Below are 46,123 nucleotides of genomic sequence, written 5' to 3' on the forward strand. Positions count from 1 at the left end.
CGGCGCGGGTCCACCACAATGAGGCCGCCAGCATCACGGGCGCCCTGGAGGTGTTGGACGAAAGGTGGCATGGTTTCGGCCACATTGGAGCCAAGGAGGAGGATGACGCTCGCCGAATCCAGATCCTGCACCGGAAATGGAAGGCCGCGGTCCACACCAAACGCGCGGTTGCCGGCTGCCGCCGCAGAGGACATACAGAAACGGCCGTTGTAGTCGATCCTTGAAGTGCCCAGTGCCAGGCGTGCAAACTTGCCCAGCTGGTAGGCCTTTTCATTCGTGAGTCCGCCGCCGCCGAAGACACCTACCGCGTCAGGCCCGTACTGCTTCCGGATGTCCCTTACCGCTGCCGTGACCAGCGATAAGGCTTCATCCCAGCCAATGGGGCGATGGACGCCGTCGGATCCTTTAAGCATCGGTTCGGTGACCCTGCCTGTGTGGTTCAACAACGACGCCGATGTCCAGCCCTTGCGGCACAGCCCACCACGGTTGGTGGGAAACTCCCGACCTGAGACTTCCAGGACGGGTGCCTCAGGTACGGGGTCTGACCCCGGCTTGGCAGCCGGGGTCAGGCTCATGGCGCACTGCAGGGCGCAATATGGGCAGTGGGTATCAGCGCCGGTGGGCATTGCTAGATGTGTCCGATCATGTTGCGCTTCTGGGCGGGGCGGATGTAGCAGAGCCACGTGACGGCCAGCATGACCACGTAGGCGCCCACGAAGCCGTAGAACGCGGGAGTGTAGGAGCCGCTGGCGGTGTTGGAAGCGTTGAGTACCTGCGGGATGACGAAGCCGCCGTAGGCGCCGATCGCGGAGATCAGGCCGAGCGAGGAGGACGCCAGGCGCTGGGTCTGGATCGTGCTGGCGCCGGTCCGGGCGGCGCGGCTGGACGTGGCGAAGATGACCGGGATCATGCGGTAGGTCGCGCCGTTTCCGAAGCCGCTGGCGGTGAAGAGGAGCAGGAAGAGAGCCAGGAACAGCCAGAAGTTCTTCAGCGGCAGGGTCCAGATCATAACCAGGGTGATCACGGCCATTGAAGCGAAGGACGCGACGGTCATACGGGCGCCACCCATGCGGTCAGCCATGCGTCCGCCATAGGGGCGGGCAAGGGAGCCAACCAGCGGGCCGAGGAAGGCCAGGGAGAGAGCCACGGCTCCCAGGTGGATGGACGAGAAATCAGGGAAGTAGTCCTTGATGAGCTTGGGGAAGACACCGGCGAAACCGATGAATGAACCGAAGGTTCCAATGTAGAGGAAGGCCATGATCCAAAGGTGCGGTTCCTTCAGTGCCGCGACGGAACCTGCTACGTCACCCTTGGCACTGGTGAGGTTGTTCATGTACTTCCAGGCGCCGAACGAAGCGAGCAGGATGAGCGGGATCCAGACGAGGCCGGCCATGGGGAGGTTCAGCGTACCGGCGGCAAGGAGCGTAATGGCGATCGGCACGACGAGCTGTGCCACGGCTGCGCCGAGGTTGCCACCGGCCGCGTTCAGGCCGAGGGCCCAGCCCTTCTCGCGGGAAGGGTAGAAGAAGGTGATGTTCGCCATGGAGCTGGCGAAGTTGCCGCCACCGAAGCCGGCCAGTGCAGCCACAAGCAGCATGACACCGAACGGCGTGTCCGGGTTGGATACGCAGAGCGCGAGCCCGGCGGAGGGGATTAGCAGCAGGAGCGCGGAGACGATGGTCCAGTTGCGGCCGCCGAACTTCGGCACCATGAAGGTGTACGGGATGCGGAGCGTCGCGCCGACGAGGCTGGGCATCGAGATCAGCCAGAAGATCTGCGAAGTATCAAACTGGAAACCTGCCGCAGGGAGCTGGACGACAACGATCGACCAGAGCTGCCAGACAACAAAGCCGAGGAACTCGGCGAAGATGGACCAGTACAGGTTGCGCTTGGCAATGGACCGGCCTTCGTTTTCCCATTGGTCCTTGTTTTCGGCATCCCAGTTGGCAATCCAGCGGCCGGGGCGGTGCTCCAGAACGGGAGCAGTAGTAGTGGCAGAACCCTGGGGTGCATCCAGGATTTCTGCGCTGCGGTCAACAGTCACGGTGTGCCTCCTTGGTGGGGACGTTGCTATTCCAAGGTAGGTTGGCCGCGTTTCACGCTCTGTCGCCGTTTGTTAACGTGCTGTGACATTTGCCTATCGGGGTACTAAGACGTGCCGTGAGGGCTTCGTGACCTTGGCAAAAAATGAGACGCCAGGCATAAGTCCAGATAGCGGACCGACTGGCCGTTCGGTGAACCAAGGCAACTATCATTGGACCCTATATATCCCTTAGCCGGGCAGGCCCGAAGATGTGTCAGTCTGGTGCGACCGAAAGCACTCAACAAAATGTCTTCAACCGCCACCTCACAGGGGACCAAGCCGGTTAACTCGCGCGGCCGGGTGATCTTCGCGAGCCTGATCGGAACCACGATCGAGTTCTACGATTTCTACGCCTACGCGACGGCGTCGGTCCTGGTCTTCCCGAGGCTCTTCTTCCCCAATGCAACCGACATCAACGCCCTCCTGAGCGCCTTTGCCATCTTTGGCGTTGCCTTTGTGGCCCGCCCTGTGGGTGCCATCGTCTTTGGCCACTTCGGCGACAAGATCGGGCGCAAGGGCACCCTGGTAGCGTCCCTGCTGACCATGGGCATCGCGACCTTCCTGATCGGGCTCTTGCCCACGGCCTCCATGCCGGGCTGGGCTGTCCTGGCGCCCCTCCTGCTGGTCGTTCTCCGTTTCTGCCAGGGCCTCGCCCTTGGCGGAGAGTGGTCCGGTGCGGCCCTCCTGGCTACCGAGAACGCGCCCGAGGGCAAGCGCGCCATCTTTGGCACGTTCCCTCAGCTCGGCGCGCCCATTGGCTTCATCGTCGCCAACCTCATCTTCATCTGGATGAACGTCGCCCTGTCGGCGGAAGAATTCATGGCATGGGGCTGGCGTGTGCCGTTCCTGCTGAGCGCAGTCCTGGTGATCGTCGGACTCTATGTCCGCTTGAAGCTGGTGGAGAGTGCGTCCTTCAGCAAAGTTGTGGCACAGGACAAGGTCCAGAAGCTCCCGCTCGCCGCAACCTTGAAGGGCCACTGGCGTCCCGTATTGGCCGGCACGTTCATCATGCTGGCCACGTACGTGCTGTTCTACATCATGACCTCGTTCACCTTGAGCTACGGTACTGCGCCTTCGTCCCTGGAAGCAGCGCAGACTGCCGCCGAAAAGGCCGGAAAGCCCCTCAACGCTGCGCAGATCGCAGCCTTCGTTCCGGGCCTCGGTATCCCGCGTGGCGACTTCCTCTGGATGCTGATCCTCGGCGTCGTTTTCTTCGGTATCTTCACCGTGGTCTCCGGGCCGCTGGCCGAGAAGTGGGGACGCCGGAAGTTCCTGCTGGGCGTGACCGCGGGCATCTTCGCCTTTGGAGTCTTCTGGTTCTCGATGTTCGGACCGGGCCAGGCTGCCGCCATGGTCGGCTTGATTGTCGGGTTTGCCTTGATGGGCCTGACCTTCGGTCCGATGGCGTCGATCCTGCCCGAGCTCTTCCCCGCCAACGTCAGGTACACGGGTTCGGCAGTGGCCTACAACCTGTCTTCGGTGATTGGCGCAGCCCCGGCATCGTTCGTCGCGATTGCACTGTGGCAGGCAGCCAACGGCTCTACCTGGCTCATCGGCCTGTACATGGCTATCGCCGCCGTGATCACGTTCGTGGCTCTGTGGTTCACCCGGGAAACCCGCGACATGGACTACGAAAACAACGTGGCTTAGGCCTCCCCTGAGGCAGGGCCTCTAGAACTGCAGCGGCCCCGGAGTGTTTCAAACATTCCGGGGCCGCTGCTGGTTACCGCTGACGTCTGAGGCTAGTCCTCGATGGTTGCGATCACGGCGCCCGCACTGACGGTTTCGCCCGCGTTGGCGCCGAGACCATGGATGGTGCCGGCCTTGTGAGCTGTGAGCGGCTGCTCCATTTTCATGGCTTCCAGAACCACGATGAGGTCGCCCTCGGCGACGAGGTCGCCGTCGGCTACTGCCACCTTCACGATGGTGCCCTGCATGGGCGAAGTCAGGGCGTTGCCGCTGGCGGCTGCTGCAGCTGTCCCGGCCGCCCGGGAGCGCTTCTTGGCCTTGCTGCCGGGCTTGGTGGCCGACGCTCCGGCGGAGGCGACTGCGCCCAGCGTTGCGGGCAGCACCACCTCAAGGCGCTTGCCGCCTACCTCCACCACGACGCGCTGGCGCTCACCGACGTCGGGCATGTCCAGGCCAGTACCGTCCGGCACCCAGGCGGGGATGTCGTTCACGAAGGCGGTCTCGATCCAGCGTGTGTGCACCTGGAAGGGACCTGTTGCAGGGGCGAAGGCGGGGTCTTCGACGACGGCGACATGGAACGGAACCACGGTAGGCATGCCGGTGATCTGGAGTTCGGCAAGCGCCCGACGGGAACGCTGGAGCGCCTGCTCGCGGCTGGAGCCGGTGATGATCAGCTTGGCCAGCATGGAGTCGAAGTTCCCGCTGATGACCTCGCCGGCCTCGATGCCCGAGTCAACGCGCACGCCGGGACCGGTTGGAAGCTTGATGCTTTCAACGGTGCCGGGAGCGGGCATGAAGTTCCGGCCCGGGTCCTCACCGTTAATGCGGAACTCAAAGGAGTGTCCGCGGACCTCCGGGTCTTCGTAGCCCAGGGCCTCGCCCCGTGCCAGGCGGAACTGCTCGCGGACAAGGTCAATGCCGGTGACTTCCTCCGAGACGCAATGCTCCACCTGAAGGCGGGTGTTGACCTCAAGGAAGGAAATGGTGCCGTCCTGGCCGACGAGGAACTCGCAGGTTCCTGCGCCGAGGTAGCCGGCTTCCTTCAGGATGGCCTTGGACGATTCATAGAGCCGCTTGTTCTGCTCGTCGCTGAGGAAGGGCGCGGGGGCTTCTTCCACTAGTTTCTGGTTGCGGCGCTGGAGGGAGCAATCACGCGTGGACACGACGACCACATTGCCAAAGGCGTCAGCGAGGCACTGGGTTTCTACGTGCCGGGGAGCGTCGAGGAAGCGCTCGATGAAGCATTCACCGCGGCCGAAGGCTGCCGTGGCTTCACGGACTGCGGAGTCGTAGAGTTCGGGGATTTCCTCGCGAGTGCGGGCAACCTTGATGCCGCGGCCGCCGCCGCCAAAAGCGGCCTTGATGGCGACCGGAAGGCCGAATTCATCCGCGAACTTCAGGACCTCGTCGGCTGATTCCACGGGGTCGGCAGTGCCTGGCACCAGCGGGGCGCCTACCTTCTCGGCAATGTGGCGCGCCCGCACCTTGTCGCCGAGGGCGGAAATGGCTTCCGGGGAGGGGCCGATCCACGTGATACCTGCCGCGATAACGCGCGAGGCGAATTCAGCGTTTTCGGCCAGGAAGCCGTACCCGGGGTGGATGGCGTCGGCGCCGGACTGGCGGGCGACGTCGATTAGCTTGTCCATCACCAGGTAGGATTCGGCGGCGGTATTGCCGCCCAGCGCGTAGGCCTCGTCAGCGAGCCGTACATGCAGCGCATCACGGTCCGGATCCGCATAAACGGCCACGGAGGCGATGCCTTCGTCCCTTGCTGCGCGAATGACTCGAACGGCGATCTCACCGCGATTGGCGATCAGTACCTTAGTGAGCGGGCGGGTGGCCTGTTCCGGCTTTGCTGACAAGTTGACTCCTTCTTTCTTCAAGGGAGCCTAGCCTGATTTTGAGGGTTCCGCCCATATTGCTGGCGGAATCCCCGCGTGAAGTGCCCCGGCTTTGTAGGGAAGCTACAAATACGGCGGAAAAGGTCCTAAGCGTTGCCGTCGACGGACCAGAGTTCGGTAATGCTCACGTTCGCGTGGCGCAGCAGTTCGCGCATGGTGGAGATGGACAGCCCGACGACGGCATGCGGGTCGCCGTCGACCTTGCGGATGAACGCCCCACCAAGGCCGTCGATAGTGAACGAACCGGCACAGTGCAGTGGCTCTCCTGTCGCAATGTAGGCATCGACGTCGTCGGTAGACATCTCGACAAAGTGGACCTCGGCGGAGGATACGGCTCCGATGGTGGCGCCGGTGCCGTCGGCCTCGGGATCGTCGGCGGCGGTCTCCCGGCAGTCAACCAGCCAGTGCCCCGTGTGGAGCACCCCCATCGAGCCGCTCATGCGGAGCATCCGTTCCCTGGCGACGTCGTCGGTGTACGGCTTCCCGTGCGATTCGCCGTCGAATTCGAATACCGAATCGCAGCCGATCACCAGGGCCCCTTCCGCCTCCGGCAGCGATGCCACCGCCTCCGCCTTCGCCCGTGCCAGCAGCAGCGCGGTATCGTGCGGGTCGGTCACCCCGTAGCGGGCCTGCACGGCATCTTCATCCACGTCCGAGACGAGGATTTCGTGGCTGATGCCCGCTTCCGTCAGGAGTTTGGTGCGGGCGGGGGACTGGGAGGCGAGGATCAGGCGGGTCACGTTTCAAGCCTAGTGGAGGATGCCGGGTGCCCATTTTGCGCGTTCCACTTCCCGCCTCCGAGGAACGGATCCAATCATGGACAAAGACTCTCATCCCGTCGTTCAAACACGGCAACTTGTAAAAACATTTGGCCGTACCCGGGCCTTGGACGGGCTTGACCTCACCGTTGTGCCAGGGGAGGTCCACGGGTTCCTTGGGCCGAATGGTGCGGCCAAATCAACCACGCTTCGGGTGCTTCTGGGGCTCATACGCCCCACCTCAGGGACAGCTCGTGTCTTTGGACGCGATCCCTGGGCTGAACCCGCCTGGAGGCACCAATACATCGCCTACGTCCCCGGAGATGTCAGCCTCTGGCCCAACCTCTTAGGGGGTGAAGTCATTGACCTGCTCACTGGCCTGCGCGGGGGAGCCGATGAACCACTGCGCCGCCGGCTCATCGAGGAGTTCGAGTTCGATCCACGCAGGAAGGCCAGGACCTACTCAAAGGGTAATCGCCAGAAGGCAGCGCTGATTGCCGCGTTTGCACGACCGGCACGTCTTTACCTCCTGGATGAGCCCAGCGCCGGACTCGACCCTGTCATGGACAGGGTTTTCCGTCGCCAGGTCCGGCGCGTGAGCGCCGACGGGGCGAGCGTCCTGCTCTCCAGCCATATCCTCAGCGCGGTTGAGGATATGTGTGATCGGGTCACTATCATTCGCGCCGGGGCCTGCGTGGAGTCCGGGACCCTTACGGGGTTGAGGCACCTGAAGCGCATACGCTTCCGGATCGACGGGAGCCTCGATCGCGCCCTGCTGGCCACGCTGCCTGGAGTGCATGACATACGCGCAGATGGGACCGCCGTCGAGTTTGATGCGGACGCCGCCTCCCTGGACTCGGTACTGACGGGAATTGCCGGGTCCGGGATTAGCGGGATCTCGGTTTCCCCGCCCTCCCTGGAATGGCCTCTTCTCTGCCCGCGACGCTTATGCCCGGCGCTGCGGCAAACCTGGCTTTGGCCTCTTTTGTCGCCGCCGGCCTTGCGGCAGCAGGGCTTCCCTTCGGCGGGGCGGTGGTGGCCGGGGTCGCCGTCGGCGCGGTTGGCCTGTTCTTTGTCGCCGTGTCCGTACTGGTGGCCCAGGCCATGCCCACCGGCCGCAGTGCGAATGGCGCCGCAGGGGAAATGGCGGCCCTGGCTTATCTTCTCCGGGGCATTGGGGATGCCTCCGGAACGCCACACGAAGGTATCCTTCACATCACCAGCGCCTGGCCATCCTTGCTGTCGCCGATCGGATGGGGCCAACGATCCAGGCCGTTCTCGGCGGCGGACCCCCTCCCGCTATTTGCATTAATCGGCGCCGCGGCAGTCCTAGCCCTGGCAGTAGTCGCCATCCGCAGGCGCAGGGACCTGGGGGAAAGCCCGCTTCGCGAACGCGCCGGCAGGGAGCGGGCCGGCGTCGGTGGCAGATCCTTACTCGGCCTTGCCTGGCGGCTTCAACGCTCCACCCTGAGTGACTGGTGCATCGCGGCCGCAACCCTGGGCACGATCGCCGGTGGCCTTGGTCCCCTGGTGTCCGACGTGCTGGCCGGCAACGAATCGCTGAAGGAACTGATTGGCCGCCTTGTGCCGGGCAGCCGGGCCGAGATCATTGACGTCCTCATCACAGCCCTGCTCGGTATCGCGGGCGTCCTTGCAGCGGCAGCCGGCATCCAAGCTGTGCTCCGGCTACGGGCGGAGGAGGCTGAGGGACGTGCTGAACTGCTGCTGGCGACTCCAAGATCCCGGACGCGCTGGCTGGGCGCAAACCTGACTATGGCGGCGGTTTCCGCGCTGGCAGTGGCAGCTACAGCAGGCGTCGCCGCGGCTGTTGCCTTGGCACTGTCCGGAGTTGGAAGCAGCCCGGCCGGCGTCATTGTGATGGCGGCACTGGCTCACGTGCCGGGCGCTGCAGTGTTCCTCGGAGCTGCATCCTGGTCTTCGCGACAGTGCCCCGCTTCACCATCCCGCTTGGCTGGGGTGCGCTGGTCGCAGGGCTCATCCTGGGTGAGTTCGGTGAACTGCTTGGCCTTCCGTCATGGCTGCAGGACGTCAGTCCGTTCCGTCATTCTCCGGCGATGCCTGTGGAACCCTTTGATCCTGCCTCCGCACTGGTGATGAGCGGGCTGGCCCTCGCGGGAGCTGCGCTCTCCGGTTACCTGATCCGGCGGCGAGACCTCACTGCATGAGCGCGACGTTACCGCTTGAACTGGGCTAGCCGGCGCTGTCCCGCTGGTAGACGTCCGGAATGCCGTCCTGGTCGGAGTCAAGCTTCTCTTCTTCCTCGGCCAGCCTGTAGTGCCGGTTCCTGATCCGCAGGACAACAGTAGCCAGCAATGCAGCGAGCAGGGACGCGCTGAGGATGCCGACCTTCGCATAGCCATCCAGAATGGTTCCGTGGCCGAAACTTAGCTCCGCGACCAACAGGGAGACTGTAAAGCCGATGCCGGCCAGCAGGGAGAGGCCGAAGACATCGATCCATTTGAAGGAGCGGTCCAGGGTTGCCCTGGAGAACGTTGTCAGGAGCCAGGTGGTTCCCAGGATGCCGATCGGCTTGCCAAGCACCAGGGCAATGATGATGCCCACCGCCACTGGTTCGGCCAGCGCGGACAGGAGGCCATCCCAGCCACCCACGGCAACTCCCGCGGAAAAGAAGGCAAAGATCGGTACCGCCACACCTGCCGAGATAGGCCGGAAACGGTGTTCGAAGATTTCTGCCAGTCCAGGTCCAGCCACGTGGCCGCCGCTCGATTTTGAACGCAGGACCGGGATGGCGAACCCCAGCAGGACGCCCGCCACTGTGGCGTGGATGCCTGATGCATGGACCAGCGCCCATGTGACGATCCCGAGGGGCAACAGAATGCCCCAGGCAGCAAGGGCTTTGGTTCCGAAGAACCGCCGGTACTTCTGGGCCAGCAAGGTGTACAGGCCCAACGGAATCAGGGCAAGCAGCAGCGGAGCGGGCTGGATATCGCTGGAGTAGAAGATGGCGATGATGCTGATCGCCAGAAGGTCATCCACGACGGCCAGCGTGAGGAGGAAGATACGCAGGGCACTGGGCAGGTGTGAACCAATGATCGCCAGGACGGCGACGGCAAAGGCGATGTCGGTGGCAGTTGGGATCGCCCACCCGCGCAGGGTCTCTGGACTGGCTATGTTAACGATCGCGTAAATCACGGCCGGAACCGCGACTCCGCCTGCCGCAGCTGCCACCGGAACGACCGACTTGTTCAGCTGCCGCAGGTCGCCCGCCACGAATTCGCGTTTGAGCTCAAGGCCCACGAGGAAGAAGAAAATGGCCAGGAGTCCGTCCGCCGCCCATGCACCGAGGCTGAGTTCCAGGTGCCAGGGCTCGTACCCGATCTTGTAATCCCGCAGGGCGAAATACGTTCCGGAGGCCGGGGAATTTGCCCAGATCAGGGCAACGACGGCGGCGGCCACCAGCAGTGCTCCGCCCACCGTTTCCTTGCGAAGGATTTCGCCGATTCGCAGGGTTTCCGCGTAGCTTCCCCGCTGGAAGACGGTGAATCGTGGAGGCAGGGGAGGACGTTTCCGGCTCATAGGGGAGTCCTTAAAGTTGAGTCGACAAATACACTGCCGACCAGACTTCCCGGCTCACCTCAGACCAGTCTACGTGCCAGCTCCGCCTCGCCGAATTCCCTGTCCGAACTGCGGACTCCGAAGTGCGGACCTCGCTAGTGCACCAGTTCCTTCGACACCTCCGGGGCAGGCTGCCGCAGGCGCGCGCCCTCCACATCCATGTCGGGCAGGATCCGGGCCAGCCAGCGGGGAAGCCACCAGGCCTTGTCGCCCAGCAGGTACATGACGGCGGGAACGATCGTCATCCGCACCACGAAGGCATCCACGAGCACGCCGAAGGCCATGGCGAAGCCCAGCGGACGCACTATGGTCAGGTGCGAGAAGATGAAGCCGGCGAAGACGCTGACCATGATGATCGCGGCGGCCGTGACCACTGCGGATGCATGGCTGAAGCCACTCCACACTGCATGCTTTGACGTTTCCCCGTGCGTGTACGATTCGCGCATTCCCGAGGTGATGAACACCTGGTAGTCCATGGCCAGGCCGAAGAGCACGCCGATAAGAATGATGGGTAGGAAGCTCAGCACGGCGCCGGGGTTGGCGACGTCGAACACGCCCCCGAGCCAGCCCCATTGATACACCGCAACCACCGCGCCAAACGCGGCAGCGAGGGACAGCAGGAACCCGCCGGTAGCCAGCAGGGGAACCACAACGGAACGGAACACCAGCAGGAGGAGGATCAGGGACAGGCCGACGACGATAGCCAGGTAGGGAGGCAGGGCGGCCCCCAGTTTGGACGAGACATCGATGTTGCCCGCGGTTTGTCCGGTCAGGCCGATGGTAACGCCCGTGCTGCTGCTGATTTCAGGACCCTTGGCGCGAAGTTCAGACACGAGTTCCATGGTGCTGGCGCTGGCCGGGCCTTCTTTGGGAATGACCTGGAACACGGCGGTGCGGCGGTCTTCGCTCAGGGCGACGGGCACGGCGCCGGTGACGTCATTTACGCCGCGGAGGATGTCGGTGACGTCATACTGCTTTGAGGTGGCTTGGTCCTCGGTCAGCCCTTCAGGGAACTCGCCCACAACAATGATCGGGCCCGTCATGCCTTCGCCGAAGCTGTTCCGGGTGAGGTCATAGGCCTTGAACGCCTGCGAATCGACCGGTTCGGAGCCGCCGTCGGGCAATGCCAGCCGCAATTGCGAGGCCGGCAGGGCCAGTGCGCCGAGCACAAGCACGCCGGCAAGGAGCGCTACCCACGGGTGCCGCGTGACCAGGCCGCCCCAGCCGCCGCTGCTGCGGCGTTCATCGGCATCGCGGTCTTCCTCCTCATGTTCCGGCCGGGCGTTGTGCAGTTCAGCCCTGGCCCAGGCGCGCTTGCTGACCAGACGCCGGCCGACAAGCGACAGGACGGCGGGGGTCAGGGTCAGGGCGACGACGACGGCGACCGCCACGGTGGCGGCGGCCGCGACGCCCAGCACAGCCAGGAAGGGCAGGCCGGGAACAACCAGCGCCGCCAGCGCGATGATGACCGTCAGCCCGGCAAAGAGCACGGCGTTTCCGGAGGTTCCGGTTGCCAGTGCCACCGATTCCTCGGGGTCCATGCCGGCCAGGAGCTGGCCCCTGTGGCGGTTCACGATGAAGAGTGAGTAGTCGATGCCGACAGCGAGGCCCAGCATCAGGGCAAGCATGGGCGAAATGGAACTCATGTCGATGACACCGGTCAGGGCGAAGGTTCCGCCCACACCGACCGCCACACCCACGAGGGCCATGATCAGGGGCAGTCCCGCAGCCACAAGGGTCCCGAGCATAACAATCAGCACCAGGGCGGCGACAGCGACGCCGACGATCTCGGAGACTCCGAACAACTGCGAGACGTCCTCGGTGATTTCTTTGCTGGCCAGGGCCGTGACGCCTGCGGCTGACACCTCCTGCACGACGTCCTGGACTTCCTGGCGGACCGCCGGGGTTATGGCATTGATGGACGTTGTGAACTGGACCTGCGCGATGGCTGCCTTGCCGTCCTCCGAGACGAAGCGCATGCCCTCGGAGGCCTCGAGCCGCCGCTTGCCCGCTTCCAGAGCTGCTGTTGATGCTTCGGCTTCCTTCGCTCCGGCGTCAAGCTTCTGGCGCCCCGCGTCGAGCGCCGCCCGCTGTTGCCCGAGTTGCCCCGCTATAGCCGCCGGGGGAAGTCCCGCAGCAGCCATTTGCTGTTCTGCTGCCGCAAGCTGCGCCTCGCCTGCTTCCTGCCGGGCGCGCCCCGCCTCCACTTCTGCCTTCCCAGCGGCAAGTTTTTGCTCGCCGACTGCAAGCTCGGCCTGTGCGCGGTCCAGTTGTTCCTGGGTTTCGAAAGGGTTCACAGTGGCTTGCACGTCCGGCAGGGTCTCGAGTTTGTCCAGCGCGGCGGCAACAGCATCCTTGCCAGCCTGGCTGAAACCGCCGTCGCCCGCCTGGAAAACGACGCTCGCGGAGCCGCCGGCCGATTCGGGCAGGTCCTTTTTCAGCTTGTCCAGCATCCGCTGCGTCTCGGTGCCGGGGATCTGGAAGTTGTTGGACATCGTGCCGTGGAAGCCGGCGGCAGAGCCGCCGACGGCGAGCAGCACCGCCAGCCACAGGGAGATCACGAGCCAGCGGTGACGGTGGGAGAACCTGCCGAGGCGGTACAGGAGGAGTGCCATGTCAGAACCGCTCTGGTGAAGGGGAGGTGGAAGTGGCGTGATGCGAACCGGGGAGGTTGGCAGGAGTGGCAAAGCCGGAGCCCAGCAGGCCCATGGCGTTGATGAGTTGCTGCCTAAGGATGGAAAGGGAAGCGGGGGAAAGGTCCGGGCCGCACGCCTCGAACCAGACCGTCATGGCGGCTTTCCCGCAGGAAATCACGGAGCCGGCCAGTGCGCGAAGGTACAGCTCATCCGTGTCGCTGCCGAGGCGTTCCCGGACGGCGTCGATGACCTTTGAAGTGCAGTTGTCCCAGGCTTCGAGTTCGGATCGGGCCAGCACCCTGTTGTCCTGGGTGAGGCTGAAGAGTTCGGCCATGGGGGCAGCAGCCATCGGATCTGCCAGCGCCATCAGGGCGGCCCGTGCGGATTCAAGGACGGATTCGTCGGCCGGACGCTTCCGGAATTCGATCAGTGCGTGCTCGAGGAAGCTGTCGACGACGGAGGCGAGTGCTGCCTCAAGGGTGGGGAAGTAGTTGAAAAACGTGCGCCGGGACACCCCGGCGCCCTCGGCGATGTCCTCCACGGTGAAGGCGCCGGCTCCCTTTGCCCGCAGGAGGGCAAGGGCCGCGTCCGCGATGGCCTGGCGGGTGGCGGCTTTGTTGAGTTCCCTCCGGGACAAGCCGGTCGGGATTGGAGAAGTCATGGTATTTACACTAAGTGCAAGTTTGCATGCTGCGCAAGTTTATATACTCGGGCGCCGCTCTCTGCAGTCGCTTTGACTATGCGGCCGCCTTAAAGAACGCATCCCCCGGGAAGAGTCCCGGGGGATGCGTTGAACAGCAGCAGATTCTGTGTGCTCAGGCCTTCGTGTCCGCGAGTTCGCGTGGCTTGTCGGTGTTGTTGGCGTTCGTGTTGGCGTCGCCGTCGCTGGCACCGCCGTCGGCAACCACCGGGGACTCGGCGTCGTCAATGAACGGGGTTCCCAATCGCGGTGCGTTGTACAGCGACTCGTCCAGGACCCCCTGGCGCTTGGCCACGATCGCCGGAACCAGGGCTTGGCCTGCGACGTTGACCGCAGTGCGGCCCATATCCAGGATGGGGTCGATGGCCAGGAGAAGCCCGACGCCGGCCAGCGGCAGCCCCAGCGTGGAGAGCGTCAGCGTGAGCATCACCACGGCACCGGTGGTCCCCGCCGTGGCGGCCGAACCCAACACGGAAACGACGACGATCAGCAGGTACTGGCTGATGTCCAGGTTGATGCCGAAGAACTGGGCAACAAAGATCGCAGCGATCGCCGGGTAGATTGCCGCGCAACCGTCCATCTTGGTCGTGGCGCCCAGCGGGACGGCGAAGGAGGCATACGCCCGGGGGACGCCCAGGTTCCGCTCGGCAACGCGCTGGGTGAGTGGAAGCGTGCCGATGGACGAGCGGGATACAAAGGCCAGTTGGACTGCCGGCCACACACCGGAGAAGTACTGCTTGATGGAGAGTCCATGGGCCCGGACCAGGACGGGGTACACAATGAAGAGTACGAGTGCGAGGCCGACATAGATGGCCGCAGTGAACTTGCCCAGCGAACCGATAGTGTCCCAGCCATAGATGGCAACCGCATTGCCGATGAGGCCCACAGTGCCGATGGGTGCAATGCGGATGATCCACCACAGGACCTTCTGGATCACGGCCAGGGCCGACGCGTTGAAGTTCAGGAATGGTTCGGCCTGCTTCCCCACCTTCAGGGCGGCCATGCCGACGGCGATCGCGATCACCAGGATCTGGAGCACGTTGAAGCTGACCGAGGTGGTCGCGCTGGCGTCGGTGACCGTGGTGCTTGCGCCGAGGCCGAGGAAGTTCTTCGGGAACAGGCCGGTCAGGAACGCCCACCAGTCGCCCGTTTTGCCGGAGTAGTTGGCCTCCTGGGTAATACCGGTGGCGGCACCAGGCTGCAAGAGCACGCCCAAACCAATGCCGATCAGCACGGCAATGAGGGATGTGATGGCGAACCACAGCAGCGTGTTCCAGGCGAGCCTTGCCGCGTTCGAGACCTGGCGCAGGTTCGCGATGGAGCTCACCACGGCAGTGAAAATCAGAGGAACGACGGCGGTCTGCAGCAGGGACACGTAGCTGGAGCCGATGGTTTGCAGTGTTGCGCCAAGGCCGTTCGGGGCCGCCTTTGTGCTGCCTGTGTACTTGGCGACGAGGCCAAGGACCAGGCCAATGACCAAGGCCGCGATGATCTGGACGCCGAAGGATCCTGCCCACTTGGGCAGCCGAAAGCCGGGCTTTCCGACGGGGGACGAGGTGTTGGTTGAGGTGCTCACCCGAACACGCTAGGTGTCTGGCTAATACCACGGCCAACACGCGTTGAGAAATGTTACGCCCATTTTCCGAGCTCGGGCTCTGCCAAGCCCAACAAATTCAGCGCAGGCGCAGGGTTTTGTGAACTTATTCCCCGCGCGTATGTGGCAAATATCTCGCTCTACGAAAGCAGCGCTCGCCTCAGCGTGTCCAGCCCCACTGACCCGATGTTCAGGGCGTCGGTGTGGAAGGCCTTCAGTTCAAAGCCCTCGCGCTTTGCAAGCTCAGCCCGGATTTCTTCCCACAGTCGCTGGCCCACCTTGTAGGACGGTGCCTGCCCCGGCCAGCCAAGGTAACGGGTAAATTCGAACTGCAGCTGGCCCTCACTAATAGGAAGGTTGGCTTTGAGGAAGTCCAAGCCCTTCTCAGGAGTCCACGTTCCGCTGCCCCAGCGCTCGGGAATCTCCAGTTCCAGGTGGACGCCAATGTCGAACACGACCCTGGCAGCCCGCATGCGCTGCATATCGAGCATTCCCATGTGGTCACCGGGATCCTTGAGGTAGCCAAGTTCCAGCATGAGTTTCTCGGCGTACAGAGCCCAGCCCTCCCCGTGTCCCGAAACCCAGCACACGTTCCGGCGCCAGTTGTTGAGCAGCTCCCGGCGGTAGGTCGCGGTTGCCACCTGGAGGTGATGACCGGGAACCCCCTCGTGATAAACAGTGGTGGTTTCCGCCCATGTGGTGAAGGTGTCTTCTCCCGCCGGCACTGACCACCACATGCGGCCCGGACGGGAGAAATCGTCGGACGGGCCCGTGTAATAGATTCCGCCTTCATCCGTTGGGGCGATGAGGCACTCCAGCGTCTTCATGGCGTCCGGAATATCGAAGTGCACATCGGCAAGCTCGGCGACGGCACGGTCCGAAAGGTCCTGCATCCAGGCCTTGAGCGCGTCCGTGCCCTTGATCTGCCTCGCGGGATCATTGTTGAGGATTGACTTGGCTTCCTCGATCGACGCACCCGGCTTGATCTGCTCGGCCACCCGCTCCTGCTCGGTGATCAGCCTTTGGAGTTCCTCAACGCCCCAAGCGTAGGTCTCTTCGAGATCAACCGTTGCCCCAAGGAAGGCCCGCGAAGCCAGGGCGTAGCGGTCCCGGCCAACAGCATCCTTCTCGGGGGCCAGCGGGAGGAGTTCGGACTCGAGAAACGAAGCCAGCCGGGAGTAGGCCGAACGCGCCGCCGCGGTTCCGGCGTCGAGAGTCCGCTGCAGCCCGGCAGGCAGCGGTTTGCCGTCGAGGCGGGCGCCGGCAGCGAGCTTGGCGAAGAAGCCGTTTTCGGCGGCATACTTCAGGGTCTGCTCAATCACAATCCGGACCTGCCGGGCGGCGGAGACCTTGCCGGCATCCTTTGCGGATCGCAGCGATGCGATGTAGCCGTCGACGGCGGCCGGAACATTCGCGGCCCGACCAGCAATATGCTCCCAATGCTCTGCCGTGTCGATAGGCATGAGGTCGAAGATGGCGCGGATGTCCTGGGCCGGTGAAGCGATGTTGTTCAGCTCGGCAGCATCCCAACCCGATTCATGGATCTCCAACTGGAGGCCCAGCCTTTCCCGCATGGCGTCGAGAGTGACGACGTCGGACGCGTCCTGGGGTGCCAGGGCTGCCAGCCGGTCCAGGGTTTCCCGAGCGGCCGCAGCGAACGCCTCGGCGCCAGCGGGGGAATAGTCCTGGTACTCCGTCTCATGGCCGGGCAGGCCGAGGGTGGTGGCAAAGGTGGGATTCAGCGCGATCAGCGTGTCCGTGTATTCGTCGGCAACGGCGTCGATGGCGGTGCGGGGGCGTATGTCAGCTGGAGTAGTCACCCCAAGAGCCTAGCCTCGCCGTCGTTCCCGGGAAAGGAGGCCGAGCTGTTCCGGGTGCTAGTGCGGCTTCGCCGCCGCCCCGCTGCCCAACGTGCTATCCGCGGCTTCGCCGCCAGGCCCCAGGGCCGGGGGTGGGCTCCAGCCTCAGCTGCTGGCGCCGCACCCAGTGACGCACGCTGGGTTTGGTGGATGCTGCCGGCTCGGGTGCCTCAAGGGAGGCAACGACGGCGGCAAGCGCGGCCAGTTCCTCCGGCGTGGGATCTCCCTTGGCCACTGTGAACAGGACAGGCTCGGGCAGGGCAGCGTTGAGGGCGGTCTCGGCAGGCTGTTCCTGGATGCTCACAGCGGAATGTTTCCGTGCTTCTTCGTGGGAAGGCTGGCCCGCTTGTCGCGGAGTGCCCGGAGACCCCTGATGATCTGCAGCCTCGTCTCCGAGGGCGCGATCACTGCGTCAACATAGCCAAGCTCGGCGGCCTGGTACGGATTCAGGAGCTCTTCCTCGTACTGCCGGATGATGTCTGCGCGCTTGGCCTCAACGTCGCCGCCGTTTTCGGCCACCCCCGCCAATTCGCGACGGTAGAGGATGTTCACTGCACCCTGGGCACCCATGACGCCGATCTGGGCTGTGGGCCAGGCCAGGTTGAGGTCGGCTCCAAGCTTCTTGGAACCCATAACGATGTACGCGCCGCCGTAGGCCTTGCGCGTGATCACGGTCAGCTTGGGGACTGTAGCTTCGGCGTAGGCATAGAGCAGCTTGGCTCCGCGCCGGATGATCCCCTGGAACTCCTGGTCCTTACCGGGCAGGAAGCCGGGAACGTCCACCAGCGTGATGATGGGGACGTTGAAGGCGTCGCAGTGGCGGACAAAGCGTGCGGCTTTTTCCGAGGCGGAGATATCGAGGGTCCCCGCGAACTGCATCGGCTGGTTCGCCACGATGCCCACAGTGTGTCCTTCCACGCGGCCGTATCCGATCAGGATGTTCGGCGCGTAGAGGGACTGCATTTCGAGGAAGTGGGCATCATCGACGATCTGTTCGATGACCTTGCGCACGTCATAGGGCTGGTTCGCCGAATCCGGAATGAGGGTGTCGAGGGCGAGATCGGTGTCGTCCACCTCGAGTTCCTGCTCGTGTTCCAGGACCGGTGCCTCGGAAAGGTTGTTGGAGGGCAGGAAATCAAGCAGTTCCCTCACGAACTCGATGGCGTCAGCTTCATCTGAGGCAAGGTAGGTGGAGGTGCCGGTGGTGGCGTTGTGCTGCCTGGCGCCACCGAGTGTCTCCATGTCGACGTCTTCTCCCGTCACCGTCTTGATGACGTCCGGGCCCGTGATGAACATGTGCGAGGTCTTGTCCACCATCACCACATAGTCGGTCAGCGCGGGGGAGTAGGCGGCGCCACCGGCACAGGGCCCCATGATGAGCGAGATCTGCGGGATCACGCCCGAGGAATGGACGTTGTTCCGGAAGATGTCGGCGAACATGGCCAGGGACGCCACGCCCTCCTGGATACGGGCCCCGCCGCCGTCGTTGATTCCCACCATGGGGCAGCCGTTGCGGAGGGCGAACTCCTGGACCTTGACGATCTTTTCGCCGTTGACCTGGCTGAGCGAGCCGCCGTACACACTGAAGTCCTGGCTGTAGATTGCTACAAGTCGGCCGTCCACGGTCCCGTAGCCGGACACTACGCCGTCGCCCAGGGGCTTCTTCTTCTCCATGCCGAAAGCTGTGGAGCGGTGGACGGCGAGTGCGTCGAATTCGACGAAAGAGCCTGGATCTACCAACAAGTCGATACGTTCGCGGGCAGTGTTCTTGCCCCGTGCATGCTGCTTCTCGATGGCCTCCGGGCCGGAGGGTTGTTCCGCGCGGGCCTGGCGTTCGCGGAAATCGGCAATCTTTCCCGCAGTAGTGGTCAGGTCGTGGCTCATCAAGTGTCTCCGGCTCTGTAGCTGAATGAAGCTGGCGGTATCCGGCGGAAACGCATTAAGTAGCATCCGCACAAAAATCCGGCCCTGTTGGCTAGTCTAGTGGCGCCATAGGCGCCAACCCCTGTAGAAACCCTACAACTTTCCGTTGTCTTATCGGAGCTCAATCAAGGCGCTGGCGGGCATTCCGCCAAAGTTACCCGCGAGTAACATACTTCCGCTACAGTGTCCCTATGACTCCAAGCGATGACGCTGTTGCACGCTCCGGCGGCCCCCAAGACCAGAGCCCCTATCAAGCACGCGGCTCCCTGAGAGGCCGCACCATACTCATGTCCGGCGGGAGCCGGGGCATTGGCCTCGCCATTGCCAGGCGCGCTGCCCGCGACGGCGCCAACATCGTCCTCATGGCAAAGACAGGGGAACCGCACCCGAAGCTGGAGGGGACGGTGCACACGGCGGCCCGGCAGCTGGAGGAAGCCGGCGGGCAGGCCTTGGCCCTGGTGGGAGATGTCCGTCATGACGAGGACGTCGCTGCCGCCGTGGCCGCCGCCGTCGAGCGTTTCGGCGGGATCGACATCGTCGTCAACAACGCCTCCGCGATCGACCTGTCCAAAACCGACGACCTGGACATGAAGCGCTACGACCTTATGCAGGACATCAACGTTCGCGGCACCTTCCTGCTGTCCAAGCTTTCCCTGCCGGTGCTGCGCAAGGCCGAAGGGGCGCACATCCTGACCCTCTCGCCGCCCTTGAACCTCGATCCCAAGTGGGCAGGAAGGCACCTGGCCTACACGATGGCCAAATATGGCATGAGCCTGACCACCCTCGGCCTGGCCGAGGAGCTCCGCAACGACGACGTCGCCGTAAACTCCCTCTGGCCCTGCACGCTGATAGATACTGCAGCGATTCGGAATATGCCGGGAGGGGAAGCCATGGTGAAGGCTGCCCGTGGCCCTGAAATCGTGGCGGACGCCGCCCATGCCATTCTCACAGGCAGCAATCTAGCGCCGGATGCTGCGGCGGGCAGCAACAGCGGAAACTTCTACACTGACGAACAGGTGCTCCGTTCCGCCGGCGTGAGCGACTTCACACCGTACAGCCTTGGGGCCCCCGAGGACCGCCTGGTTCCCGATATCTTCCTCTGAACTGGACTGGGTCCAGGGCACACCGACTATCGCACTGCTGGATAGGATTCTGATATGGATGCCGAACAGCCCGCCAGCGAATCGCCTAAGCTCCGCCCCAGCCTGGATCAGGAAGCCCTGACCAATGCGGATTTCCTCGCTTCAGCCGGAATCTCGCGGCTGCAGGTAGTGGAGTCGACTGGATCCACGAATGCCGACCTACTGAACGCCGTGGCACTGGAGCCGCGTGAGTGGCCTGACCTGGCGGTGTTGACGGCGGAGCACCAGACGGCTGCAAGGGGTCGCCTCGATCGCCATTGGGATTCGCCGGCCAGGGCCGCGGTCTCGGTTTCGATCGTGCTGCGTCCCGTCAATGCGCAAGGCCTTCCCCTGCCTTCGTCCAGTTACTCTTGGCTTTCGCTGCTGGCCGCTATCGCCCTGCGGGAGACCCTCATCGAAACGGCGGGCCTGCCTGCCGAGATCAAGTGGCCGAACGATGTCCTGGTCCGGGGACGAAAGATCGCCGGGATCCTGGCGCAGCTCAGTCCTGCACAGCTCGATCCTGGAAAATTCGGTTCTGAGAAGCCCGGCTCTGAGAAGCCCGGTTCTGAGAAGCCCGGTTCACGGGGCGACGGCATGGCCCGGGCGGTCATCCTCGGTACCGGACTGAACGTGCTGCTTGATGAAGCGGAACTTCCGGTCCCTACAGCCACATCCGTGCTGCTCGAACAGCCGCTGACGACCGACCGTACGGAACTCCTGAAGACTTACCTCTCCCGCTTTGCCTCGCTGTACCGCAGCTTTTGCAACGCCGACGGCGACCCTGCCGCCGGGCTTGCAGGCGGACCTTCCTTGCACAAGCGGGTGGAAGCTGCGATGGTCACGCTGGGCAAGGAAGTCCGGGCACAGTTGCCGGGCGACCACGAGATCATTGGCCATGCTTCACGGCTGGACGAATACGGTTCCCTGCTTGTGGTGGACCATGCAGGCCGGGAACACGTGGTGACCGCCGGCGACGTCGTACACCTCAGACCCACCGAAAGCGGCTATGCGTAAAGAGCTCCTGCCGGGCGAGCAGGTCATCGTTGTGACCCGCCGCCAGGCCAGGATGCTAGGGGGACCCGTTTTGGTTTTCATACTTGTCCCGGCGCTGGCAGCATATGGCTGTGCCTGGATAGTCAAAGGAGGGCCGGCCAAGCTCCTGCCGATCCTTGACGCCACATGGACGCCGTGGTTCCTGGCCGCCTGCATTGGGATAGCCGCCGCAATCATCGTGGGGTATAGCCTGCGGCGCTTCCTCAAGTGGCGGGCAGTTCGCTATATCCTGACGAGTCGGCGGATAGTTGCCAGGTTCGGCATGTTTCGACGGCGGGACTGGCAAGTGTCGCTGGCTGCCATTCGTAATGTCGGAGTTCAGCAATCGGTCCTCCAGCGGATATTTCGTTCAGGGAATATATCCTTGGATACCGGGCACCCCGGCGGCACGATCATGACGGACGTTCCGGAGGTGGCAAAGTTCAGAAGCTTCATACTTGACGCGATCGATGAACTCCCGGAGGGTGAGATTTTTGAGGCAGGTGCCGTGGAAGATTTCGCCGACGCGGATTTTTTGCGGGAAATAGGCGGAAATACGCGAAATGAGAGAAGGTGGAAGAGATGAGCGTTGAAGAGCCGGTGTCCGTCGAGGACATGGATATTGAGTCCGACGCCGTACCGGAGCCTTCCGACCCCGCCCTCTCAGACCCTGTACCTTCAGACCCTGTACCTTCAGATCCTGCACTTTCCGTCGCCGCGTCTCCGCCCACGGGCAGCCTGTCCGAGGAACGCATAGGGGCCAAGGCTCTTGAGGCCAGGCTTCTTGGCGGGGAACGCAAGCTGCGTCGGAGGGAAGTGGCTGCTGGAGCGGGGGTCTCCCTGCTGTCGGCGCGCAAGCTATGGCGTGCCCTCGGCTTCCCCAACTTCGGTGACGAAGACGTGGCCTTCACGGAACGCGACCAGGCAGCGCTGTCCACCATTGTCGACCTCGTCCGTGCGGGCAAGCTAACCGAGCAGGCCGCTATTTCGGTCACCCGGGCCATCGGCCAGATGACCGACCGCATGGTGGTCTGGCAGGTAGAAGCCCTGGTCGAGGACATGGTGGCGGAACAGGGGTTGAGCGATCCTGCGGCACGAAAGCTGCTGGTCAACGAGCTTCCCTCGCTCATAGACACCCTTGAAGAAGTCCTCGTCTATTCATGGCGACGGCAACTCAACGCGGGCGTGCAGCGGCTGGCGCTGAGGGCCGAGGCCGGACTGCAGGCCAGCGAGGCGGGCCGTGAGGGTGACGAGGACGATTCCCCGCTGCCGCTGGCACGCGCCGTCGGTTTTGCCGACCTTGTCTCCTACACGAGCCTCTCCCGGCGCATGAACGAAAAAACCCTCGCCCAACTGGTGCAGCGCTTCGAGAACAAGTGCGCTGAGATCATTTCCGTCGGCGGCGGCCGGTTGGTGAAAACTGTTGGCGACGAAGTGTTGTATATCGCCGAAACACCTGCCGCCGGGGCGGAAATTTCGCTGGCCCTGGCTCAGGCCTTTACCGAGGACGAGATCCTGCCCGAGGCGCGGGTCTCCATGGTGTGGGGCCGGATTCTTTCGCGGCTAGGTGACATCTACGGCCCGACCGTCAACCTCGCAGCACGGCTCACAGCCCTGGCCCAGCCCGGCACCGTCCTCATCGACGCCACCACCGCAGCGGCCCTTGGCCAGGACGAACGCTTCATCCTGGTGCCGCAGAAATCGGAGAACGTTCGCGGATTCGGTGAAATCCATCCGGTCGTCCTCGCCCGGGGCCGTGGCAGGGGCCTGGTTCTCGACTGAGTCCTCCCTGACTAAGCCCTTCCGACTAATCCCCACCGCCTCATGGGGAGCACTCCCCATCGCGGACCGCACGTCCTTCCATTTAGGCTGAGGTGGCGGCGGCCAGCACGTTGGAATGCGCTGGTCCCCGTGGGATAGTCTTAGGACTTGAAAAATTCCGCCGCCGTATGGGGGTACTGCGGAATGTCACCATGGCCAGCGTCGATCAGACGGTTTGGAGGCTGCGTCACGCGGCCGTGATAAAAGGGAATTGAATAGCTGTGTCAACTTTGTTCGGCAAGCTGGGGCTGAGGAAGCGCCGGAACAAACTCATGACCACCACTGGCCTTACTGCGGCAATCGCAGTGCTGGTGACCAGTGCCATCCTTTACCCCGGATACAAGACCGCAGAGGTGGAGCTTAACGACGGCGGCGTGTGGGTGGTCAGCAAGACCAAGAACGCCGTGGCGCGGCTGAACTATCCCTCCAAGGTGCTCGATGGAGCCGTCACCCCTGCCAGCACGACGTTCGACATCCTCCAGCACGCGGACACAGTCTTCGTGGACGACGATTCCGGTTCCACGCTCAACCAGGTCTCGGCAGCCAATATGCGCCTCGCCGGAGACAAGCAGCTTCCGTCCTCAGCCCAGGTGAGCTTTGGCTCCGAGGTTCTCTCCGTGACTGACCCGGCGGGCGGCCGCGTGTGGGCGCTGTCTCCCTCGACAATCAACAGCTTCGACGAAGAAGGCACGGAGCCTGTCCTGCTTGGCTCCGAAGGTGTTGTGTCCGCCGTCGGCGCCGATGACCGGATCTACACCGCGGATCCCAAGTCCGGCGAAATCAAGGCCACCAAGGTAGGCGCCGACGGCGTCAATGCCGGCTCCGACGTCACCATAGTGGAGGAACTCAAGGGAGCCGGCGATTTGCAGATCACGGTAGTGGGCGACAAGCCGGTGGTCCTCGACTCCGCCAACGGCAATCTCTTCCTCCCCGGCGGCAGGCGCCTCCAGCTTCAGGACGCCCGGGACGCCAAACTGCAGCAGACCGGCTCCGAGAGCGGTTTTGTGGCCATCGCCACCCAAAAGGCACTGCTGAAGCAGCCCCTCGACGGCGGAACCGCCGCTACCGTCACCTTCGACGGCCAAGGCATACCCGCGGCCCCGGTCCAGCTGGCAGGATGCGTCCATGCAGCCTGGTCCGGCGCCAACAAGTACGTTCGCGACTGTGCCAGCGACGCCGACGACAAAAAAGTGGACGTTCCCAAGGCCAGCGCCGCCCCGAGCTACGTGTTTCGCGTCAACCGCGACCTTGTAGTGCTCAACGACGTCAACTCGGGCAGCGTGTGGATGGTCAACCAGAACATGCAGCTCGTCAACAACTGGGACGACGTCGTCCCGCCCAAGAATGAGTCCGACGAGCAGGACCAGGATTCTGCGGACAACAACACCATCAACGTCTTGCCGGACCGGACCAAGCCCAACCGGCCGCCGGAGACCAAACCCGACGAATTCGGCGTACGTCCGGGGCGCACCACCATCCTGAGTGTGCTGGACAACGACTCGGACCCCGACGGCGACGTCCTGAGCGCCTCGGTGGGCGGCAACGCTCCGAAGACCGGCGTGTTGGAGAACATCTACGGCGGTTCGGCGTTCCAGATCTCGCTGCCGGCGGACGCCAAACCCGGTACGGAAATCCTCGACTACAATGCGGCAGATGGCAGGGGACTGTCCGCCGGCGGAAAGGTCACCCTCAATATCGTGGGGCCGAACGACAATAAAGCGCCGGTGTTCAAGCGGGCGGATCCCACCACCATCCTTGTTGAACAAGGCAAGACCGTATCGCAGAACATCCTCACCGACTGGATGGATCCTGACGGCGACGACCTGGTCCTCCTGGACGCCAAGGCCGACAACGAGCAGGACCAGGTGAAGGTCCGTCGCGATGGCCTGCTGACCTACCAGGATTCCGGTGCCGCTCCGGGCAAGAAGAACGTCACTGTCACGGTCTGGGATGGCCGTGCCACCACCACAGGTCGTGTTGTCATCAACGTCCAGCCTCCGGGGGCCCTTGCTCCGGTGGTCAATGCCGACCACGTCACTGCCGTCGTCGGACAGGACCTTGTGATCGCGCCGCTCAAGAACGACGTCGACCCCAACGGCGGCGCCCTCCGCATCGCCCATGTCGAAGCAGCCGGCCCTGCGGAACTTGGCCCCGTGACCGACGGCGGGACGTTCACCTTCCGCAGCGAAACACCAGGCCCGGTCTACCTGACGTACATCGCCAGCAATGGCCCACAAAGCAGCCAGGGACTGATCCGTGTGGACGTGGAGTCCGGGAAGGATGCCGGTAATCCGGTAGCTGTGCACGACGTCGGACTGCTGCCGGTCGGCGGTAATGTCCTGGTGGATCCGCTGGCCAACGACTCCGACCCCTCCGGGGGCGTACTGGTGCTGCAGTCAGTGGAACTGCCGGAAAATGCCACAGCTTCCGTCAGTGTCATCGACCACAGCGTCCTGCGCGTCACTGACGTTTCGGGTACCAAAGAACCATTCGTGTTCAAGTACACGATGTCCAACGGCAGCAAGTCGGCTACAGGAACAGTCTCCGTGGTCCCGGTCCCGGCCCCCGCCGTCGTCGAGGCCCCGCAGCCCAAACCGGACGAAGTAAACGTGCGCGTCAACGACGTCGTCACTATCCCGGTGCTTGCCAACGACACCCACCCGCAGGGCGAAAAACTCTCCGTTGACCCGGTCCTGGCCCAAGGCATCGCCGAGGAGGACGGCAAGGCGTTTGTCTCCGAGAACACCCTGCGTTTCATCGCCGGCCCGGCACCCAAGACAGTCAGGGCCATCTACAACGCCGTGGACCCCCAGGGCCAGAAGAGTGCGGCGGCCGTCACCATCCACATCCTGCCGCTGGAAGGCGCTGAAAACTCCCGTCCCCAGCCAAAGAACCTCACGGCGCGCGTAGTGGCCGGCGGCACAGTCCGTATCCCGGTCATGCTGGACGGCATTGATCCCGACGGCGATTCCGTACAGCTGACTGGCATCGACAGCACTCCGAATATGGGTACCGCCACGGTGGGAAGCAGCTTCATCGATTTCGTGGCCGCGGGCGACGGGGCTGGCACCGACACCTTCCGGTACAAGGTCATCGACCGGCAGGGCGCCGTTAACACCGGTACGGTGACTGTAGGTATTGCCCCACGAGGAGATACCAACCAGAAGCCAGCGCCAGTGGATGATCAAGTCATGGTTCGGCCTGGACGCGAGATCGCAGTCGACGCCACAGCCAATGACGCGGACCCGGACGGCGACCTCATTCGGATCGTCGGTGATGCAATCGAAGCCGATCCTGCGCTCCAGGCCCGGCTCAGCGAGGAGAGCGGCCGCATCCTCCTCACGGCACCCGGCGAGGAAGGGACCGTGAACGTCCGCTACTCCGTTGCCGATGACCGCGATGCCCGTGGACAGGCCAGTATCCGGGTCATCGCCAGGAACGACATCCCCCTGCTTGCTCCCATCGCCCGCGATGACCGGGTCACGTCCGCGCAGACCCTTGGGAAGACCGCCGTCGACGTCCCCGTCTTGAAGAACGATGAGGACCCTGACGGCGTGGGGGAGAACCTTAAAATCAGCACGACGTCGGAAACCGCCACACCCGGTGCCAACGGCAACCTCGTTGTCGAGCTGACCGAGCAGGCCCAGCTCATTCCCTACACGGTGGAGGACGTTGACGGCCAGAAGTCCACGGCTATCGTCTGGGTTCCGGGCGTCGGCCAGCAGGTTCCCACCCTCGCGAAGGACGAAGTAGTTGAGCTCGTATCGGGCCAGTCCGTCACCGTAGACCTTAAGGAATGGGTCAAGGTCCGCGACGGCCGCAGCCCTCGCCTGACGCAGCTGGACCGGATCAAGCTGATTGGCTCTGACGGCGGGGACCCCGTGGCGAACGACGGCACCGCGCTAAAGTACACAGCCAGGCAGGACTACGTGGGGCCCGGCTCCATCAGCTTCGAAGTCACGGACGGAACCGGCCCGGATGACCCGAACGGTCTCAAGGCGACCCTGAGCATCCGTACCAAGGTGCTGCCCGACCCCAACAAGAACAACCCGCCAGTCCTGCTGGGCAGTGACATTGACGTGCCGAAGGGCGACGCGGCCAGCATTGACCTGGAGAAGCTGACTTCGGATCCGGACCGCGACGACGTCCAGAACATGCGCTATGAACTCGTCGGCGGCAGCCCCGCAGGCTTCAATGTCAACCTGGACGGCAAGGTGCTCAAGGCCTCGGCGAACGACTCCGCGAAGACCGGCGAATCCGGAGCGGTACAGGTGAAGGCCACGGACTCCCGCGGGCTGGAAACAACCGCTACCTACAACCTCACCGTCACTGCTTCCAACCGTCCCAAGCCGGTGGCAAATGACGACGTCGAGCCGAACGCGGCCGCCGGCAAGGCGGTCACGGTTGACGTTCTCGCCAATGACGCGAACCCCTTCCAGGACGCTCCATTGAAGGTTGTCAGCGCCTTCACGGAAACGGGCCAAGGAACGGCGGAAATGAACGGTGACGCTGTGACGGTTACTCCGGCCGACGGCTTCACCGGAACCATGGTGGTGGCCTACACCGTGGAGGACAAGACCGGCGATGCCTCGCGCAACGCCACCGCGCGTATTCGGCTTACGGTCAAGGACGAGCCCATGGCCCCCACCACGCCCCAGGCAGCGAGCGTAGGAGACCAGACGGCCCTGCTGAACTGGACCGCGCCCGCTGACCGGGGTTCTCCGATCACGAAGTACACTGTGCGCGGTGAGGGCGGTTTCGAGCAGGACTGCCCGGCCAACACCTGCACCCTCAACGGCCTGACGAACAACACGAAGTATCACTTCACTGTCACTGCCACCAATGAGTTCGGCGAGTCTGATCCGTCGCCTGCCTCGGCTGAGGTACGTCCTGACGCCAAGCCGGACACTCCGCTGGCGCCCGCGCTGAAGTTCGGGGACAAGCAGCTCAACGTGACCTGGACCGCCCCGGCCAGCAAGGGCTCACCGATCAAGAGCTACGACCTGGAGATTTCCCCCGCACCGCCGGGACAAAACCCCCAGATCCAGAACCTTACCTCGACCAGCTACGTCTGGAACGGACTGCAGAACGGCGTGGCGTACAAGGTGCGGGTCCTGGCACGTAACGATGCCAAGGATCCATCGGATTGGAGCCCCTACTCGGCGGCCGAAACGCCGGCGGGGGTCCCCGCTACCCCCATGCCGCCTACGGTCTCTGGTGCAGGGTCAGTAGGCAGCCAGTCCCAATTGCGGGTCAGCTGGCAGGCTCCGAACAACAACGGGGACGCCGTTTCTTCCTACACATTGACCACCTACCGTGGCGGGACCGCCGTTACTTCGCAGCAGGTCGGCGCCACCTCGCAGAACGTCACGGTGGACAACTCCGAGGCCGACTACACCTTTACCGTGGCCGCCACCAACAAGGCCGGAACCAGCGGAACCAGCGGACGATCCGCTCCGATCCGGGCTGCCGGAAAACCCGGGATGGTCAACAGCGGCACCGTCCAGGAGACCGGGACAAGCGGTCAACTCAGGGTGACTTTCACCGAGCTGACGGACGCCCAGCGCAATGGCTCGAGGGCTGACGAGATCCGGTACAGCTGGTCCACGGCCTATGGGTCCGGCGCCATTGCAGCAGGTGGCGGGGTGATCAACGGACAACCGAACGGCACCAACGTAACCGTCAACATCATCGCTACGTCCATCAAGAACAACATGTCCGGTGACGCGAAGGCCATTGGCTCAGGGAACCCCTACGGGCCGGCTAACGCCCCCAATGTTGACGGTCGCAAGTCCGCCACGGGTGACGGCGACGTGCATTGGACCTGGAACAATCCGGCCATGAACGGACGTCCCCTTGACCACTACGAGGTCAGCTACGAAGGCGGCGCCTGGACTAGCGTGGGAACGGCCAACAGCTACAGCCGCTCCGCCGGCGGCTGGGATCAGTCGCGCACACTTCGTGTCCGTGCCGTGACCGTGGTTGATGGTGCCATTGGCAGTGCCACATCGGCATCCGGTAACGACCCCACACCGCCGCAAGCGCAGATCCAGGTCAAGGCAGCAGACGTGCGGACCTGCCCGGGCAAGCCGGGCCTGCCGGACTCCTATTCGCCATCCGGGCCGAGCTGCGGCGTCGGCTGGGTGGAGCGTTCCTGGGGCCGGCTGACGATCGACTGCACGAAGGATATCTACGGCAACGGCACGCCCTGGTACCGACTCACCCAGTCGGAGAAGTCCGGCTGGTACGTAAAGTCCACGACTGTGGACCTTTACGGTGCAAGGCCCGGCGGATGCTGACCGTGCAACGCGGGGTCACTTACGGCCTATCAGCAGCACCCTTATGGGCGCCAAGTGACCCCGCGTTTGCTTTAGACCCGGCTGCCCAAACACACACGCTCTTCAAAACAGAACCAAACGGGAGAGGAACACCCCATGACCATGACAATCGAGCAGGCCGAATGGTTTGCAGCTACCTTCGAGAAGCTCGTTGCCAATGTGGGCCAGGCGGTGCTGGGCAAGTCCCACGTCATCCGGCTGACGATCACCGCCATGCTGGCCGAGGGCCACGTGCTGTTCGAGGACGCCCCGGGTACGGGCAAAACGTCGCTGGCACGTGCCCTGGCTGCCACGGTTCAGGGTTCACACAACCGCATCCAGTTCACCCCTGACCTGCTGCCGTCCGACGTCACCGGCGTCACCATCTATGACCAGAAGACGCAGAAGTTCGAGTTCCACAAGGGCCCGATCTTCAGCAACATCGTCCTCGCGGATGAAATCAACCGCGCCTCACCCAAGACCCAGTCCGCGTTGCTGGAAGTCATGGAGGAATCGCGCGTCACGGTGGACGGCACCACCTACGAGGCCGGCAGGCCCTTCATGGTTCTGGCGACCCAGAACCCCATCGAGCAGGCGGGAACCTATCGACTGCCGGAGGCACAGCTGGATCGCTTCCTGATCAAGACATCAATCGGCTACCCGGACCACTCCTCAACGGTCCAGTTGCTTGGCGGCAGCAACCTCAAGGACCGTTCGCGTGACCTGACCCCGATCATCACCACGCAGGCCGTCGCCGACATGGCCGACCTCGCCGCCACAACACACATCGATACTGCTGTGCTGGAATACATCTCCCGGCTTTGCGAAGAGACCCGGAACGCACCGGAAACCCGCTTGGGGGTGTCGGTAAGAGGGGCACTGGCCATGGTCCGGGCGGCCAAGGTGTGGGCCGCCGGCCAGGGGCGCAATTTTGTCCTTCCCGATGACATCAAGCAACTCGCAAGCGTGGTCTGGACCCATCGCTTCGTTATGGACCCTGAGGCGGAATTCTCCGGCGCCACGCCCGAGGCCGTGCTGAAGCGGGTGCTGTCCGACGTCGCCGCTCCGCAGCAGCGTGCCAGCGTCTAAGGCAGCGCGCAAACGTTTAGTCCTGTCCACGAAACGAAGGTCTCTCAATGTCCGCCAGCACAACCCTCAGAAGGGCTGCTGAAATCCTCAGGATTCCCCTGGCCAAGGCCGGGGCCACCCGGCTTCCCGCCAAACTCCGCCCGTCCGCGGTGTGGTCAGAAGCCAGCTCTACCGCCTGGGAGGTGCTCTCGCCCGCTTGGGGAGGGTTCCGCCGATTGTGGCTCCGCTATGCCTGGCCGGTGCTGTCGGTAGTCAGCATCCTGGGCTGGGGCGTCCTCGCAGCCTCGATCCTGCTCTGGGTTACCGGACAGCTGTGGGGGTGGCAGGAGGCCAAGTCCGCGGCGCTTGTGGCCTTCCTGCTCTTTGTGTTCGCAGTGGCGTTCATCGTTGGAAGGTCCTCGTACGGCGTCACGCTTGACCTGGCCCGGACCCGGGTGGCCGTGGGCGATCAGGCAGTGGGCAGCATCGCAGTTTCCAATACCTCCAGCCGCCCGCTGCTACCGGCTGCCTTGGAACTTCCCGTGGGAGCCGCGACGGCCATCTTCCACCTGCCACGCATGAAGCCTGCCCAGGTCCATGAGGATCTCTTCACCATTCCCACCTCCAGACGCGCCGTCATCGTCGTCGGACCCGTGCGTTCCGTGCGAGCCGACCCGCTGCACCTTTTGCGCCGTCGGATCCTTTGGACCGAACCCGAAGACCTTTTTGTCCACCCGCGCACTGTAGCCTTGGCCGGTTCGGCGGCAGGATTCATCCGCGACCTTGAGGGCATGCCCACCACCGAACTCTCCAGCGCAGACGTCTCCTTCCATGCCTTGCGCGACTATGTCCCGGGCGACGATCGCAGGCACATCCACTGGAAGACCACGGCGCGGACCAACAAGCTGATGGTGCGCCAGTTCGAAGAGACCCGCCGGGCGCACCTGGCCATCTCGCTGTCCATCAACACGGACGAGTACGAATCCGAGTCCGAGTTCGAGCTGGCCATTTCCGTCGCCGCGTCGATCGGGCGTCAGGCCATCAGGGAGCAGCGGGAGCTGGACGTCATTACACAGAAAGGCCCGCTCCGCTGCGAGACGGGAAGGACGCTGCTGGATGACATGACAAGGATTAACGGGACGTCCCTGCGGCGCACCGCCGTCGACGTCGCCCGCACCCTCTCGGACACCGTCCCTAACGCCTCTGTTGTCTTCCTCGTCGTCGGCAGCCACGTGACGGCCACCCAGCTCCGCTCCGCCGCCGCCTCGGTGCCGCCGGGCGTCCGGACCCTGGCCGTGCGCGTCCAACAGGGCGCTGCGCCGGGCAGGGCGAACATCGCCGACCTGACGGTCCTTACCCTGGGCGAGCTGGATGACCTCGCACTGGTCCTGCGAAAGGCGGCCGCATGAGCACCGCTAATGGCTTGCGTCCGCGTTCAGCAGCACGTTCAACGGCGGCCCAGTCCGCCTTCGTGGGTGACCGCCCACTGTGGCATGTCGCCGTCGACGCTAGCGCGCTGATTGTGCTGCTGGGCCTCGGGGTGCTGGGCTTCAGCCTCAGCTTCGGCGGTGATCCCCGCTACCTCCTGGCCGGCCTGGGCGGTGTGCTGCTGGGGTTGGGCATCGCAGCCCTCAACGCCCACCTGCGGCTGGGACTCCTGATTACGCTGGCCTTCACCCTCGGGGTGTATCTGCTGCTGGGCACTGCCGTGGCCGTGCCGGATGCCGCGATCGGAGGCGTGCTTCCGAGCCTCGAATCACTTCGCACGCTGCTCCTGGGAGTGGTGTTCTCGTGGAAGGACATGCTGACGGTGGGCGTTCCCGTGGGAACGGCCGGAGGCATGCTGATTGTGCCGTTCCTCAGCTCGCTGCTCATGGCGCTGGCGGCAGGACTTCTTTCCTGGCGCCTCAAGAGCCCGTATTGGCCGCTCCTTCCGGTGCTGGTGCTGTTTGTTACCGGCATCGCGTTTAGCACCAGTGCGGGATTCCTGAATGTGGAACGTGGAGTCTCCCTCACCATCGTGGCGATAGTTTGGGCTGCCTTCCGGCGCGACGCCCTTCGGCGCAGTGGCACCCATACGGTCTCAGCCAACCGTCCGGAGGCGGATGCCGCCGTCGCCCGCCGTGGACGTCTACGCCGGCTGGGTATGCCAGCAGGTGTCATCGCCGCCGCCGTCGCCATCACGGCCGTTGCATCGCCCCTCGTGACCGCCAGTGACGATCGCAAAGTGCTGCGCAACAGCATCGTGCCGCCCTTTGACCCCAAGGATTACATCACCCCCCTGGCCAGCTTCCGGAACTTCGTGAAGGACAAGAAGGACGACAACCTGTTCAGCTTAAAGGGCCTGCCGAAGGACGGCCGCGTGCGGCTGGCGGCACTGGATGCCTACAACGGGGTCAACTACAACATGGACCCCAACGGTTCGGGGAACTTCAACAAAGTGGGCGACGCCCGGTCCTTGAACACCCTGGCCGATACCGGCACTTTGGCATCAGGATCCGCCTACACCCTGGACATCACCATCGAGGACTATCAAGGATTCTTCGTGCCGGGCGGCCGCCAGACCACCGGAATCAGCTTCACCGGCAATTCTGCGGCGGCCTCGGGGCTGTACTTCAACTCCGGCACGGACACCGCAGTCAGCACCAGGGGACTATCCCAGGGCGACAGCTATTCGGTGCAGGTTTCCGATCCCGGGAAGCTGGAGCATGGACAGCTCACCCAGTACGACTTCGCCAGGATCACCATGCCCGACGCCGAAGAGGTGCCGCCGGTTGTCGCCTCACAGGCCAATGAACTCTCAGCCGATGCCCCCACGGCGATCGACCGGGTTCGCCAGATCGAGGCCCATTTCCAGAAGACCGGGGCCTTCAGCAACGGACTTGTTGCCGATGGTCAACTCCCCAGCCTTCCCGGGCACGGGGCGGCTCGTATCCGCAGCCTGCTCACCGCCAAGCAGATGCTTGGCGACGACGAGCAATATGCAGTGGCGATGTCACTGATGCTGCGGCACCTGGGCATTCCCTCACGCGTTGTGATGGGTTTCTACCCCGATCCGAAGAGCCCGGAGAACGGCGCCGGGGAAATCCAGATCAAGGGCAAGGACGTGCATGCCTGGGTTGAGGTTGCCTTTGACCGGGCAGGCTGGGTAGCCTTCGACCCGACGCCACCCAAGGACAACGTCCCCATCCCGCCGGACCCCGAGAACAAATCCAAGCCCAAGCCGCAGGTGCTGCAGCCGCCGCCTCCACCACAGGAACCGGCGGAGCTTCCGCCGGACTCGTCGCCCGACGCGCTCGACGCTGATGAGAAGAAGAACAACCCTTGGCTGTTCTGGGGTGCGCTGCTTGCGGCGATCGGCACGGCCGCCATTCCACTGATCGTCCTCGCCCTTCCCTTGCTGCTGATCGCGTTCCTTAAAGCCCGACGCCGGAAGGGCCGCTTTCTGGATGGAGCAGCAGCAAACCGTGTCGGAGGAGGCTGGAGCGAGGTCATGAGCCTGGCTACCGACCTCGGCGCGACCATCGACGGCAAGGCAACACGGCGGGAGTCCGCCGGCGTGATTGCCGATGCGTTCCCGTCGAGTGCCCCCACCACAACACTGCTGGCTGAGCGGGCGGACGCCGCCATTTTTGGTGCCGGCCAGCCCAGCGAGGAGCAGGTCAAGGAATACTGGGGCATCGTGGATTCCTCGCTCAAGGACATGGCCGGCAGCGTGGGCTTCTGGAAGCAGCAGCAGGCCCGCTTCTCACCGAGGTCCCTGCTGGCGGAGGGCAGGAACGCCCTGCAACGCCGGCGGTCCAAGAGTGGCGGCATGAAGAACACCAACGAGTCATGACCCCCGCAAGTGAACAATGCCCCCGCTGCCGGCAGTCGGTACGCCTTGGAGCCACCTACTGCACACATTGCGGGGCGCCCCTCAGCAACCGTGCGGCGCGGATCGATCGCAACGCCGACAACCCCGTTCCTGATGCTCAAGGACAAAGGTCCGCGGCGAATCCCGGTAGGATCGCGATAGCGTCGGCGCAACCGGAAGCCATGGTGCTGCCGGGTACTGCTGGCCGGCCGGGATTGCAGGCAGCGCCGGGACAGTACGAACAAGCGGCCCACGGGGGAGGGACCAGAATGACCACCAAGCTTGATGTGGTACCGGCAGCAGCCGGCAAGAGGCTTGGCGCAGCCGTACTGGATTGGCTGGGTCCGCTGATCGTGCTCGCGATCGCGTTCGCCATCGGCATGGCAGGCATCACCACCACCCGCCGTGGCGGCTTCATTGTCTACGACACCAGCCTGTTGGTTCTCCTTGGCGGCATCGGCAGTGCCTTGACCCTCGTCTACCTGATTGCCCTTGTGGTTATTGAAGGACGATCAGGTAACACGATCGGCAACCAGCTCATGGGAATCCGTAGCACCGACGCTGACGGGTACGCGCCTGGTGGCGGCGCGGTCTTCCTGCGCGGCCTGGTCACGGGAGCGGGTGTGTTGCTCGCGGTCCTGGCCACGGCCCCGCTCGTGATGCTGGGCCTTTACGGCATCGCCGTGTGGGTGCTCCCCGGCTTGTTGCTGCTTGGGACTGCCTGGGCTGTCCTGGTGGTGGTTTCCAATAACCGTGACCGGGAAGGCAGGCTTCGGGGCTGGCATGACAAGGCCGCCAAGACGCTGGCTTTCGATGTCAAGGAGGGGCGGAACCCGGTGCAAACCGGCGGTATCCAAGGTCCCTACAGCTTCGCGCCGATTGATCTTCCCCCGGTTCAGGCTGTCGCGTCCCCGGCTCCCGGCATCGCTTCCCCCGCCCGCCTCAGCCAGCTGCACAATGCCAATCAGCTGCACAATCCCCATCAGCTGAATAACCCCAATCAGCTGCAGCCGCCCGTCCGGCTGTTTGCACCGTTGCAGGTGCCCGACGAGCTAGCCACCCAGTCGCAGCCTCCGCTGCAGGTGCCTTTGCAGGTGCCTGGAACGAGCCAGCACCCGGACGACGACGTTGACCGCACCCAGCTGCGCTCCGACGCCAGGCCACGGGAAGAGGCCGTGATGCGCATCAAACTTGACGACGGCCAGGATATCCGGCTGGCACGGACGGTGCTGCTTGGCAGGAATCCTGAGGCTCTGGCAGGAGAAGACGTCGAGCAACTGGTGCCTGTTGCCGATCCGGACCGCTCCATTTCAAAGACGCACCTCCACCTGCGGCTCGCCGATGGGGGCGCATGGGTCACCGACCGCAATTCCACCAACGGAAGCGCCGTGACAACGCCGGATGGCGTCCAGACCCGGCTGCTTCCGGGCCAGGAAGTTTTCGTCCGCCCAGGATCCACCGTTCAGTTCGGGGACCGCACATTCCACCTAGGACAGGCATGAACGCAGAGCCCGCCGAAGCAACGTCGGACAACGGAGGGGACCATGGCTTCCGCCTCAGCTACGGCTACGGAACGGACCGTGGCCTCAGGCGCGAACTCAACGAGGACTCCTTCATAGCCTCGGACCCGGTGTTTGCGGTCGCGGACGGGATGGGTGGGCATGAGGCCGGCGAGATCGCCAGCGGGTTGTGCGTCCGGACGCTCGGTTCGGCGCCGCAGCTTGCTACCGGTGCCCGGACGGCGTCTGCCGCTGACTTGCACGAATGCATTCTTGAGGCTGATTCCCGGATTCGGAACGCCACGGGCGCCCGTGCCGGAACCACATTGTCCGGAGTCGTCGTCGTAGAACAGCTTGGCTTGCCGTATTGGCTTGTCATGAACATCGGCGATTCGCGTACCTACCGGCTCAGCCAGGGGCAATTCCAGCAGGTCAGCGTGGACCATTCCGAGGTCCAGGAATTGGTGGATGCCGGAGATATCACTGCGGAAGAGGCTGCGACCCACCCCCGACGCCATGTGGTCACGAGGGCACTTGGCACCGGGGACGAGACCGAGGCGGACTTCTGGCTCCTCCCGATTGAGGAGGGAGATCGCATCCTCATCTGCTCAGACGGCCTCAATGGCGAACTCGGCGACGATCACATGTTCAGGATCCTCAGTACGGTGGGACACCCCCAGGATGCCGTTGATGCCCTCATCCAGGCGGCATTGCGGAACGGCGGCAGGGACAACGTCACTGTGGTGGTGGTCGACGCCAAGAATGTGCTCGGGGAAGGCGCTGTTGCCACCACAGCACCGCGACCTGTCGCCGCAGTCGAGGACGTCGACACCCTTCCCCGCCCCGTTGTAGCCGATGCTGTAGCTGATGCCGCCGCGGACGGTGCTGCTCCCTCTGGCGGTGCTGCTCCCTCTGGCGGTGCTGCTCCTTCTGACAGGGGCGGGAATGGCAATTAGCAGGTACGCGCCCGGAACATGGTTCGGCATCATTCGTTCGGGCACCATTGTCCTTTTGGCGCCGGAAACGCGGGAGGAGCTGGTTGCTGCACTCTGGGATTTCCTGGAGTACGAGCCGGAAGCCCATGAGGTGCTTCACGAGGTTACCCAGGGTTTTGGAGTGTCCCTGTCGCGGATCCCACCCTTTGGGATTATCGATTCACGGGATCCACTACGTGTTTTCCTGCGTGGTGGACTTGAACTGGAGGTCCACGGGGCATCCGGCAAGGAGACCATCAGCGGCCGGGACATCACCACCTGGAATGAGCGCCGGATTACTGGTGCGGAGTGGTTCGGCCTCAGGATCTCTGACGCCAGCCTGATTCCTGGGCTCAGTGCGCCCGCAGTACAGGCGCTGCCACTGGCCGAAGGCGTCGTAATGCTTAGCGGTTTCGCGCTGTCGATCGGAGCTGGGCTGTCGATCGAAGCTGGCTTGGCGAAAGGCGCTGGCTTCGCGAAAGCTGCTACGCGCCCGCTTGAATCGTTCGCGCCAGCTGTTGCGCCGCCGGAACGGCGCCACCCCGGCATCGAGTCGGAGGTTTCAGCGTCGGAGGTTTCAGCGGAAACCGTCATGGCATTCCACGATGACCTCGACATGACTATCGCCCCGGGCCTGAGCCCCGAATCGAGTGAAGGCGCACAAGCCGCTGAGGCTGCAGAAGCGGCTGGGGGTCCTGGGGCCGCTGGGGGCATAGGGGCCAGCGAGGGCGTACAAGCGTTTCAGATTTCGGAACCGGAGGCACAATCGGCCGCAGGAGCAGTCCGCACGGCACCGAACGAGCAAGCTGCCACCCCGGCACAGGAGGAGTTCACCAGCTCCTACGACCACCTGTGGGACAAGACGGTCATCCGCAACATTGAAGACGCTGCCATACGCGTCGATCCGGATGCCGAGGCGGATCATGAAGAAGTAGCGGCGCAGGAAAAAGGCTCTGCCCACGAAAAAACCCCCGCCCACGAAGAAGATTCGGCCGGCGAAGTAGTAGTCGATGCGGCCTCCACCTCCGCCCCGGCTGGCCCGCATCCGGAAAAGCCGGGAGACGAACCGAAGGAGCCGTTGGCACAGAGCAACGAGCCGTCGGTAAAGAGCACCGAGGCGCCTTCGACGCGGCGCTTCGAGGTGCCTTCCGGGCTTATTGATTCGGTACCTTGGAGCAGAAGCGAACGCCCGGCCCAGCCGCTGCGCCAAACCCAGCCCCTGGTGCCAAACCGGTCTCAACCCACAAACCAGCCCCTTTCCTCAAACCAGTCCAGCCCGCCTGTTGCAGAGGTACCTGGAACTGACAATGGGGGAGCCGGCCGCGAACAGGACAACCTTGCAGAAGCCGCTACGATCGATGGCGACCACGACGGGCAGACCGTCATGAAGAGCAGTCTCTCCGGACTCGGTCAACCCAAATCGGACGAAAGCAAGGCCGAAGAAGGCAAGGCCGAAGAAGACAGGGCGCTTGGAAACGCGAGCGGCCCCAAAGTACTGGCCCGCGTCTGCACCCAGGGCCACACCAATCCGCCAACTTACGCCGTCTGCTCAAGCTGCGGATTGCCGCTGGCGGGAGACGCTATCCAGGCGCCGCGTCCGAGGCTGGGCCGCATGAGGGTTTCCACAGGCGAAGTCGTTGACCTGGATCAGTCCCTAATTATCGGCAGGCAGCCTTCGGTTGCCTGTGTCCAGGGCGGTGCGATGCCGCGGCTTGTCCAGGTCGCCAGCCCCGGGGGCGATATTTCGCGCTCCCATGTGGAGGTCCGGCTTGAGGGATGGCACGTGATGCTGTGCGACCTCAAGGCGACCAACGGTACGGTGCTGGTCCGCGAAGGCCAGGCCCCCCGCCGACTCGCCCAGAGCGAAATGGCGATCCTCCTTGACGGGGATATCGCCGAACTGGGTGACGGCGTTTCATTGCGTTTCGAGGAGATTCCGTGAGTTCCAAGAGGCCCCCAGCACCGCCTCCACACATCCCCGGCTTCAAGTACGTCAGCCTCCTGGGCTCCGGCGGTTTTTCCGACGTGTTCCTTTACGAGCAGGACAGGCCCCGGCGCAAAGTAGCCATCAAGGTGCTGCTCTCGGACCTTAAAACGGAGGGCGCACGCCGTCGCTTCGAGTCCGAGGCCAACCTTATGGCACAGCTCTCCTCGCACCCTTACATCGTCACCATCTTTGAAGCCGAAGTGACGGACGACGGCCATTCGTACCTCGCCATGGAGTACTGCTCACGTCCCAGCCTGGACGTGCGGTACAGGAGGCAGCGCTTCAGCGTGGACGAGGTGCTTGCCGTGGGGATCCAGGTGGCATCCGCCGTCGAAACGGCCCACCGGGCGGGCATCGCCCACCGCGACATTAAGCCGGCCAACATCCTGGTGACCGACTACAACCGTCCTGCCCTTACGGACTTCGGTATTTCCGGCACGATCGGCGCCGAAGCGGACGACGACGCCGGGATGTCGATCCCGTGGTCACCACCGGAGCAGTTCCGGGGCAGCAACGTCAGCGGCGTCCTGGTGGACGTCTGGGCACTGGGTGCCACCCTCTATACGCTGTTGGCCGGGCGGTCGCCGTTCGTGTTGCCAGGACAGGACAACTCGCAGCGGGAGCTGATCGCCCGGATCACCAATGCGCCGCTTCCGCGCCTGGGACGCGCTGACGTCCCTGAGTCGCTGGAGCTTGTCCTCGCAACGGCCATGGCCAAAGCGCCTGGTTCCCGGTATTCCTCCGCCCATGCGTTCGCGCTGGCCCTGCAGCGTATCCAGGCGGAATTGAACCTGTCGGTCACGCCGTTCGAAGTACTCGAGGAGCCTCACTCCGATGACGGGCACCCGGACGACGGCTTCGAGGAGACTCGCGTCCGGGGTATCGCCTCCATCGACCCGGAGGCAAAGGGGACGGCAACAACGGGAACCGGCCCCACTTTCCCGGCGCGCACTTTTCCCGACACGAGGGCCGAACCAGCGCGGCCGGAACCAGCGAGGGCCGAACCGGCACGGCCGGAACCAGCGAGGACAGGACCAGCGCGGCCGGGGCCAGCGAGTCTCGTTTCGCCTCCACCCGAACCCGCCCTGCCGGAGCCCGCAGTGGAGGAGTCGTCGTCGACCGTTCTGAAGAGCCGGCTGCCCGCCCATCCGACAGTTGCCGCCGTGGATGCTCTCTATCAAGATCCAGACGAGCGTACAGTCCTGCGTGGGACGAAGACAGCGGAAGCGGAGTTCGCTGCCACCACGATCGGCCGTTCGGCCGCTCCCAGGCCCGGCGGTGACAAAGCCGACGGTCTGGGAGCCGACGTCGAAAGCCGGCCGGTCGACCACCGTCACCGAAACCTGTGGCTGGCGGCAACGGGCGCGGCAGTGCTGTTGATAGCAATCGTGGTGGGCATCGTCCTCGCCGCGGGGAGCACCCCCAAGGCCCAGGAAACGGAGGAGCCCAGCAGGCCTCCAGTGGACGCCCTGGACAGCGGGAACGTGCCCGACGTCGAAGCGCTCACCGGGTCTCGAACGGGGGCCGGAAAGGCGGTCTTCACCTGGAAGAACCCCCAGCCGAAGGACGGCGACAGCTTCAAGTGGCGGATCAAGACCGCCAGGGGCGAGGGCAGCTACGTGTCGATCAGCGCCAACCAGGTGGAAGTGAGCGAGAACCCCGCCGAACCGACCTGTGTTCAGGTCATCATTGTCCGATCGGACGGAGCGGCGTCGCCCGAGGGTGAAGGATCCATAGCCTGCCTGGCTGCCCAATAACAGTGGAAGGAAAAATGGGAGATCTGGCAATAGATTTCTGCGGGGAATGGTACGAGCCGTCCGATGAGGATGTCTTCAACATTGGTCGCGAGGGGGATCTGGAAGTCGATGACAATCCGTATCTGCACCGCCGCTTCTTGCAGATCGCACGGTACGACGGCATTTGGTGGCTGAACAATGTGGGCAGCATGCTCTCGGCGACCATTGCGGACGCCTCTGGCGGCATGCAGGCTTGGCTCTCGCCCGGGGCGAGGATTCCGCTGGTCTTCAGCCACACCAACGTCATCTTTACCGCAGGGCCGACCACCTATGAGTTCGCCGTCCACCTGAGGACCCCGTCATTCCGGCAGGAAGCCCGGGACGACGATTCCGCCGGGGATACCACTATCGGGCCCGTCGTCTTCACAGATTCGCAAAAGGCCCTCATCGTCGCCCTTGCGGAACCGATGCTGCGCCGGGAGGGGACGGGTTTCAGCGCCATCCCCTCGTCGGCGGAAGCTGCAAAGCGCCTTGGCTGGGCCCTGACCCGGTTCAATCGCAAGCTGGACAACGTCTGCGACAAGCTGGACCGGGTCGGTGTCGTGGGACTTCGCGGCGGCGGAGGGAAGCTCGCCACCAACCGACGGGCACGACTGGTTGAATACGCAGTTACGTCGCATCTGGTGACTGGTGACGATCTGTACCTGCTGGAGAACTTGAGGGGAGTCGACGAAGCGTGAAGTTCCGACTGACCCTGCGCCGGGAGCCTGCGGAAGCCAAAGACCTGGCCGTAACCGTTGATGGGCGGGCCACCGTTGCCGATATCGCCGGCGAATTATGGGCGGCGGACCCGGCCCGCAAGGGGGCCATACCGCCGTCGAACCTGTCCCTGCGCATCGACGAGGCCTTCGTGGCTGGCGGTATGACCGGAAACGTGCTGGACCCCGCAGTCAACCTCCTGGAATCCGGCCTCAGACCCGGCTCCACCGTGTCCTTGACCAGGGTGAGTGAACAGTTCGCCGTTCCCGGAGCCAACCGCGGTCCCGCCGCAGCCACGCTGCGGGTCTTTTCCGGGCCCGACGTCGGACGCGAATTTTCGCTGCCATCCGGCACCAGCTACATCGGCCGGGACCGGGACGCGGACATCCGGCTGTCCGATCCCATGACGTCGAAGCGGCACGCCCGCATCAGCGTTGGCGAGACGGTCGAAATCGTGGACACCAATTCGGCCAACGGACTCCTGATGGACGGGCTTCCGGTGACCCGGGCAACGCTGAATTCCTCGGACACCATCACACTGGGGGACACCACCGTGGGCGTGGTCTCCCTGTCCCGCAACGTCGCCGCAACGCCCACCTCTCCCTTGGTGGACTTCAACCGTTCCCCGCGGGTCGTGCCCCGTTTCGCCGAACCAAAGAGGGTTCCTCCTGCCGGGCCGAAGCGGCCGGACCACCAGCCGTTCCCGTACATCATGCTGATCGCGCCCATCATGATGGGCGCGATTCTCTTCGCCGTGACGCAGAACGTCCTGTCTGTCCTGTTCATGATGATGATGCCGTTGTTCATCATCGGCCATTATGTGGACCACAAGATGCAGGCGAAACGGCAGAAAAAGGAGGGGCACAAGCATTTCCGCGCCTCCATGGCGGCGTTCCGTGAGGACATCGAAGCGAAGCAGAACGTCGAACGGTCAGTGCGGCTCCAGGAAGCGCCCTCCGTCAGCGACACCGTGGACGCCATCTATAAGCTGGGCCCCCTGCTGTGGACGCATCGGCCGGAACACCATGGCTTCCTCGGGGTGCGGTTCGGGCTGGGCACGGCACTCTCACGAATCGAATTTGAGGAGCCGGCCAACAACGACACCGAGCCCGAGTACATGCGGGAAATCCAGGAATGCCTGCAACAGGTGCGCATGATCGACGGAGTCCCCATCGTCTCCCAGCTGCGGACCTCCGGCTCCTTCGGCGTGGCGGGCGAACGAGGGCTCGTGGATGATGTGGCCCGCGGGATGGTGCTGCAAATGGTCGGCCTGCATTCACCGGCGGAGCTGGTGGTCACGGCAATCGCCTCGGCAAGGTCCAGGGACCGCTGGAGCTGGCTGCAGTGGCTGCCCCATGTGGGTTCCGGCCATAGCCCGCTCGGCGGCGATCATCTCGCCGCAGGACCGGCAGCCGGGTCGTCCCTCCTGGCTCGGCTGGAAGACCTGGTGGAGCAGCGGGAAGCCCACGCCAGGGACCCCCGTCCCGTTCCGAGGCCCGGCCTGCAGAGCGACAATAACGAAGTGGCCCAGCCTGCCATTCCGTCCATCCTGGTGGTAGTTGAGGATGACGCCCCTGTGGATCGGGGCCGCTTGACCCGCCTCGTGGAGCGCGGTCCGGATTCGGGAATCCACGTCATGTGGGTTGCCGCAAACCTTCAGGCGATCCCCGCAGCATGCCGGGACTTTATGGCCGTCGACGGCGACCACGGCACCACTACAGGCCAAGTGCGGCTCGGCCGGCACAGCTATCCGGTCAGCTGCGAAACCCTCGACGCCGAACTGGCCCTCCAACTGGCCCGCATGATGTCCCCCCTGGTGGACGTCGGCAAGCCTGTGGACGACGACTCCGACCTGCCGCGCGCCGTCTCCTACGCCACGCTCATTGGCAAGGACTTCCTGGAGAACCCCCAAGTGGTGGCCGAGCGCTGGCAGGAGAATAACTCTGTCCATTCCTCGGCGGTTGCCAATCGCAAGGACAACGGCACATTGCGTGCCCTGGTGGGCTCCAGAGGCGTGGAGCCGTTCTACCTTGACCTCAAGAACGAGGGCCCGCACGCCCTCGTGGGCGGCACCACGGGAGCCGGCAAGTCCGAATTCCTGCAGTCCTGGGTTATGGGCATGGCGGCCGCGTACAGTCCGGACCGCGTCAGCTTCCTGTTTGTCGATTACAAGGGTGGGGCCGCTTTTGCCGACTGCCTCCACCTGCCGCACACTGTGGGACTGGTCACTGACCTGTCGCAGCACCTGGTGCGACGGGCCCTGACCTCGCTGCGGGCCGAGCTGCACTACCGCGAGCATCTCCTGAACCGGAAGAAAGCGAAGGATCTCCTGGCGCTCCAGCGTGAGGCGGACCCCGAGGCTCCTCCTTACCTCATTATCATCGTGGACGAGTTCGCGGCGCTGGCCACCGAAGTGCCCGAGTTCGTGGACGGCGTCGTGGACGTTGCGGCGCGAGGCCGTTCCCTGGGACTTCACCTGATCCTCGCCACACAGCGGCCGGCGGGCGTCATCAAGGACAGCCTGCGGGCCAACACCAACCTCCGTGTAGCCCTCCGCATGGCAGACGAGGACGACGCCGTCGACATCCTCGGAGTGCCCACCGCGGCCTACTTTGACCCGTCGATCCCCGGACGCGGCGCCGCCAAAACCGGCCCTGGACGCATCCAGGGATTCCAGACCGGGTATGCGGGCGGTTGGACCACGGAGAAACCGCAGCGACCACGCATCGATATTGTTGAAATGGCCTTCGGCTCCGGTCCCAGCTGGGAGGCGCCAGCCCCTGCCGATGCCGTCAAGGAAGACCCGGCCGGTCCAAACGACATTGCCCGGATGACGCAGAACATCATCCAGGCAGCAGACTGGCTGGGAATCGAACCCCCGCGCAAACCATGGCTCAACGAGCTCGCCACGACCTACGACTTCTCCAAGCTGCCGAACCCGCGAACCGATGAACGGCTCCTGCTCGGCGTCGCAGATGATCCGGCCCACCAGGACCAGCCAACGGTGTTCTACGAACCGGACAAGGACGGCAACATGGCCGTCTACGGAACCGGCGGTTCAGGCAAGTCCGCGGCCCTGCGAGGCATCGCGATCGCCGCCGCGGTCACACCACGCGGCGGGCCGGTCCACGTCTACGGGATCGACTGCGGCTCCTCGGGCCTGAGGATGCTCGACGGCCTGCCGCACGTGGGAGAGATCATCAGCGGAGACGACGTCGAACGGGTGGGGCGCCTGCTCCGCTGGCTGCGTGACATCGCAGAGGAACGCTCGGAGCGGTATGCCGAAGTGCGGGCTTCCACCATCGTGGAGTACCGCAAGCTCGCGAACCGGCCGGACGAAAAGCGAATCTTCCTGCTCGTCGATGGCATGTCGGCCTTCCGCGAAGCCTACGAATACAGCAGGCTGTCCGCGCTGTGGGACATCTTCCTCCAGCTGGCAACGGACGGCCGTCCGCTCGGCATCCACCTGGTCGTCAGCGGTGACCGGCCGAACTCGGTACCGCCGTCGCTCCTGGCCTCTATCCAGCGTCGGCTGGTCCTCAGGCTCACCTCCGAAGACGACTACCTGTCCCTTGACGTACCCAGGGACGTACTGGGACCGTCGTCCCCGCCCGGCAGGGGACTGCTCGGCAACCTGGAAGTCCAGCTGGCCGTGCTGGGCGGCAACTCCAACCTCGCACTCCAGGCCCGCGAGGTCAACAAACTCAGCCAGGCCATGCAGAGGCAGGGACTGGAGCCGGCGCCCCAGATCCAGAAGCTGCCCGAACAGGTGGACCTGGACATCCTGCCCGTGGGATCCACAGACCAGCCCGTCATCGGCGTCGACGACGAGTCCCTGGACCCGGCGTCGATCACGGCCCGCGGGCCGCTGCTGGTCGCTGGGCCTCCCGGGGCGGGACGAACCGTGGCGCTGGTGACGATGGCCTATGCACTGCGTCGGTCCAATCCGGAGACCGAACTGGTTTACATCGGGTCACGGAGGTCCTCCGTAGCCTCCCTGCCCATCTGGAACCGCTCACTTGTTGGGACCGACGCCGTGGAGGAATCCGTTGACGGATTGATCGACCATTCCTCGGACAACCCGGGCAAGCTGGCCATCTTCATCGAGGGACTCACCGAGTTCAGCGACACCCTGGCCGAATCCGGAATCGAACGGCTCGTCACCACATCCATCAAGGCAGAGCAGTGGGTCATCGGTGAATCCGAATCCTCCACCTGGTCTTCCGCCTGGTCACTGGCCCAGCCCTTCAAATCAGGCCGTAGGGGGCTTCTGCTCAACCCCGGCGACATCGAAGGCGACAGTCTCCTGAACACTTCCCTGGGCAAAGTCAGCACCAATTTCATTCCGGGTCGGGGCTACGTTGTCGGGCGAGGCAAGGCACGCAAACTGCAACTGGCGACGCCCCCGGAAAACAGGATTCCCGCTGGTTGAGTTTGTCCAAACCCGACAAGCTCGATTTGCGGCTGAAGTTGCTGCTGTAGGAAGATTCCCGAAACATCCCCAACACCGGGGCTGGCTTGCGTTGGCCCCGCAGAGGTAACCATGAACCGACGCCCCTCCGCGCCCAAGACAGCCGTGAACCGTCCGCTTCCCATCGCCCTCATGGCCGTGGCCCTGGCCATGTGCCTGACTGCTTTTCCGCTGGCAACCGCACACGCCGAAGCCGCGGATTGTGCGCCGGGCCAGGCCATCTGCTTGAACCCCGCGCCGAAGCCGACGCAGGAACCCAGACCCACTCAACCGCCGGCAGAGCCCCCCGCGCCAGAGCCGGCCGAACCCCAACCTGCGCCTGCAGCCCCGCAGGAGACTGCTGCCCCGGCTGCCCCGGCACCTCCGGCTGAAACAGCGACGGCGACGCCGGAGGCAACTGCGACGGATGGGCCTTCGCCTTCGGTCACGGCGACGCCGATCCCGTCCGCGGCATTGCCCAGTACTGCAGCGGCTCTTTCCACGGCACCGGACTGGAACAAACCCATCGAGGAGAACGCGAAGGCCAAGCAGGCGGCTGTCGTGGTGGGCAAGGGCGGACAGGGAGCGAACACCTTCGCACTGATGGCTATCATGGGCGGCGTGCTGTTGATCGGCCTTGGCGGCCTTGCCTTTGCCCTCTGGGGCCGGAACAGGCTGTCCTCCGAGTAACCCTGCCGCTCCTTCCCCCGAGTAACTAGCAGTTGGGGTCGTTATGAGGGCGGTGGAGTCATATGGTCGT

Annotated in this window: 28 protein-coding genes and 1 pseudogene (1 of these 29 running past the window's edge); 18 read left to right on the top strand and 11 right to left on the bottom strand. The window is 64.2% G+C overall.

The window, feature by feature from the left end:
• Both J7E82_RS11170 and J7E82_RS11175 read right to left on the bottom strand, forming a co-directional pair.
• Nucleotides 1-626 carry the 5' end (the start) of a molybdopterin oxidoreductase family protein gene (locus J7E82_RS11170; protein ID WP_214862681.1) on the bottom strand. It extends 1,555 nt beyond the left edge of the window, so the window shows 626 of its 2,181 coding nt (coding positions 1-626); its start codon is at nt 624-626; the stop codon falls past the left edge of the window.
• Between the two features lie 2 nt (nt 627-628).
• On the bottom strand, nt 629-2,044 hold the full coding sequence (locus tag J7E82_RS11175) for an MFS transporter (protein WP_214862682.1): 1,416 nt from the start codon (nt 2,042-2,044) through the stop codon (nt 629-631).
• Nucleotides 2,045-2,329: 285 nt separating this feature from the next.
• On the opposite strand from J7E82_RS11175, the gene J7E82_RS11180 reads away from it, so the two are divergent.
• Nucleotides 2,330-3,733 (top strand): MFS transporter, encoded by a 1,404-nt coding sequence (locus J7E82_RS11180; RefSeq protein WP_214862683.1) that lies wholly within the window; start codon nt 2,330-2,332, stop codon nt 3,731-3,733.
• Nucleotides 3,734-3,825: 92 nt separating this feature from the next.
• Here J7E82_RS11180 and J7E82_RS11185 read toward each other — a convergent pair whose 3' ends face one another.
• Together J7E82_RS11185 and J7E82_RS11190 are read right to left on the bottom strand one after the other, a co-directional pair.
• On the bottom strand, nt 3,826-5,634 hold the full coding sequence (locus tag J7E82_RS11185) for a biotin carboxylase N-terminal domain-containing protein (protein WP_214862684.1): 1,809 nt from the start codon (nt 5,632-5,634) through the stop codon (nt 3,826-3,828).
• 125 nt (nt 5,635-5,759) lie between these two features.
• Nucleotides 5,760-6,413, bottom strand: a complete 654-nt coding sequence (locus J7E82_RS11190) for a nucleoside triphosphate pyrophosphatase (RefSeq protein WP_214862685.1) — start codon at nt 6,411-6,413, stop codon at nt 5,760-5,762.
• A 76-nt stretch (nt 6,414-6,489) separates the two neighbouring features.
• Here J7E82_RS11190 and J7E82_RS11195 point away from each other — a divergent pair.
• Together J7E82_RS11195 and J7E82_RS11200 are read left to right on the top strand one after the other, a co-directional pair.
• Nucleotides 6,490-7,059: pseudogene (locus J7E82_RS11195) on the top strand (ABC transporter ATP-binding protein); the annotation flags it as partial.
• A 293-nt stretch (nt 7,060-7,352) separates the two neighbouring features.
• Nucleotides 7,353-8,546, top strand: coding sequence for a hypothetical protein (locus J7E82_RS11200; RefSeq protein ID WP_251041782.1), 1,194 nt, complete (start codon nt 7,353-7,355; stop codon nt 8,544-8,546).
• A 96-nt stretch (nt 8,547-8,642) separates the two neighbouring features.
• Here the strand turns inward: J7E82_RS11200 and nhaA are convergent, their stop codons facing one another.
• From nhaA to J7E82_RS11235, 7 genes are all read right to left on the bottom strand, one after another.
• The gene (gene nhaA / locus J7E82_RS11205; protein WP_214862688.1) at nt 8,643-9,989 is read right to left on the bottom strand and encodes a Na+/H+ antiporter NhaA; all 1,347 of its coding nucleotides are present in this window, start codon (nt 9,987-9,989) and stop codon (nt 8,643-8,645) included.
• A 134-nt stretch (nt 9,990-10,123) separates the two neighbouring features.
• Nucleotides 10,124-12,643, bottom strand: coding sequence for an MMPL family transporter (locus J7E82_RS11210; RefSeq protein WP_214862689.1), 2,520 nt, complete (start codon nt 12,641-12,643; stop codon nt 10,124-10,126).
• Between the two features lies 1 nt (nt 12,644).
• Nucleotides 12,645-13,325, bottom strand: coding sequence for a TetR family transcriptional regulator (locus tag J7E82_RS11215; RefSeq protein ID WP_214862690.1), 681 nt, complete (start codon nt 13,323-13,325; stop codon nt 12,645-12,647).
• A gap of 154 nt (nt 13,326-13,479) precedes the next feature.
• A complete protein-coding gene (locus tag J7E82_RS11220) occupies nt 13,480-14,940 on the bottom strand; it encodes a dicarboxylate/amino acid:cation symporter (protein ID WP_214862691.1) in 1,461 nt (486 codons plus the stop codon).
• Nucleotides 14,941-15,098: 158 nt separating this feature from the next.
• The gene (locus J7E82_RS11225; protein ID WP_214862692.1) at nt 15,099-16,778 is read right to left on the bottom strand and encodes a DUF885 domain-containing protein; all 1,680 of its coding nucleotides are present in this window, start codon (nt 16,776-16,778) and stop codon (nt 15,099-15,101) included.
• A gap of 94 nt (nt 16,779-16,872) precedes the next feature.
• Nucleotides 16,873-17,115 (bottom strand): acyl-CoA carboxylase epsilon subunit, encoded by a 243-nt coding sequence (locus J7E82_RS11230; protein WP_308113769.1) that lies wholly within the window; start codon nt 17,113-17,115, stop codon nt 16,873-16,875.
• 2 nt (nt 17,116-17,117) lie between these two features.
• On the bottom strand, nt 17,118-18,701 hold the full coding sequence (locus J7E82_RS11235; RefSeq protein WP_214862693.1) for an acyl-CoA carboxylase subunit beta: 1,584 nt from the start codon (nt 18,699-18,701) through the stop codon (nt 17,118-17,120).
• 230 nt (nt 18,702-18,931) lie between these two features.
• On the opposite strand from J7E82_RS11235, the gene J7E82_RS11240 reads away from it, so the two are divergent.
• The 15 genes from J7E82_RS11240 to J7E82_RS11310 all read left to right on the top strand — a co-directional run bounded on the left by J7E82_RS11240 (nt 18,932) and on the right by J7E82_RS11310 (nt 46,053).
• Complete coding sequence (locus tag J7E82_RS11240) at nt 18,932-19,843, top strand: NAD(P)-dependent oxidoreductase (RefSeq protein WP_214862694.1); 912 nt, start codon at nt 18,932-18,934, stop codon at nt 19,841-19,843.
• 54 nt (nt 19,844-19,897) lie between these two features.
• The gene (locus J7E82_RS11245) at nt 19,898-20,878 is read left to right on the top strand and encodes a biotin--[acetyl-CoA-carboxylase] ligase (protein ID WP_214862695.1); all 981 of its coding nucleotides are present in this window, start codon (nt 19,898-19,900) and stop codon (nt 20,876-20,878) included.
• Entirely contained in the window at nt 20,871-21,482 is a 612-nt protein-coding gene (locus J7E82_RS11250) for a PH domain-containing protein (RefSeq protein WP_214862696.1), read from the top strand. Before J7E82_RS11245 ends, J7E82_RS11250 begins: the two co-directional genes overlap by 8 nt.
• Nucleotides 21,479-22,678 carry an adenylate/guanylate cyclase domain-containing protein gene (locus tag J7E82_RS11255; RefSeq protein WP_214862697.1) on the top strand — a complete coding sequence of 400 codons (1,200 nt, stop codon included), beginning with the start codon at nt 21,479-21,481 and terminating at the stop codon, nt 22,676-22,678. Before J7E82_RS11250 ends, J7E82_RS11255 begins: the two co-directional genes overlap by 4 nt.
• Nucleotides 22,679-22,938: 260 nt before the next feature.
• The gene (locus tag J7E82_RS11260; protein ID WP_214862698.1) at nt 22,939-29,016 is read left to right on the top strand and encodes an Ig-like domain-containing protein; all 6,078 of its coding nucleotides are present in this window, start codon (nt 22,939-22,941) and stop codon (nt 29,014-29,016) included.
• A gap of 135 nt (nt 29,017-29,151) precedes the next feature.
• Nucleotides 29,152-30,123: a MoxR family ATPase gene (locus J7E82_RS11265; protein ID WP_214862699.1), complete on the top strand. Its 972-nt coding sequence runs from the start codon at nt 29,152-29,154 to the stop codon at nt 30,121-30,123.
• Between the two features lie 47 nt (nt 30,124-30,170).
• Nucleotides 30,171-31,511: a DUF58 domain-containing protein gene (locus J7E82_RS11270; protein ID WP_214862700.1), complete on the top strand. Its 1,341-nt coding sequence runs from the start codon at nt 30,171-30,173 to the stop codon at nt 31,509-31,511.
• Nucleotides 31,508-33,940, top strand: coding sequence for a transglutaminase family protein (locus tag J7E82_RS11275; protein WP_214862701.1), 2,433 nt, complete (start codon nt 31,508-31,510; stop codon nt 33,938-33,940). Before J7E82_RS11270 ends, J7E82_RS11275 begins: the two co-directional genes overlap by 4 nt.
• 287 nt (nt 33,941-34,227) lie before the next feature.
• Nucleotides 34,228-35,460: an RDD family protein gene (locus J7E82_RS11280; RefSeq protein WP_251041765.1), complete on the top strand. Its 1,233-nt coding sequence runs from the start codon at nt 34,228-34,230 to the stop codon at nt 35,458-35,460.
• Entirely contained in the window at nt 35,457-36,413 is a 957-nt protein-coding gene (locus J7E82_RS11285) for a PP2C family serine/threonine-protein phosphatase (RefSeq protein WP_214862703.1), read from the top strand. The genes J7E82_RS11280 and J7E82_RS11285 overlap by 4 nt, the downstream gene beginning before the upstream one ends.
• On the top strand, nt 36,403-38,373 hold the full coding sequence (locus J7E82_RS11290; RefSeq protein ID WP_214862704.1) for an FHA domain-containing protein: 1,971 nt from the start codon (nt 36,403-36,405) through the stop codon (nt 38,371-38,373). Before J7E82_RS11285 ends, J7E82_RS11290 begins: the two co-directional genes overlap by 11 nt.
• Nucleotides 38,370-40,175 carry a serine/threonine-protein kinase gene (locus J7E82_RS11295; RefSeq protein WP_214862705.1) on the top strand — a complete coding sequence of 602 codons (1,806 nt, stop codon included), beginning with the start codon at nt 38,370-38,372 and terminating at the stop codon, nt 40,173-40,175. Before J7E82_RS11290 ends, J7E82_RS11295 begins: the two co-directional genes overlap by 4 nt.
• A 14-nt stretch (nt 40,176-40,189) precedes the next feature.
• On the top strand, nt 40,190-40,894 hold the full coding sequence (locus J7E82_RS11300) for a hypothetical protein (RefSeq protein ID WP_214862706.1): 705 nt from the start codon (nt 40,190-40,192) through the stop codon (nt 40,892-40,894).
• Complete coding sequence (locus J7E82_RS11305) at nt 40,891-45,345, top strand: FtsK/SpoIIIE domain-containing protein (protein ID WP_214862707.1); 4,455 nt, start codon at nt 40,891-40,893, stop codon at nt 45,343-45,345. Before J7E82_RS11300 ends, J7E82_RS11305 begins: the two co-directional genes overlap by 4 nt.
• 111 nt (nt 45,346-45,456) lie before the next feature.
• Entirely contained in the window at nt 45,457-46,053 is a 597-nt protein-coding gene (locus tag J7E82_RS11310; RefSeq protein ID WP_214862708.1) for a hypothetical protein, read from the top strand.
• Nucleotides 46,054-46,123: the final 70 nt, after the last annotated feature.

Source organism: Arthrobacter sp. ISL-30, from assembly GCF_018613855.1.
Classification (GTDB): domain Bacteria; phylum Actinomycetota; class Actinomycetes; order Actinomycetales; family Micrococcaceae; genus Arthrobacter.

Bases quoted from the DNA above. Each gene is read 5' to 3' on its own strand.
- J7E82_RS11270 (WP_214862700.1), top strand. From the start codon at position 30,171: ATGTCCGCCAGCACAACCCTCAGAAGGGCTGCTGAAATCCTCAGGATT.
- nhaA (WP_214862688.1), bottom strand. From the start codon at position 9,989: ATGAGCCGGAAACGTCCTCCCCTGCCTCCACGATTCACCGTCTTCCAG.
- J7E82_RS11245 (WP_214862695.1), top strand. From the start codon at position 19,898: ATGGATGCCGAACAGCCCGCCAGCGAATCGCCTAAGCTCCGCCCCAGC.
- J7E82_RS11240 (WP_214862694.1), top strand. From the start codon at position 18,932: ATGACTCCAAGCGATGACGCTGTTGCACGCTCCGGCGGCCCCCAAGAC.
- J7E82_RS11290 (WP_214862704.1), top strand. From the start codon at position 36,403: ATGGCAATTAGCAGGTACGCGCCCGGAACATGGTTCGGCATCATTCGT.
- J7E82_RS11200 (WP_251041782.1), top strand. From the start codon at position 7,353: ATGGCCTCTTCTCTGCCCGCGACGCTTATGCCCGGCGCTGCGGCAAAC.
- J7E82_RS11300 (WP_214862706.1), top strand. From the start codon at position 40,190: ATGGGAGATCTGGCAATAGATTTCTGCGGGGAATGGTACGAGCCGTCC.
- J7E82_RS11280 (WP_251041765.1), top strand. From the start codon at position 34,228: ATGACCACCAAGCTTGATGTGGTACCGGCAGCAGCCGGCAAGAGGCTT.
- J7E82_RS11255 (WP_214862697.1), top strand. From the start codon at position 21,479: ATGAGCGTTGAAGAGCCGGTGTCCGTCGAGGACATGGATATTGAGTCC.
- J7E82_RS11285 (WP_214862703.1), top strand. From the start codon at position 35,457: ATGAACGCAGAGCCCGCCGAAGCAACGTCGGACAACGGAGGGGACCAT.
- J7E82_RS11265 (WP_214862699.1), top strand. From the start codon at position 29,152: ATGACCATGACAATCGAGCAGGCCGAATGGTTTGCAGCTACCTTCGAG.
- J7E82_RS11180 (WP_214862683.1), top strand. From the start codon at position 2,330: ATGTCTTCAACCGCCACCTCACAGGGGACCAAGCCGGTTAACTCGCGC.
- J7E82_RS11235 (WP_214862693.1), bottom strand. From the start codon at position 18,701: ATGAGCCACGACCTGACCACTACTGCGGGAAAGATTGCCGATTTCCGC.
- J7E82_RS11275 (WP_214862701.1), top strand. From the start codon at position 31,508: ATGAGCACCGCTAATGGCTTGCGTCCGCGTTCAGCAGCACGTTCAACG.
- J7E82_RS11215 (WP_214862690.1), bottom strand. From the start codon at position 13,325: ATGACTTCTCCAATCCCGACCGGCTTGTCCCGGAGGGAACTCAACAAA.
- J7E82_RS11250 (WP_214862696.1), top strand. From the start codon at position 20,871: ATGCGTAAAGAGCTCCTGCCGGGCGAGCAGGTCATCGTTGTGACCCGC.
- J7E82_RS11310 (WP_214862708.1), top strand. From the start codon at position 45,457: ATGAACCGACGCCCCTCCGCGCCCAAGACAGCCGTGAACCGTCCGCTT.
- J7E82_RS11210 (WP_214862689.1), bottom strand. From the start codon at position 12,643: ATGGCACTCCTCCTGTACCGCCTCGGCAGGTTCTCCCACCGTCACCGC.